This window comes from Ectobacillus ponti (assembly GCF_024294785.1).
Taxonomy (GTDB): Bacteria; Bacillota; Bacilli; order Bacillales; family Bacillaceae_G; genus Ectobacillus; species Ectobacillus ponti.
Genome location: NZ_JANCLT010000001.1, coordinates 166280 through 222962, shown reverse-complemented (window position 1 = coordinate 222962; position 56683 = coordinate 166280). Strand labels below are relative to the sequence as shown.

The following is a 56683-nucleotide window of genomic DNA, read 5'->3' as shown; positions in this document are numbered from 1 at the left end:
TGTAGAAGATACGGGTACGCTGAAGGAAGTAGTCTCTATTGCAAAGAGCAATCATGCCATCATCTGCTTCACGCTGGTGAAGCCGGAAATGCGGCAGTACCTGATTGAGAAAGCAGCCGATGAGGGCGTACAAGTATATGATATTATTGGTCCGTTAATTGATCAAATCCAAGCCTCGACAGGAGCGACCCCGCGCTATGAGCCGGGAATCGTGCGGCAGCTTGATGAGGATTATTTCAAGAAGATTGAAGCGATTGAGTTTGCGGTGAAGTATGATGACGGGCGTGACCCGCGCGGCATTCTGAAAGCTGATATTGTGCTGATCGGCATTTCCCGCACGTCCAAAACGCCATTGTCGCAATATTTGGCCCACAAACGTCTAAAGGTGGCCAATGTGCCGCTCGTGCCGGAGGTGGATCCTCCGGAGGAGCTGTTCCGCGTTCCTAAGCATAAATGCTTCGGCTTGAAAATCAGCCCGGAGAAGCTGAACAACATCCGCCGGGAACGCTTGAAAACGCTGGGGTTAAGCGATGGGGCCGTGTACGCCAATATCAACCGCATTAAAGAGGAGATTGAACACTTTGAGCGGGTGGTGGGCCGAATCGGCTGCCAGGTGATAGACGTGTCCAGCAAAGCTGTCGAGGAGTCGGCAAATGTGATTCTGAATGCAGTGCAAAATAATCGCATGTTCTAAGAGGAAGGGGTACACTGTTACAGTGTACTTTTTTTATATAAAAGTGAGGAGAATGGTAGCATCTTTTTTGAAATTATATTATAATAAAAAATTGCGGTGAAAACTGTATTTTTTACGTTTAGACTTTGTTTTTTCAGAATAAACTAGTGGTAGATAGCGCGAGACAATATTTTTAGTTAAATCGACAAAAATCCGGACAAGAAAACATGCAGAACGGAAGGATTCAACGAAGGGATGTAGAATAGAGAAATATGCCAAGAATCAATACGATTTTTGTTGACGCTGATGCATGTCCGGTGAAGGAAGAGATCATGCAGGCAAGTGAGCTCTTTCAAGTCCCGGTAGTATTTGTCGCTTCGTACGCCCACAAAACCAGCTTTCCCGGCGGAACCTGGGTGTATGTGGATCCTTCCCGCGACGCAGCGGATTTCTACCTGTATCAGCATGCGAAGCCGGGCGACCTGGCTGTCACGCAGGATATGGGGCTGGCAAGCTTGCTGGTAAAGCGGGATATCGTGGTTTTGTCGCCGCGCGGCACCATTCTGCAGGATGCACAGATGGACAACATTTTATACAACCGCCATCTTTCTGCAGAACTGCGCCGGAGCGGAACATACACAAAAGGGCCAAAGGCATTCTCGAAAGAGGATCGGCAAAGATTTTTTCATGTTTTACAAAAAATATTGTCGAAACATGAAGGAATTGAGGAATCTTTAAAGAATATAAATACGACACGGAGATGGAGCAATGGGGAACAGAATTCCTGAGGAGCTGGTGGAGCGCGTCCGGCAGGCCAATGACATTGTGGACGTTGTCGGTGAGCACGTTCAGCTGAGGAAGCAAGGGCGGAACTATTTTGGGTTATGTCCGTTTCACGGGGAAAGCACACCTTCCTTTTCTGTTTCTCCTGATAAGCAAATCTTTCACTGCTTCGGATGTGGTGAGGGCGGCAATGCAATTTCTTTTGTCATGAAGATTGACAATCTGTCCTTCTCCGAGGCTGTGCAGAAGCTTGGGGAAAAGGCAGGCATACATGTTGCAGTGGAAGAAGCCGGCCAGCAGGAGACAGCAGAGCACGAAGGCGCGGCTTCCATGATAGAAGCTCATGAGCTTTTAAAGAAATATTACCATCACCTCCTCGTAAATACAGAGGAAGGAAAGGAAGCGCTGGAGTATTTGCAGCAGCGCGGCATTACAAAAGAGCTCATTGTACAGTTTGAGTTGGGGTATGCAAGCGCTGCGCGGGATCATGCTGTGCGTGTGCTGCAGCGGCGCGGATACACTTTGCCGCTGATGGAACAGGCCGGATTGATCGGGCGCAGCGAAACGGACGGCACCTTTCATGACCGTTTCCGGCACCGCATTATGTTTCCAATCCAAGATTTGCAGGGCCGTACGGTGGCATTTAGCGGCCGGTCCTTGGGAGAGGCTGCACCAAAGTACTTAAACAGCCCTGAAACACCAATTTTTCATAAAAGCAAGGTGCTTTATAACTTTCACCGGGCACGCCCCGCTATCCGCAATGAAAAGCGGGTACTTCTGTATGAAGGCTATGCAGACGTACTGGCTTCCATCAGCAGCGGACTTCCTGCCGCTGTGGCGACAATGGGGACGGCGCTGACGGAGGAGCAGGCACGCATTTTGCGCCGGAACGTAGAGCAGATCATCCTTTGTTATGATGGTGATAATGCCGGACAAAAAGCAACTGTGAAGGCCGGCAGCCTGCTGTTGAAGGCTGGCTGTGAAGTGAGGGTGCTGCTCTTGCCGGACAAGCTCGATCCGGATGAATTTGTCAGACGTTACGGACATGAGGCTTTCCGCCGCCGGATTGAAACGGCCAGCGCTTTTGCGGATTTCCGCCTGCAATATTTGCGTATCGGACGGAATTTGCAGAGTCCGCGTGAGCAGGGAGAATATATTCAGGAAGCCGTCCGGGAACTGGCGCAGCTTACTGGGAATCTGCTGCAGGCACAGCCCTATTTGCGGCTGCTTGCCGAGGAGTTCGCCTATCCCATCGAGGATTTGAGGAACGAGTTCGAGCGGTCCCAAAGCAAGGTGCATAAGGATCAGAAGAAGGAGCATCCTGCGAGGCAAGCGGTGAAAAACAAGCCGAAGCTGATTGGCTATCGGGGGGCAGAGCGGGAAATTATTTTCCATATGCTCCGGGATGCCGATGTTGCCGGGCATGTCCAACCGTATATCGAATATTTTCATACAGAAGAACATAAAGGGATTTTATATGAATTGTACGCATATTATGAGAAAGGAAACGAACCTAGTATAAGCGCCTTTCTCAACTGGCTTACAAATGATTCACTCAAGCAGATTGTCATTGATATTGCGGAAGATGAACTTATTAATCCTGAATACTCCACCGAACTTCTGGAAGGAAGCTTGGAATCGCTTCGCAAGCACAAACAAAGGATAGAGGAAATGGACTACACCTTTCAGCTGCGAAACCTGGAAAAGCAGGACAGTCTGGCGGCAGCCCGTTTCGCTCAAGAATACTTGATTAACAGACGAAAAGCAAGAAGATAGCCTTTTTCATAAAAATCGACTATAATGATTGATTGTATTTCGCGTAAGGAGGGGAACAAATGGCTGAAAAATCAGCTCGTTCTAAAGAAGTTGAAACAGATGTTACATTTGAGCAAGTAAAGGAACAGCTCACAGAGCTTGGCAAAAAGCGCGGTGTTCTCACATATGAGGAAATTGCCGAGCGTATGAGTGGCTTTGATATTGAATCCGAACAAATGGATGAATATTATGAGTACCTTGGCGAGCAAGGCATTGAACTCATCGGTGATGCGGACGAAGATCCAAATGTCCGCCAGCTTGAGAAAGAAGAAGAGTTCGACTTAAATGATTTGAGTGTGCCTCCTGGCGTTAAAATCAATGACCCTGTCCGGATGTATTTAAAAGAAATCGGCCGTGTCGACCTGCTTTCCGCAGAAGAAGAAATCTCACTTGCCAACCGGATTGAGCAGGGCGACGAGGATGCAAAACGCCGGCTGGCGGAAGCGAACCTGCGCCTCGTAGTCAGCATTGCCAAGCGTTATGTAGGCCGCGGCATGCTGTTCCTGGATTTGATTCAGGAAGGGAACATGGGTCTTATTAAAGCGGTTGAAAAGTTCGATTACCGCAAAGGTTTTAAGTTCAGTACGTACGCGACATGGTGGATCCGCCAAGCGATCACACGCGCAATTGCCGACCAGGCAAGAACGATCCGTATTCCGGTCCATATGGTCGAGACCATTAATAAACTGATTCGTGTGCAGCGCCAGCTGCTGCAGGACTTGGGACGTGAGCCTTCGCCTGAAGAAATCGGAGAAGAGATGGATCTTGCTCCCGAAAAGGTTCGTGAAATCCTGAAGATTGCCCAGGAGCCGGTTTCATTAGAGACGCCGATCGGGGAAGAGGATGACTCTCATCTCGGTGATTTCATTGAGGACCAAGAAGCAACATCTCCAGCAGACCATGCTGCATATGAACTCTTAAAGGAACAGCTGGAAGACGTATTGGATACACTGACTGACCGTGAAGAAAATGTCCTTCGCTTGCGTTTTGGCCTGGATGATGGACGGACACGCACATTGGAAGAGGTTGGCAAGGTGTTTGGTGTCACGAGAGAACGAATTCGCCAAATTGAAGCGAAAGCACTGCGCAAGCTGCGGCACCCAAGCCGAAGCAAGCGTTTAAAGGATTTCTTGGAATAACCCTGACCTTACAGTTTACTTCATTCTCATGAGGTAAACTTTTTTTTGTATGGAAATGCATGAATTTTCTTGAAAATAAAGGTGTACTGCAATTACAATTCTTGTAATTTATTTTACAGAATTGTCTATTGATTTGCAAATGCTCATTTTTATATTTTTCGTGCAATTTCGTGTCGACTTTACAGAAAGCTGGTGAATGAGGTGTGGGAATATGTATATTTAGTAGGACATTTGCCGGAAAATGAACGACAAACCTTTAATCTTTATGCAAAAAAGGTGTTCAGACTTGGTTGTCTGCGAAAATAATTTGAAATTTATAGAATATTTTCGTTTTCTTGCATAGTTTATACTTTTCGGATAGAGCGTTTTCAAGTACAATAGAACTGTTCATATACAATATGTTTGATAAGGGGTACATAGAGGGGGAGAAGAGAAATGAAACGCAACCCATTGATTCCATTTGCATTGATTGCGGTGCTCGGAATTGGCTTAATGTTCTTGTTCTCATTCCAAGGACTGAATAAGGGGAAAGAGCTGGCTGAGGCACAAAAAAATGGCGGAACCGCCAAGCAAACAGCAAATGCAAAGCCTGAGGATATCGTGAAGCAAAACTGCACAAGCTGTCACGGTGATCAGCTGCAGGGCGCTGTCGGTCCAAACCTGCAAAAGGTTGGCGCAAAGCTGTCCAAAGATGACATTCAAAACGTGATTCTAAAGGGCCGGGGCAACATGCCGGCGGGCCTGCTTCCAGCAGACCAAGCCACAAAGGTTGCAGACTGGCTGTCTAAGAAGAAATAAGGGGAAAGTCCTTTGCTGTGGCAAAGGGCTTTTTTTGTTTGGGATAAGGGCCTGTTAGCGGCCAGAACCTCCCCTCTGTGGGCTGAACAAGCTGGCTGCGCTTTTCTATAGACTTGCAAGTGTGGCGGGAAATTCTTATCATAGGAGACAGTGGAACTGTGCCGGCAGGCAGAGGCAGTGAATTGCAAAGGAGTACATACTACATGAATGAAGTCAAGCTTTCTAAGCGTCTGGAAACAGTCGCAGGATATATTACAAAGGGAGGGGTGCTCGCCGATATTGGATCTGATCATGCGTACTTGCCGTGCTATGCGTGGCAAAAGGGACTGATTGCGGGCGCAATTGCCGGCGAGGTTGTAGAGGGTCCGTTTCAATCGGCGAAATCGACAGTAGCCGAATACGGTCTGGGGGAGCATATTGCTGTGCGCAAAGGAGACGGCTTGGCAGTGATGTCCCCAGGAGAAGCTGATGTTATTACCATTTGCGGCATGGGGGGGGCTCTGATCCGGGACATCCTGGAGCGCGGCAAGGATAAGCTGGCCGGAGTTACGAGGCTTGTGCTGCAGCCGAATATTGGCGCGCATAACATCCGGGAGTGGCTCATTGCGAACGGCTGGGAGCTGCAGGCAGAGGAAATGATGAAGGAAGACGGGAAAATCTATGAGATTCTGGTGGCGGAGCGCGGAGACAGCGAAGCGCCGTACCGCAGCCGGAGGGAGCACGGGATTTTATTTGGCCCGTTTTTGCTTGCAGAGAAAAGTGAAGTGTTTGCGGAAAAGTGGCGGCATGAGCTGCAGAACATGAAGCGGATTCAACAGCAGCTGCAGCAGGCGGCTGATACAGAGGAAACTCTGCAGAAACGGCAAGAGGTGGCAGCCAAAATTGCAATGATGGAGGAGGTCTTGGCATGAGCAAAACGCCAAATGGGCACGAACTGATTTCTCTCTTCGAAGCGATGTATCCCAAGCATCTGGCTTTTGAGAATGACCCGATTGGATTGCAAATCGGCTCTTTGCATAAGCCGGTTTCTCATGTGCTCGTAACATTGGATGTGAACGAAGAGGTGGTGCAGGAGGCAATCGCGTTAGGTGCCGGCTTGATCATTGCCCATCATCCGCCAATTTATCACCCAATTAAAAAGCTGCATACAGACACAGCATACGGCCGCATGATTGAGCTTTGCATCAAGCATGACATTGCCGTTTACGCTGCGCATACAAATGTGGATATTGCCGAGGGCGGCGTGAATGATTTGCTGGCAGATGCGCTTGGTCTGCAGAACACTGAGGTGCTGCTGCCGACCTATGAGGAGAAGCTGAAGAAGCTGGTGGTGTTTGTGCCTGTGTCCCATGCAGACGCTGTGCGGGAGGCGCTTGGACGCAGCGGAGCCGGCCATATCGGGAACTACAGCCATTGTTCGTTCACCAGTGCAGGAACAGGGAGCTTTTTGCCGCTGGAGGGCACCGACCCTTATATTGGAGAGACGGGGCGTCTGGAGCGGGTCGAAGAGGTCCGCCTGGAGACGATGATTCCTGCATCGCTGCAGCGCAGTGTGGTGAAGGCCATGCTGAAAGCCCATCCGTACGAAGAGGCGGCATACGACATCTATCCGGTGGAGAACCAAGGGAGGGTGTGGGGGCTCGGACGAATCGGGCGCCTGCCGCGTGAGATGACCCTGCAGGAATTTGCTGAGCATGTGAAGCGGACGCTGGATGTAAAAGGCGTCAGGGTTGTCGGGAATTTGGGTGATACGGTGCGCAAGGTTGCGGTAGTCGGCGGGGATGGCAATAAATATGTCAAACAGGCGAGCTTCCGGGGCGCGGATGTGTATGTGACGGGGGATGTGTACTACCATGTGGCGCAGGAAGCAGAAGCGCTTGGCCTGCATATGGTCGACCCCGGCCATAACGTAGAAAAGGTAATGAAGGCAGGGGTGCAAAGACAGCTGCAGCAAAAAGCTGAGGAAAAGAAGCTTAAGGTAACCATTCATGCATCTGCCATACACACAGATCCGTTTACATTCCAATAAAATAGTTTGTAAAAAAAGCGGAAGAGCAGCAGCTCCTCCGCTTTATTTGATTTTTACCTTCGGCAGAATTTTGTGCAATGGCACCTTCCGCTCACGCTCCCATGTTGCCGGGTTATTTGGATCATATTGCTCCAGGAATGCAATGACCTCTTTTGTAATTGGCGTTGGCGTGGAAGCGCCGGCTGTTACGGCAACCCGATTCACACCCTGCAGCCATTCCAGCTGGATTTCGCTCACATCCGAAACACGGTATGCCTTTGTGCCGGCAATTTCCGCAGAGACTTGGGCCAGACGGTTGGAGTTGTTGCTTTTTGGATCGCCAACCACAATCGTAAGGTCAGCTTCCCCGGCCTGCCCGGCGACAGCTTCCTGCCGCACCTGCGTAGCGAGGCAAATTTCCTTATGGAATTCAGCAGTTGGATACAGCTTTTGGATATGCTCCATAATATGCTGTACATCCCATTGGCTCATTGTGGTTTGATTTGTCACCAAGATTTTGTCTGTCGGGATGTGCAGGCCATCAAGGTCCGAAGTCTTTTCAACCAGATGGACGATTTCAGGTGCAATGCCGATTGCACCCTCCGGCTCCGGGTGGCCTTTCTTGCCGATATACATAATATGGTAGCCCTCAGCCTGCTTTTCGCGGATGAGGTCGTGCGTCTTTGTTACATCCGGACAGGTTGCATCAATTGTCGTCAGCCCTTTTTCCTTCGCCCGGCGTTTTACCTCCGGCGATACACCGTGTGCAGTGAAAATGACAGTGCCGGACTCAATCTGATCCAGAATGTCGAGGCGGTTCGGTCCGTCCAGTGTAATGATGCCTTCTTCTTCAAAAGCGTCGGTTACATGCTTGTTGTGCACAATCATGCCAAGTATATAAATCGGGCGCGGCAAAGTCGGATCCAGTGCAGCATTGCGTGCAATCACCATTGCATCTACTACGCCATAGCAATATCCGCGCGGTGCAATCTTTACAACTTCCATTATGTCCTCTCCTTTATAGCAAGGAATTGTTTTAGTGTCTCCTTCATGCATCACTTCAATTATAAAGGAGGGAGGGACAGTTGACAAAGTATAAAGCTACACGTACAGCTTCGGTGCCGGTGTCTTCAGCTTCTGATCTGGTGCTGGCTCTGAAGTTTCCAGTGCTTCCTGAACAGGTTGCTTCTGCTTGGACGTCTTATTGGTCTTCTTGTCCGTGGCCTTTGTGTTGTCTTCTGTTGTTGCTTCTGCTTTGTCGGAAGAGCTGTTTAAAATTTTCCAGATGCTTGGGAAGCTGCGGACGAGCGGGCCATATTGCTGTACGACGGGACCAACCTTCTGTGCAACCCCAACGACTTTTTCCACGTTTCCAAGTATCGCCGATGGGTTGGAAAGGACATTGGAGAAGAAGCTGCCAATGCCGCCTGTGGAACGCGCTGCCGTGCCCGCCGCCGCTTGGGTGGCTGCCTGCGGATTGATCATGCGGACTGCTGCTTCACCTCCGCGCTGCATGACCGTTTGCGATGGCATAAAGGACTGCTGGGAATCGGAGCGCGCCGGCATGTACTGTGCCCCGGGCTGCATAGAAGCCATAAACGGCTGTGAGCCGCCCTGCTGCGGCATCATATAGGAGCGTTGCGGCATCATTTGCTGCGGTTCATCTTTGCGGCCGAACAGCTTGGCAAGCAGCCCCTTCTTTTGCTGCGGCGCCGGCATCATCATGGACTGCTGCGGCATGTACTGCATTGGATTCATTTGCTGCATCGGACTCATCTGTTGTGATGGATTCATTTGTTGCATCGGACTCATCTGTTGTGATGGATTCAACTGCTGCATCGGACTCATCTGTTGTGACGGATTCATTTGCTGCATTGGACCCATCCGCTGCATGGGCATCATCTGCAAACCCGGTGCATTTGAATAAGGGCGGGGGTAGGGTGTGTATGCTTGTTGGTAAGGAGCTTGTTGAAGCATAGCGAGCCCTCCTTTCATTGGGTGTATACCCTAACATATGCAGAAAACGAAAAGTGGTTAGTTTTTTCACACGAAACCTAAACTAAAGATGGATATTGCTTATGAGACTTGCTATAATGTAAATTTAGCCGGAAAAAAGAAGCAATTGTCCGCGAAGCCCTCTCGCTGACAAAATGAAAGAAGAAGGTGAAACAAATGGCAATTGCCGCATTTACAAAATTTGCATTTCGACCATTTTTAATAGACGCCGTGCAAGAGCTTGGCTTTCAGGAGCCAACGGAGATTCAGACAAAGATTTTCCCAATCGTGAAGCGGGGAGCAAGCGTAATTGGACAATCTCAAACAGGGTCTGGTAAAACACACGCTTATCTGCTGCCGACACTGAACGCTATCCAGGCGGAACGTGAAGAGGTGCAGATTGTGATTACCGCACCGACACGGGAATTGGCCCAGCAGATTTACCAGGAAGTGGTGAAGCTGACTAAGTTCTGTGAACCGGATCAGCAAATTACAGCACGTTGCTTTGTGGGCGGAACGGACAAGCAGCGTTCCATTGATAAGCTGAAGAAGCAGCCTCACGTTGTGGTGGGGACGCCAGGGCGGATTCATGACCTGGTGGAAGCACAGGCACTTTTCGTGCACACGGCCGCCGTGCTCGTTGTGGATGAAGCTGATACCATGCTGGATATGGGATTTATTGCAGATGTGGACAAAATTGCCGCCCGCATGCCGAAGAATCTGCAAATGCTGGTGTTCTCCGCCACGATTCCGGAAAAGCTGAAGCCATTTCTGAAGAAATACATGGAGAATCCTGAGTACGTACAGGTAAATACGAATCAGGGTGCAGCAGAAAATCTGGAGCATAATCTGATTCCGCTTCGCCATCGCAACAAGCTGGAATTGTTGAAGAACATTCTGCTTCAATATCAGCCGTACTTGGCCATTGTATTCACAAACACCAAGAAACGGGCGGAGGAAGTGGCGGAAGGCCTGGCAGAACGGGGCATCCGTGTCGGCCGTGTCCATGGCGACCTGACGCCGCGTGAACGCAAGAAGATGATGAAGCAAATTCATGACCTGGAGTATCAATACATTGTGGCAACGGACTTGGCTGCACGCGGCATTGATATTGAAGGGGTTAGCCATGTCATCAATTATGAGCTGCCGGATGATTTGGATTTCTATGTGCACCGTGTCGGCCGTACAGCGCGTGCCGGACAATCCGGAACGGCTATTACGATCTATGAAGCATCGGATGAGGATGCATTGAATCGTTTGGAAAAACGAAACATTACGTTCCGCCATGTGGATTTGAAGAATGGGGAATGGGTGGAGCTTGGCGAACGCCACCGCCGCAAGAACCGCAAGAAGGAAGAAGACAGCCTGGATGTCATGGCAAAGAAGGTTGTGAAAAAGCCGGGCAAGGTAAAGCCGGGCTATAAGAAGAAGCTGTCTGAACAGCGCGAAGCCATCAAGAAGAAATATCGTCCCAAAACGAAGTAACAGGAGCGCTGCGCTCCTGTTCGTTTTGTGATAAGCAGGTAGGAGGGTGACTAAGGAATGCTGAAGATTGGCTCACATGTTTCCATGAGCGGCAAGGAAATGATGCTTGCGGCAAGCAAGGAAGCTGTGTCGTACGGCGCTACGACATTTATGGTATATACAGGCGCTCCGCAGAACACGCGGAGAAAGCCGATTGAAGAATTGAATATTGCAGCAGGCCTGCTGCATATGCATGAAAACGGCATTGAGGAGATCGTGGTGCATGCTCCGTATATTATTAATATCGGAAACACGGAAAAGCCGGAAACCTTCCAGCTTGGTGTAGACTTTCTGCGTATGGAAATGGAGCGGACGTCGGCTTTGCGCGCGGCCAAGCAAATCGTGCTGCATCCCGGAGCACATGTAGGAGCAGGCGCAGAAGCCGGCATTGCGAAAATCATCGAGGGGCTGAATGAAGTGCTGACTCCGGACCAAACGGTGCAGATTGCGCTGGAAACAATGGCCGGAAAGGGAACAGAATGCGGCCGGAGCTTTGAGGAGTTGGCACAAATCATAGACGGGGTGACCCATAATGAGAAGCTGTCTGTCTGCTTTGACACGTGCCACGTCCATGATGCGGGCTATGATATTGTGAACGATTTTGATGGCGTGCTCGAGCAGTTCGACCGGATTGTTGGCATTGACCGCCTGAAGGTGCTGCATATCAATGACAGCAAGAATGAGCGCGGCGCCCGCAAGGACCGCCATGAAAACCTGGGCTTTGGAAAAATCGGCTTTGAAGTGCTGAACTACATCGTACATCATCCGCAGCTGAAGGATGTGCCGAAAATCCTGGAGACACCGTATGTCGGCGAGGATAAAAACAACAAGAAGCCGCCATATAAGCTGGAGATTGAAATGCTGCGCCAGCAGACCTTTGATCCGCTTGTGCTGGAGAAAATTCTGCAATAACAAGAACCGGCCCGTTCGGCCCGCTGTTTGTTTAACGGCAAAAAAGGCAATCGTGACAGATTGCCTTTTTTGTGTGACCTTCTATTTCAGCAGCTTCTGCAGCAGGGCATTCACCTGCTGGGCAGTTGCCGGAGAGGTGACCTTGGCAATCTGCTTAATCAGCTCCACCCGCTCAGCCGGATTATAGATATTGATGTTCTTTCCCTTGATCAGCGCGGCACATTTCTGCGCCTGGGCGGGGGTGAGAGCAATGCCGTGCTCGCTGCTCAGCTTGAGCAAGTCCTCTGGTGTGGCGTTGTTCAGCTTTTTATTGACAATCTGCTGAAAAAGATTCATGGTGCGCCTCCTTTTTGCGGTTCTACCGAAATATATGTGAGAGGGCCTGTCACTATAACCGGGACGGATGTGGAAAAGAGAGGCGCTGTGCTATAATGGGCTGTATGGCGGGGCAGGCAGCTTTATTTACAAAAGCAGTAAGCTGTACTATAATTGCGGACAGAGACAAATCGGAATTATTCTGAATTACAAAAGGTGAGACGATGAAAGAATATATGATTGAAATTGACCATCTATCCTTCCGCTACGAAAATCAAAACGTACTGGAGGATATTCATTTACAGGTTCCAAAAGGGTCATTTCTCGGGCTTGTCGGACCGAATGGGTCGGGCAAATCCACGCTGTTGAAGTGCATTCTCGGAATCCTGAAGCTGAAGGAGGGGAGTATCCGGCTGTTTGGCACCGATATCCGCCGCTTTAAGGAATGGGATAAAATTGGCTATGTATCACAAAAAGCAAACAGCTTTAACTCCGGCTTTCCGGCGACAGTATTTGAGGTTGTATCCATGGGGCTTGTTTCCAAGACTGGATTATTCCGCTTTTTCAATAAGGAGCAGAAGGAAAAGGTGCGTGCGGCCATCGAGGCAGTCGGGATGAGCGAGTTTGTGGACCGCAATATCGGTGAGCTGTCCGGCGGCCAGCAGCAGCGTGTGTTTATTGCCCGGGCGCTTGTCAGCGAACCGGAGCTGCTTATTTTGGATGAGCCGACAGTGGGTGTGGATGCCGAGAATGTCCAAAATTTCTACACAATGCTGGGGCATCTGAACGAGGATTTGGGCATTACGTTGCTGATGGTGACCCATGATATTGGCGCCATTACCGATAAAGTGACACATGTGGCTTGTGTGAACAAGCATTTGTTCTTCCATGGCGATACGGAAGCCTTCAATGAACTGAAGACCGCGGACTTATCCCCGTTTTACGGCCATCATGTCCATGTGATTGACCACCACGACCATCAGCACGGGGGTGTACGATGATCCAGGATTTTTTGCAGTATGATTTTTTGCGCAATGCGCTGTATGCCGGCATCTTGATTGGCTTGGTGGCGCCGCTGCTTGGCGTCTTTGTCGTCATCCGCAGGCTGTCTCTGATTGCCGATGCTTTGAGCCATGTGACGCTTTCCGGTATCGCGGCAAGTCTGCTGCTGGAAAAAACAGTTTTTCCCGGCGGCTTCTTGAACCCGCTTTATATGGGCATGGCCTTTTCGATTGGCGGCGCGCTGCTCATTGAGCGGCTGCGCAACGTCTATAAGCATTATCAGGAGCTGGCGGTGCCGATTATTCTTTCGGCGGGCATCGGACTTGGCGTCATTTTTATTTCATTGGCAAATGGCTTTAATACAGATCTCTTTAATTATCTGTTCGGGAGTGTCAGCGCGGTGAGCGGCAGTGACCTGCTTGTCGTGGCGGGAATTGCCGTGCTTGTGCTGGCGGTGACCCTGCTGCTGTATAAGGAGCTGTTTCTGCTCTCCTTTGATGAGGAATATGCATCCGCAACCGGCTTGCGTGCAAAGTGGATTCATTTTGTATTCATCGTTCTGGTGGCGCTGGTGATTGCGGCTTCTATGCGGGTTGTCGGCATTTTGCTCGTTTCCTCGCTTATGACGCTGCCTGTTGCGGCCAGCATCCGCATTGCGAGAGGCTTTAAGCAGACCGTTTTGTTTGCCGTACTTTTCGGAGAGCTGGCGGTTGTCGGCGGGCTGATGCTGTCTTATCAGCTGGATTTGGCGCCGGGCGGCACGATTGTCATGATTTCTGTTCTTGTTTTGATTGGCGCGATTCTCTGGAAGAAGAAAAAAACGGCATAAGGGAGGGGGACGCATGAAGCTGACGGAAGCCCTGCAGCTGATGAAGGAGAAGGGATTCAAGCATACGGGAAAGCGGGAGGATATGCTCCGGTTCTTCTCTATGCAGAATAAGTATTTGACGGCAAAGGATGTTCAGGAGGCCCTGAAGGATGATTATCCCGGGCTGAGCTTTGATACAATTTACCGGAATCTGTCTCTGTTTGTGGAGCTGGGCATCTTGGAGCAGACAGAGCTTGGGGGAGAGAAGCACTTCCGCTTCAAGTGTTCGACGCATGAGCACCACCATCATTTTATCTGTTTGGATTGCGGCCGGACAAAGGAAGTGACGGTTTGCCCGATGGATGTCCCATTTCGGGAGATTGACGGCTATGAAGTAACGGGGCACAAGTTTGAGGTGTACGGAAAGTGCCCGGAATGCAAATAAAAAAGATGTCCGCGCGGGACATCTTTTTTATTTTTCCTGTTTGGCAGCGTACTCCTCCGCCAGCTTGTCAACTTCCTTTTTCAGCTCGCTGACAAGATCCTGCTCCGGAATTTTGCGGACGATTTCGCCCTTGCGGAACAGAAGGCCCTCGCCGCGGGCACCGGCGATGCCGATGTCTGCTTCGCGCGCTTCACCCGGCCCGTTTACCGCACAGCCGAGCACAGCCACTTTAATTGGCGCTTTAATCTTGGAAATGTACTCTTCCACTTCATTGGCGATGCTGATCAAATCAATCTCGATCCGGCCGCATGTCGGGCAGGAGATGAGTGTGGCGGCATTAGAGGCAAGTCCGAATGACTTCAGCAGCTCACGCGCCACCTTCACTTCCTCCACCGGGTCCGCACTCAGCGAGATGCGAAGCGTGTTGCCGATGCCCTTGCTTAGAATGGCGCCAAGGCCGGCCGCACTCTTGACCGTGCCGGCAAACAAGGTGCCGGACTCCGTGATGCCCAGATGCAATGGGTATTTAAAAGCGCGGGACGCTTTCTCATATGCTTCAATCGCCAGGTTCACATCAGAGGCCTTCATGGACACGATAATGTCGTGGAAGTCAAGATCCTCAAGAATTTTGATGTGATGCAGGGCGCTTTCCACCATGCCGTCCGCTGTCGGATAGCCGTATTTCTCCAGAATGTGGCGCTCCAAAGACCCGGCGTTTACACCAATCCGGATGGGAATGCCTCTTGCTTTCGCGGCGTTCACCACTGCTTCCACCTTTTCGCGGCGGCCGATATTGCCAGGGTTGATCCGCACCTTGTCGACGCCGCCTTCAATCGCCTTCAGCGCAAGGCGGTAATCGAAGTGGATATCCGCCACAAGCGGGATATTAATCTGCTTTTTGATATCTGCAATTGCATTGGCTGCGCGCTCATCCGGCACAGCGACGCGGACCACCTGGCAGCCGGCTTCCTCAAGCCGTTTGATTTCTGCCACTGTCGCCTCCACGTCATGCGTCTTTGTTGTTGTCATGCTTTGTATAATTAACTCGTTATTGCCACCAATAGTGAGGTTGCCCACTTTGACGGGGCGTGTTTCCGTACGATGTGTAATCTCGTTCACGAATAGATCGCTCTCCTTCTGTGAGAAGTTTGCCGATGCGGCTCATTTCTCACCTATTGTATCAACGCTCTCGCATGATTGACAAGAAATATGTTGTACCTACTTATATAATGGGAATTTGTATGTCTTTCCTATTCGCAGCTTCGTCGGGGATTCATTGGGATTCAGCCTGCGGAAGTCCTCCACGATTTTGTCGATGGCAGGCGGCTTCTTTTTATTGATGGCTTCTGTCACAGACAGGACGGTGTCGCCGCTTTTGATTTCGACAGGCTTGAAATCGGTCTGGGCATCGGTCTTCTCTGTTTTCTGTTCCGGTGCGGCTGCCGCTTCTTCTACAGAGGCAGAGGTTGGCTTTGCCTGAGGAAATGTATGTAATAGCTTTAATGTGCCTACGGTCATGTCATAAAAAATAATATAGCCAACTAATAGGACGCAAAGAGTCATTCCTAATCGCTTCATCATTTCTCCACTCCTTTGTAGAGAAATATATGCTTGTCCCATAAAAAAATACCGCTTATAGCGGCATTTTCTCCTTTTGCTTCGGGGCGGGAATTTCTTTGATGATGAGATAGAACATGAACAGGGTAACGAAAGAGAAAATCAGTGTGGAAAACTGTACGGTAATGTTTAAAGCAGTCATGATCATGAAAAATACTGTGGGCAGGGTGGTGCTGTATACACACAGCACCCAAACCTGTTTATAGTTCAGCTTACGCTGCAGCTGCCCGGCCATAAACTGGCCGATCATTGCCAGCAAGGTGATTGCAAGGAAGCTGATAAACACGTCGGACAGGTACAGCAGCACACCGAGGAGAACAAGGGCGATCGGCAGGATGCTGTGCATGAAGTTCAAAAATTCCTGAATGTCCTTCTTTTGAATGACCTGGTCATTTAAGAGTGTATACGGATACGTTTCAGTCCGGTTTGGTGCGATCACGGTCAGCTCATTCTTTAAGAAAAACATACCTGCTTCCGTTTCATATTGGGAAGGAAGCTTTGTGGCATTCGGGTCAAAGAACAGAAGAAACCGGCTCTGCTCCTTCACAATCGGTTTTTGAAGGCCGGCCTTCAGTTCTCCCTTTTCAATGGTGAAATCGGGAATATCAGTCTCAACAGTTTCCTCCATCATCGCCAGTTCAGTTTGAAAGAGCTTGCCCACTTGTGTGATTTCGGGAACAACAGACAAGAGCGACAGCAGAAAAATATACAGGACTGCCTTGCCAAATTTTTGGAACCGGAAGCGCGCCATATCTTTCGGGGAGTAGAGGCTTTTCCAGAATTGTGTGAGGACGGACATGTATTCACTTCCTTTTTCTTTTTTCATTATATGTACAAGTTCATTGTAGCGTAACAATCCCGATTCAAACAAGCCGCGGCCTGTTTTCGATTCAAATGATTTGAAAAGCTTCACAAAATTTGGTACGTTATTGATGATACAGATATCGCATACTTGTTTTTCATCATTTTGGAAATGATGTATAATGAATATGCGCTGCAGGCCATGTTGTCTGCAATACATATTAAAGGAGGAGCTTACAATGGCATACGAATTACCACAGCTTCCTTACGCATACGATGCGCTGGAGCCTCATTTCGACAAGGAAACAATGAACATCCACCACACACGCCACCACAATACGTACATCACAAACGTGAACGCGGCATTGGCAAACTACCCTGAGTTGGCTGCAAAGAGCGTAGAAGACCTGATTTCCAACCTGGACGAAGTTCCAGAAGCAATTCGTACAGCGGTACGCAACAACGGCGGCGGCCATGCGAACCACTCTCTTTTCTGGACAATCCTGTCTCCAAACGGCGGCGGTGCACCGGTTGGCGAACTGTCTGAAGCCATCAACGCGAAATTCGGCAGCTACGATGCATTCAAAGAGGAGTTCACAAAGGCAGCAACAACTCGCTTTGGCTCCGGCTGGGCATGGCTGGCTGTGAACAACGGCGAATTGGAAGTAACAAGCACACCAAACCAAGACTCTCCGCTGATGGAAGGCAAGACGCCAATCCTTGGCCTGGACGTTTGGGAGCATGCTTACTACCTGCACTACCAAAACCGCCGTCCTGACTATATCGGTGCATTCTACAATGTAGTGGATTGGAACGCTGTAGAAAAGCGCTATCAAGACGCGAAGTAATTATGATGGGCCTTCCCTCCTCAGGGTAGGCCCTGTTTTTTTATGGAAACCGGCAGCTGTGCCGGAATCCGGCAATTTGCTTATGGACCAAGCCCCTGCAAGCAGTTCTCCCCGGTATAAAAAGAAAGGGTTTTTACATAATTCCTTCCTACAAGCGACACAATAAAACGTGAAGCAAAGGAGAGGTCTGCATGATAAAACTCAAACACTTAATCGGTGATGTGGAGGTCAACCGGGACCTCATCCTCTTACTGACAATTGGCGGGCTCTATTCCCTGGGCATCTCCTTGTCCAATACATTCGTCAATATCTACCTTTGGAAGCAGACGAAAGACTTTGTCAACATAGGTCTGTATAACCTGTCCGTCGTTGTGATGCAGCCCATCACATTTGTTGCGGCCGGCAAGCTTGCCAAAAGGATTGACCGCATCGTCATTCTTCGCCTCGGCGTCACCGCGCTGGCTCTGTTTTTTATTACAGTTCTGCTGGCCGGGGCCCATGCGTCGCAATATATTCTGGCAATCGGCGGCCTTCTTGGAATCGGCTACGGCTTCTACTGGCTGGCCTATAACCTGCTCACCTTTGAAATTACCGAGCCGGAAACGAGGGATTTCTTCAACGGCTTCCTCGGTTTGCTTGGCTCAGTGGCCGGCATGGCCGGTCCGATCTTGGCTGGATACATCATTTCCCATATGGTGAAATGGAACGGCTACACCTTTATTTTCTTCCTGTCGCTGGCTCTGTTTTTGGCAGCTGTCGTCATGAGCTTTTTTCTGTCCCGGCGTGAGTGCGAAGGGCGCTATGAATTGATGCAGGTGCTGCGTGAGCGGCGGCGCAACCGAAACTGGAGCCGCATTACGGTTGCCCATTTCTGCCAGGGCTTGCGTGAAGGGACATTTGTATTTGTCATCTCCGTCTACGTATACATTGTTTCCGGCAGTGAATTGGCCATCGGCAAATTTGGTCTCCTTAGCTCCAGTGTGCAATTTGTCTGCTACTACCTGGCCACCCGGCTTATTAAGGATAAGTATCGGAAGAAAGCCATTCTTCTCGGAGGACTCATCCTCTATGCCGCAGTGTATCTTGTTGTACTCCATGTGACGTATTATAAGCTGTTGATTTATGCAGCCTGTATCGCTGTTGCGTACCCGATTTTGCTTGTGCCGTATATGTCCATGACCTACGACGTAATCGGAAAGGCTTTCAATGTGAAGGAACTGCGGGTGGAATATATTGTAGTGCGCGAGCTGTTCTTGAACGGCGGCCGCATTGCTTCCATCGCGGCTTTTCTTCTTGCCGTATCTGCATTTCAGCCGGAACGCAGTCTTCCTGTACTGTTGTCCATTGTCGGAGTCGGACACTTATTCATTTATTTTGCGGTGAGGAATGTTTCTTACGATACATCCAAGCAGCCGCAGCCCGGCCTGGAGGTGTCGCGGACACGCCAGGAACTGACGAAGGGAGAAGGCTGACTTCTCCCTGTCTGCTTGTATCTGGATTGGAGGTGGCATACTTTGAAGAAGAGTGAGAAGAAGCGGAAGAGCCATGTCCCGTTCCGTCTGAACCTGTTATTCTTTCTTGTATTTGTTATGTTCTCCGCGTTGATACTGCGGCTTGGCGCGCTGCAAATTGTGTATGGCGACGACTATAGCGCCGAGGTGAAACGGGGCGAAAATGTGGCTGTCAGTGTACCGAGTCCGAGGGGCCGCATTTTTGACCGCCAAAATCGGCTCATTGTCGGCAATGTGCCGCTTCGGACCATTACCTATACGAGAATGCAGGGGGCAACGGATGAGGACCGGCTGCATATTGCCAAGAAGCTTGCGGTCCTAATGCACATGCCGGCAGACAGCTTAACGGACCGGGATAAAAAAGACTTCTGGATGCAAATCAATGCACAGCGGGCCCGGCAAAAAATTACAACAATGGAACGGCGCTTGCTGGCAGCAAAGAAGCTGACGGACCAGAATATTTACAGCCAGCAGCTTGGGCGCGTGACTCCCGCCGAACTGGCAGAGCTGCAGTCGTTGGATCTGGAAGTGCTGGCAATCAAAAAGCAGATGGACAGCAGCTATTTTATGACGCCGCAAGTCATTAAGAATAAAAGGGTGACAGAAAAGGAGTATGCCATGATCAGCGAAAACCTGGGGACGCTGCCAGGTGTGGATACAACTGTGGATTGGGAGCGCGATTATAAATATAAACATGTATTTCGTTCCGTGCTCGGCAGTGTTTCCAGCTCAAACGAAGGGCTTCCCCGCGAGCGGCTGGACTATTATCTGGTCCGCGGGTATGACCGCAATGACCGTGTCGGCAAGAGCTATCTTGAACAGGTATATGAGGACTCCCTGCACGGATTTAAAGCAAAGATGAGGAATGTGATGAACCAGGACGGAACGGTCCTGGAAACAGTCCGTTTGTCCCGGGGGATGCAAGGGAAGGACCTCGTGCTGACGCTTGATATGGAGCTGCAAAAGAAAGTCGAAGGGATTATTGAGGAAGAGCTGCGGCGGGCCAAGCTGAAGCGCGGCACAGAATTCCTTGACCGTGCCCTGGTTGTGATGATGAACCCGAAAAACGGCGAGATTTTGGCGATGGCCGGCAAGCAGCTTGTGGAAGATAAGCAGGGGCGGCTGCGGGTGCAGGATTATGCCATTGGAGCCATGACCAGCTCCTATGCGATGGGGTCGACCGTAAAAGGGGCAACGGTGCTGGCGGGTTTTCAAACCGGGGCTATTACACCGGAGACCATTCTGTTGGATGAGCCGATTGTGCTGCGGGCCACACCTGTCAAAAAATCATGGACGACCATGGGAAATATCAACTATCTGACCGCGTTGGAGCGTTCCTCTAACGTATTTATGTTTAAAACGGCCATGAATATGGCCGGGGTTTCCTATGTGAAGGGCGGGACGCTGGATGTGAAGCAGAAGGCCTTTGATACGATGCGTTATTATTTCAGCCAGTTCGGGCTTGGCGTGCGGACCGGAATTGACTTGCCGAACGAGTCCGCCGGATTTAAGGGGAGTTCTTCCAAGCCTGGATTCCTGCTGGATTTGGCCATCGGGCAATACGATACATACACCCCGCTGCAGCTTGTGCAATATGCGGCAACCATTGCAAACGATGGATACCGGCTGAAGCCGCAAGTGATCAAAGAAGTGCGGCGCCCCGGCGAGCAGCTGCATGAAAGGGGAGGCATTGTCTATTCGGCAGAGCCGGTTGTGCTGAACCGGATTGATATGGACAGCCGTTATGTGCGGGCTGTGCAGCGCGGGTTTTGGGCTGTCATGCACGGTTCCCAGGGAACTGCGGCGTCCTATTTTGACGGAGCGCCGTATCGGCCGGCCGGCAAGACAGGAACGGCACAAACCTTTTATGACGGCCCGGACCCGTATATCCGCAAAAGCGGTCCTTTTGGAGGGCCTCCTTCCTGCTTCAATCTGACACTGGTCGGATACGCACCTTATGAAAACCCGGAAATTGCCTTTTCTGTCGTTGTGCCTTGGCTGCAGGATGATAAAAATCCGATTTCCAAGAAAATTGGCCGGCGCATCCTTGATGCCTACTTTGCTTCGCAGCGGCGGTAAAGGAAAGATCGCACACATTTTGTGTGCTTTTTTTGGGACAGGCTGCATATAGTGAAGCAGGAGCTTGTACAAGCCTGGCCGGCAGGGGTGTTTACGAAACTTTTACAAACCATTAAAACCGCATTAATAGTCAAACAGTATGCTTATATTTGTAGTCTTGCTTGCAGGACTCTTTAGGAGGAGGAAACATGCGCAAGGTTGCATCGGGTGCTGCTGTTTTCCTGCTTGCCTGCGCAGCATGGTTAGCTGCGGCAGCTGGACAGGAGCAGGCGGCGCGTCCCCTGCTGAAGGGAGAGGTCCGTATGGATGGATCCTCCACTGTGTTTCCCATTATGGAAGCCATATCAGAAGAATATGCCCGGCGGCAGCCGGCTGTCAAAACGCCGATCAGCATTTCCGGCACGGGCGGCGGCTTCCACCGCTTCAGCAAGGGGGAAGTGGATTTGACAAATGCGTCACGCGCGATGAAGCGCGAGGAGCGGATGTCAGCCAGTGCCGGACAGGTGGCATATACGGAATTTCAGATTGCTTATGATGGATTGTCTATTGTTGTAAGCAAGGACAACAACTGGATACAGAATATAACAGAGGAAGAGCTGCGGCAGCTTTGGCGCGAAGAAGGCAGAACGAAGAAATGGTCGGATATCCGGCCGGATTGGCCGGAACAGGCCATCCGCTTTTATGCTCCCGGTGTGGATTCGGGCACCTATGACTATTTTCAGGAAACAATTTTGGGAGACCGGCAGATGGTAAAGTCCGTTGCCTTTTCTGAGGATGACAACGTGCTGGTGCGCGGCGTGATGAGCGACCCGTATGCCATCGGTTTTCTCGGCTTTGCCTATTACAGCGAGAACAAGGACCGTGTGCGGGCCGTTCGGGTGAACGGAGTCCTGCCGACAAAAGAAAGCATCAAGTCCGGTCTGTATGCCCCGCTTTCCAGGCCTCTTTATATATACGCCAACAACCGCTCCATCAAAGAGAAGGCTTGCGTATACGATTATTTGCGGTTCGCTTTGCAGCATGGCGCCGATCTTGTCGAGGAGACAGGATACGTTGCCCTGCCGCAGCGCTTGTATCAGCAGCAGGTCAGACAGCTAGAAGCAGTACACACTATGCCATAGAAACGGAAAGGGGTTTTCCTTCTTGGCTCTGCGAAGCTATAAAGCTGTGACGGCTGTTCGTAAGGCAAAACAAAAAAAGCGTTATGGGCAGTACATGACAAACCGGGCTGTTGTCATTCTATTATTTGCTGTTGCCAGTGCGGCAGTCTGGGTGACAGCGGGAATTGTCTGGACGCTTGCGTCGGAGACTGCCGCTTTTTTTCAGCGGGTTTCCCTCCTGCATTTCGTGACAGAAACAGAATGGCTTCCCTTCTTTCAAAGCGGGCCCAAGTACGGCATTTTGCCGCTTGTGGGCGGCACATTGCTCATCACTTTTATTTCCATACTGGTGGCAGTTCCGGTTGGACTGGGCTGCGCGGTCTATTTAAGCGAATACGCCCCGCCCCTTGCAAGGAGCTTGCTGAAGCCGGTCTTGGAGGTGCTGGCAGGAATTCCGACAATTGTGTACGGCTTCTTTGCCCTTACCTTCGTGACGCCGCTTCTGCAGCAGCTTTTGCCGGGCCTGCAGTTTTTTAATGCGCTAAGTCCCGGCATCGTAATCGGCATCATGATCATTCCTACCGTTGCTTCGCTGTCGGAGGATGCCATGAGTGCGGTTTCGGGAGCGCTGCGTGAAGGCTCCTACGGCGTGGGTGCCACGCGCTTGGAAACCATTGTTCATGTGGTCATCCCATCGGCGCTCAGCGGCATTCTGGCATCGATTGTGCTGGCGGTTTCCCGGGCCATCGGCGAGACGATGATTGTCGTGATTGCAGCGGGCGCCACGCCTGTTTTGACGCTGAACCCTATGCAATCCGTGCAAACATTGACCTCTTATATTGTACAGGTCAGTCTCGGTGATGCGCCGCATGGAACAACAGTGTATTACAGCATGTATGCAGCCGGTGCGGTGCTGTTCCTGTTCACCCTTTGCATGAATCTGCTGTCGCAGCATATGGCCCGCAGATTTCAGGAGGGGCGTTGATATGAGACTTCTCAATCAAAAGCAGGTGCATCAAAATATGCGCAGAAGGTTGAGGAAAAACGCAGTGTATACGGTGCTGTTCATTGCTTGCACACTGTTCTCTCTGCTGATGCTGGCATTGCTGCTGTACCGGATCATAGGGGCCGGGTTGCCTTATTTAGACGGGCAGTTCCTCACAAGCTTTGCCTCACGCAATCCGGAGCGGGCGGGGATTGCCGCCGCCCTTTGGGGAACGGTGGCTTTAGCCGGCATTGTCACGCCTCTTTCCCTGCTGCTGGGCGTCGGGACAGCATTATATTTAGAGGAATATGCCAAGAAAACAACATTCACCCGTTTTATTGAATTGAATCTGCAAACGCTGTCCGGCGTGCCGTCTGTTGTGTTTGGATTGCTTGGACTGACGGTTTTCGTGTATGCCGCGGGTCTTGGGCAGAGCATTCTGGCAGGCGGGCTGACAATGACGCTGCTCGTGCTGCCGACGATTGTAGTGGCTTCACAGGAGGCGCTTCGTGCGGTGCCGCCCGCTCTGCGTGAAGCTTCTTATGGAATGGGGGCCACAAAATGGCAAACGATGTATCATGTTGTGCTGCCGGCCGCATTTTCCGGTATTTTAACAGGCTGTATTCTGGCGCTGTCGCGGGCATTGGGCGAAGCGGCGCCGCTCCTGGTGGTGGGGGCGCTGGCCTTCATGAACTACATTCCTGCGAGTCTGCTGGATGAATTTACAGTGCTGCCGATTCAAATTTTCAATTGGATGGGCCGGGCACAGGAGGAATTTCAGCAGGTGGCCGCAGCCGGCATTGTTGCTTTAATGGGCCTGCTGCTGCTGATGAACAGCCTGGCGGCATGGCTGCGCAGCCGCGGACAGCAAAAGCGGTAAGACATACATGGATGAAGGGGGAATCTCGAATGGTAGCAACAATGGTGAACGTCAAGAAGAAGGACCAAGTACAGAAGAAGCAGGATACAATGAAAAAGGTCGTTTTTGATACGAGAAATCTCAATCTTTGGTATGGGGCGGATCATGCCTTAAAGGATATTAATCTCAGTATCTATGAAAATGAAGTAACGGCAATCATCGGGCCGAGCGGCTGCGGCAAGTCCACTTATCTGAAGACACTGAACCGGATGGTGGAGCTGGTGCCGATTGTCCGCACCAGCGGTGTAATTGAATACCGCGGACGCGACATTTTCAGCAAAGCTTATCGCGAAGAAGAGCTGCGCACACATGTAGGCATGGTATTTCAAAAGCCCAACCCATTCCCGAAATCCATTTATGAAAATGTCGCTTATGGTCCGAAGATTCACGGCATCCGCGATAAGAAGACGCTGGACGAGATTGTGGAAAAGAGCTTGCGCGGCGCCGCTATTTGGGATGAACTGAAGGATCGTCTGCATGATAGTGCCTACGGGCTGTCCGGCGGCCAGCAGCAGCGTCTTTGCATCGCCCGCTGCCTGGCAATTGAGCCGGATGTCATTCTGATGGATGAACCAACCTCAGCGCTGGATCCTATTTCCACTTCCAAGGTGGAAGAGCTGATCCAAGAGCTGAAGAAGGACTTCAGTATTGTCATTGTAACGCATAATATGCAGCAGGCAGCCCGTATTTCCGATCGAACAGCCTTCTTCCTGAGCGGTGAAGTCATCGAGTATACAGACACAAACAGTCTGTTCACCATGCCTTCTGACAAACGGACAGAAGATTACATCACAGGCCGATTCGGTTGATTTTGCAGAGGAGGAAGCAATGGTGCGTGAACAATTTCAGTACGACTTAAAGGAACTGCAGGAGAAAACGCTCGAACTGGGAGCATTGGCGAAGGATGCGCTGCGCACAGCAATGGAAGGGCTGCGCAGCCGCAACATTGATGTTGCCTTGCGGGTGATTGACAATGACTATCGCATGGATCATCTGGAGGAGGAGATTAATCACTTCGCCCTCATGCTCATTACAAAGCAACAGCCGGTGGCGAGCGACCTGCGTCGGATTTTTGCCAGCATTAAAATGGCGTCTGACTTGGAACGGGTTGCTGATCATGCAGTGAATATTGCCAAGTCCGCAATTCGGATCGGCGATAAGGGCGCTGCTGTGGCTTTGGAGGACCTGAATCAGATGTTCCAGATAGCGGATGAAATGCTGAGCTTGGCAATGGAGGCATATCAAGGGGAAGATGTGAGGATTGCCAGACAAATTGCTGAAATGGATGATACTGTGGATGAATTGTACGGCAAAGCAGTACGTGCATTCATCTCCTCCATTCCGGAAAAACCGGAGGATATCAACCACGTGATGCAGCTCTCCTTTGTCGCCCGCTATATTGAACGGGCGGCAGACCATGCCACAAATATTGCCGAGAGTGTATTCTATCTGGTGAAGGGGAAGCATTACTTTTTAAATGAATAGCAGCTGCTGATAAGAGGAGGGTGATCTGCATGCCGGTGCATGAAGACTGCCCTCCTTTTTTGCTTGCCGGATTCCTTTGCGGATGCATGAGTTTGTTTTCATATTTAGACAAAATTGGTTCATTGTATACCGAACAAAGGAGTGGTATGATAATTACAATATTTGGAATATTTCTTTATAATTCAGCGAACGCTTACAGGTTTTATATAGATGCGGGATGAGGAGGGACAGATGCGGTGAGTCTGATGCAGATTCTGCTGTTGGCTTGGGAATATCCGCCGGCGCTTGTCGGCGGTCTTGGAAGGCATGTGCATGAGCTTTCAAAAGCAGTGGCGGCACAAGGGCATACAGTACATGTCATTACCGCCGGGGAGGACGGTGCGCAGGGCTATGAATGCAAGGAAGGGGTGCATGTCCATCGTGTATGCAGCCGTCATGGGGGGCGGGAGCCTTTCTCGGCCTGGATTGAGGGGCTGAACGATGCCATGATGGAGTGCGCAGACCGGCTGTGCGCAGGAATCTGCTTTGATACGGTGCATGCCCACGATTGGCTTGTCTGGAAGGCTGCCCTGTATCTGCAGGAGAAATGGCACTTGCCGCTGACAGCAACTATTCATGCAACGGAGCATGGGCGGAATAACGGCATTCATACAGCGCTGCAGCAGGAAATCCATGAGAAGGAGCAGAAGCTTGTGAAAGCAGCGGACTCGCTTATTGTCTGCAGCTACTTCATGAAGAGGGAGATTGAGCAGATTCTCCATGCGGACCCTTCGAAAATTTCTGTCTTTCCAAATGGAATTCATCCGGAATTTTTTACGCTGCAGACAGCCCGCAATGTACGGGAGCAATACGGGCTGCAGCAGCGCCTGCTCATCTTCTCCATCGGGCGCATTGTGAATGAAAAGGGGTTCTACACCATTATTGAAGCGGCGCCGCTGTTGGCGCAGCGGCACCCTGCAGCTGTCTTTGTCATTGCCGGAAAAGGACCGCTGCTGGAACGGTACCGGATGATTGTGCGGGAACGGCAGCTTGGACACGTGGTGTGGTTTGTCGGCTATATCAGTGAAGCGGAGCAGCGGGCCTTTCTGCAGCAAAGCGACATTGTCCTCGTTCCAAGCTTGTATGAGCCGTTCGGCATTGTGGCCCTGGAGGGGATGCTGGCCAAAAAGCCCACTGTGGTTGCTGATACGGGCGGCCTGGGCGAGATTGTGACGCATGCCCGCACCGGCTTCAAAACGGTTCCCGGCAATGCCTGGAGCCTCGGGCAGCAGCTCAGCGAAATCATTGAACAGCCCCGGCTGGCTGCGCAGGCTGCCGAACAGGGCTATGAGCATGTGAAACACCATTACAACTGGGACAGCATTGCCCGGCAGACCATCCTTGTCTACCGGAAAGTTTCTCATTCTTATCAAAGCGGGGGTTGAACGTCATGAAAGGAGTTATTTTGGCAGGGGGAAAAGGCACGCGCTTACGCCCGCTTACCTGTAATCTCCCCAAGCCGATGCTGCCGCTTTTGAACAGGCCGGTGATGGAATATACGATACATCTGCTGAAGCAGCATGGCATTGAAGAGATTGCGGTAACTGTACAATATATGAGCTCCATCATCCGAAGCTACTTCGGGGACGGCAGCCGCTGGGGAGTCAGGCTCCATTATTTTGAAGATTCTCCGCCTCTTGGCACAGCCGGCAGCATGAAGCAGGCGGAGGATTTCTTGGATGAACCGTTTGTGGTGGTCAGCGGAGATGCGCTGACAGATTTCAATTTAACAAAAGGAATTCAGTTTCATCAAAGCGGAAACCACCTTGTCACCATTTTTCTGAAGGAGGTGGCCCATCCACTGCAATTTGGTCTTGCTGTCATCAATGAAAGCAATCAAATTATCAAGTATATTGAGAAGCCCAGCTGGCGCGAGGTTGTTTCCAACACGGTCAATACCGGCATCTATGTGATGGACCCGGACGTTTTCTCCTACATTGAACCCAATTCCTGCTGTGATTTCAGCCACGATGTGTTTCCGCACCTTCTTTCCCTCAGACAGCCTGTGTACGGGTATTTAAGCGACGGGTACTGGCTGGATATTGGCACGCTGCCGCAATATCGCCAGGCTCATTTTGATATGCTTGCCAAGCAAGTGAAAACAGCAATCCCCTACACCGAGGTGCTTCCTTCCGTATGGATGGGAGAAAGGGTGACCATTGAAGAAGGCACCAAAATCCGCGGTCCGGCCCTGATTGGGGACGGGGCAACAATCAGGGCCGGTGCTGTGATTGAGCCGTACACTATTTTGGGAAGAAACAGCACGGTCAGTGAGGGAGCCAGTATAAAGAAGAGCATTTTAGGCAATGAAGTGTTTGTCGGGAGGCATTGTGAACTGGCAGGCACTACAATTTCGGACGGCACCATCGTGGAAGACAGCGCCACCTTGTTTGAACAGAGTGTCATTGGAGAGCATTGCCAAATCGGCAAAAACGCTGTCATTAAAGCGAGAGTGAAAGTCTGGCCGGGCAAGTATGTGGATGGATATACAGTGCTGTCTTCTTCCGTGGCTGCCGAGCAGGAAGCTTCGGCCGCTTTGTTCCATCAGGGATGTATTCAAGGAAAGGCCAACGTGGATATTACCCCCGAGTGGATGGCCGGCTTCGGTGCGGCCTATGGCTCGGCCATTTGTGTGGATGATGCCGTGTTGATCGGCAATGACGGCCATGCCTATACAGAGCTCTTGAAGCAGGTGTTTCTGAATAGTCTGCATGCGGCCGGCGTGCATACCATTGAATGTCCGGAGGTGAGCGATGCCTGCTTCCGATATGCCATACCGCAGCAAAAAGTGCAGATGGGTGTATTCTTGTATATGAGAAATGAGAAGGAGGTCGTGCTCCGATTTTATAACGAAGAGGGGAAGCCTCTCGCAGCCCGTACGGAGAAGGAGATTGAAAGCATCTATCTCTCAGAGACCTTTCGCCATGTGGGAGTATCGCGTCTCGGTTCAAGCAAGAGGACAGATGTGGATGAGGATGAGTATGTGCGGACGGTGCTGCGGCAACTGGATGTACAGCAAATCCGCAATGCGAAGCTGCATCTTCTCGTCAGCAAGCTGAGCGGGCCGTTTCAATCAGCTGTGCTGTCCTTCTTTCAGCAACTGGGCTGCTCCTTGACATGGATGCATGCTGCGGGGAACCGGGACCATATGCGCCTCCTGCTCCACTCAAGCAGGGCGGACCTCGGCATCATGTTCAACGAGCAAGGTGACAGCTTCGAGCTGTATGACCCGGATGGCAATATCTATACGAGCATGGACTATGAGCATATTTATATTCCGGAGGTGCTGTTTGGGCAACCTTCTTCCCTGAGTCCGCTTTGCTTCCGCCAGGGCACGAGCTACACCATTTATTATGTGGAGGAGCCGGCACTGGCTGACCGCAAGACGCCGCGGGATGCACTTTGCCAAATCGGAAAGCTGCTGGAACGGACTGCGGACAAAAGTGTTCCATTTCATGCACTGTTCTCCGCCGCCCCCCAGTTCCACCTGCTTCGGGATGAGGTGCTCTGCCCTTGGAGAGAGAAGGGAAAAGTCATGCGCCGCCTGATTACTGACGTGCCGCCTGAACAATTTGAACTGCTGGATGGCATCAAGCTGCAGCATGATCAAGGAGAATGGTCGTATATTGTATGTGATGCGAGCCAGCCCAAGCTGGTCATCTATTCACAGTCCTCCCACGCAGCGAAGGCCAGGGAGAATATTCGTACATTAACAGAAAAAATTCGACAATATCAAAAGGTGTAGAAATTTGATTTGAAAAGTGATATCATGGTATAGTCTGATTTATGCTATAAATGACTGGAGGGAAATAAGAATGCGCGTAAACATTACTCTAGCTTGCACAGAATGCGGCGAGCGTAACTATATCTCTAAGAAAAACAAGCGTAACAACCCAGAGCGCCTTGAGCTTAAGAAATATTGCTCCCGCGACAAAAAAGCGACTGTACATCGTGAAACAAAGTAAGCAGCAGGTTTTCCTGCTGCTTTTCTCTTTTCTTTGAAAGAAGAATTGCGGTACATTTTTCCATATGCAGTATGCGGGTGAAGGACAGCTGGAAAGGGGATGGGATGATGAATGAGAAGAAGCGGATGAGAGAAGAAATCGCGGCACGTTTGGCTGCTTTGTCAAAGGAGGCACGCGACGCCGGATCACGGCGCATTGCTGCCAAGCTGTATGAGACAGAGGCCTGGAAGCAGGCGCGGACAATTGGGATTACCATCTCCATTGATCAAGAAGTGGATACATACGAAATCATCCGGACAGCCTGGAAAGAGGGAAAACGGGTGGCTGTGCCGAAATGTGACCGAAGAACAAGAACCATGACATTCCGAAGCATCAGGGATTTGTCGCAGCTTGAGATTGTCTACATGAACTTGCGTGAGCCCATTCCGTCTGTTACCGAAGCGGTGGATCCGGCTGAGCTGGATTTGCTGATTGTGCCCGGTGTGGCCTTTACAAAAACGGGGGGCCGGCTTGGATATGGCGGCGGCTATTATGATCGCTTTCTGGCTGAGTACCAGGGGATAACCGCGGCGTTGGCCTTCTCCGCCCAGCTTATGCCGGCGGTGCCGACAGAACCGCATGACCAGAGTGTGGACCTTGTCCTGACAGAGCAATAGCGTATGGCCTGTTTGATTCTACAAATACTACCGAAGTACACGCATATATGGAACGATAAAATAAGGGGTGACCAATATGGGCAATGATGTAAACCGTGTAGTGCTCGTGGGCACTGGCGCGGTAGGCTGCAGCTTCGCGTATGCGCTTTTGAACCAGTCTTTTGTAGAAGAGCTCGTTTTAATTGATGTGAATACAAGCAAGGCCGAAGGGGAAGCGATGGATTTGAATCATGGCATCCCGTTCGCGCCGTCTCCCATGAAAATTTGGAGCGGCACATATGCAGACTGTGGAGATGCGGACATTGTGGTAATCACGGCGGGCGCTGCCCAAAAACCGGGTGAAACGCGCCTCGATTTGGTGGAGAAGAATGCAGCCATCTTTAAAAATATTGTGGAACAAATCATGGCAAGCGGCTTTAACGGCATTTTCATCATTGCAACAAACCCGGTCGATATCCTCACCTATGTGACCTGGAAATATTCCGGGCTGCCGAAGGAGCGTGTCATCGGCTCCGGTACCATTTTGGATACAGCCCGCTTCCGCTATATGCTGGGCAGATACCTGAATGTGGATCCGCGCAATGTGCATGCTTATATTATTGGCGAGCATGGAGATACGGAGCTGCCGGTATGGAGCCATGCCCGAATTGGCACGCAAACGCTGCAGGAGTTTATGAGCACACACGCTGAGTACAAGCAGGAGGCACTCGATGAGATTTTTGTAAATGTGCGCGATGCAGCATATCACATCATCGAACGGAAGGGCGCCACCTATTATGGGATCGGGATGAGTCTGGTTCGTCTCGTCAAAGCGATTCTGGCGAACCAAAACAGCATTTTGACAGTCGCTTCCTATCTCGAAGGGCAGTATGGCGAGAGTGATATGTATATTGGTGTTCCGGCGGTCGTCAACCGGGGCGGCATCCGGGAAGTGCTGGAGCTGAAGCTGACTGATGAAGAAAAACAGCAGTTCGCCAATTCCGTGGACGTGCTGAAAAGGACGATGAAGCCGATCTTGTAAGCTGGAGCACGCGTCGGGGAGCTGGATCTCCCGGACGCTTTTTTCATTCCGGGCCGGGAACCTCGCAGGCCGGGCGCATAGGCTATATAATAAAGAGAGAAGTCAAGAAAGCGGGGGAGAGGTCTTGCGAGGTACACAGGATTCCTTATACTGGGCGTTGCTCTATTTGCTCGTTTCACTGCGTAAATACGAGCTGCTGCATTACTCGACGGAGGATCAGGAGGCTTGGCTTGAAGGCAGCGGGCCGGGCGGCCGGCGGCTGCTGCGGCTGAAGCGGCATGATGTGGATTGGAGCCGCTGGCTGCGCGAGGATATGATCGGGATGTATCCGGCTGCCAAGCAGCTGAGCAAGCAGGGGTTTGGGAAGGGCGCCCATATTTATAATGTGTATGTATCACAATGGGAGCCCTTGGACGACTGGTACGGTGTGGCGGAGGAAATCGGGCAGCGCCTGCCGGTGTCCACCGTTTTTTTGACAGAACGGAATGAGAAAGAGCAGCTGGAATTTTTCCGGGATGCGCTGCAGTTGGATGTGGAGGAACAGCGAACGCTTGCCGCCTTATGTCTGGAGGAACCGGAAGTGCTGCGTTATCGTCTGGCTTATGTGATGAAGCAGCAGCAAAAGAAAAGGGAGGACGTTCTGCAGTATGCCCGTCCGCTTGTCACAAAAAGCTTGATTGCCTTGCAGCTCGTGATGTTTGCCCTGCTGGAACTGTTCGGCGGGAGCCAAAATATCAGCACTCTTTTGGCGTTTGGCGCCAAATCCAACGCCTTAATTCTGCAGGGGGAATGGTGGCGCTTCTTTACGCCGATGGTTCTGCATATAGGGCTGCTGCATTTGCTGATGAATACGCTGGCGTTGTACTATATCGGCAGCCAGCTGGAGCGCGTAATCGGCAATCTCCGCTTTTTGGTTATCTATCTTTTTGCGGGGGCGGCGGGAAGTGTGCTCAGCTTTGTGTTTTCGGACAGCATATCAGCCGGAGCATCGGGCGCCATTTTCGGCTGCTTTTCCGCCCTGCTGTACGTGGTCCGCATCCATTCCGCTGTTTTTCCGCGTTCCGTCATGCAAAGCATCCTTACTCTGATCGGCATCAATCTGCTGTTTGGCTTCGTTGTGCCGGGGATCGACAATGCCGGACATATCGGGGGGCTTCTTGGCGGATTTCTCATGGCGGCTGCAGTGCATGTGCCGCAGCAGAAGGGTGTGCCGGCAAAGCGGATCGGGGCGCTGGCGGCTGCTGTATTGCTCTGTGGCGCCGCACTATGGTACGGATATGCTGTCCGGGGGAAAGACCCGCAGGTGCCGGTGACAAAGGCAGGCATCCAAATGCCCGGGGGGCGCAGCTATGTTTATGAGAAGCCCCTTCAGGAAATGTGGCATATGGAATAGGTGCAAAGAACGGAAAGGCAAATTGACGCATCTTTCCGTTCTTTTTATAATAAGAATGGGAACGTTTTCTTAAAATCCCGCCATTTACATAGCGGAATAGAGGGTGAAGCGATGACATCCATATATGATGTGCAGCAGCTGCTGAAGCGGTATGGCACAATCATTTACACAGGAGACAGGCTGGCTGACCTGCAGCTGATGGAAGAGGAGCTGCGCGAGCTGCATCAATCACAGCTGGTGGAGCAGAAGGATTATGAGATGGCACTGTTCATTCTGCGGCAGGAAATCCAGCGGCAAATGGAAAAAATAAAGTGAGGGTGGATGAAGCATGGAAGACAAATGGCTTGTAGGCGTTGACCTCGGCGGCACAACAATTAAACTGGCGTTCATTAATATGTACGGCGAAATTCTGCATAAATGGGAGATTCCGACCGACACCTCCGAGCAGGGGAAGCACATCACCCTCGATATTGCCAAAGCAATTGACCGAAAGCTGGATGAACTGGGGGAAGGGAAGGCAAAGCTGACCGGCATAGGCATGGGTGCACCGGGGCCGTTCAATCTGGCGACCGGCGTTGTCTATGAAGCAGTGAACCTGGGATGGAAGGACTACCCGCTTAAGGACCGTCTGGAGATAGAGACAGGTCTGCCGGTGGCGGTTGATAATGATGCAAATATCGCAGCTCTTGGAGAAATGTGGAAGGGAGCCGGCGACGGTGCAAAGGACTTGGTGTGTGTGACGCTTGGAACGGGTGTTGGCGGCGGTGTCATTGCCAATGGCGACATTGTACAGGGCATCAGCGGAGCAGGCGGGGAAATCGGCCATATTACAGTCGTTCCGGAGGGAGGTGCTCCTTGTAATTGCGGCAAGACAGGCTGCTTGGAAACAGTGGCGTCCGCGACCGGCATTGTCCGGCTTGCAAGGGAAGAGCTTGGGGCAAACAGTGAGGAAAGCCAGCTACGTGAAGCCTATAATGGCGGCACATTGACTGCCAAGCATGTGTTTGATGCTGCGCGCGCAGGCGATGCCTTGGCGGCCCGTGTGGTTGACAAGCTGTCCTTCTATTTAGGGTTGGCCATTGCGAATATTGGAAGCACGCTGAACCCGGAAAAGATCGTTCTTGGCGGCGGTGTTTCTAAGGCCGGTGATATTCTTCTTGCAGGCGTCCAGCCATACTTCGAGAAGTTCACTTTTCCGCGGGTGGCAAAAAGCACGAAGCTTGCCATTGCAACCCTTGGCAACGATGCCGGTGTAATCGGCGGTGCATGGTTAGTGAAAACAAAAATTGGGAATCAATAAAAGCAACAGCAAAAAAGCCTGCAGAATTGTGGGCTTTTTATTTTGGGGGCTGCCCGTCTTCGGCAGCTTTCCCATGGAAAAAAGGGGGGCTGGCGTGTGGCGCCGTTGTTATCGACCTTTCGGAAGCTTCGGTTTCTGCTGCTGGCAGCACTGTTGCTTTGGGTCAAAACATACATTATTTGTAAAATCTTCTTTCGCTTTAAAATTGAAAATGGCACGCAGGAGCTTCTGCTGTTGTTTGGCCCGCTCAGCTCTATTTTGCTTTTTCTCGGCCTGGCATTGCTGTGGCGCTCTGCCCGGGCGCAGTGGGTGATCATCTTAAGCTCCATTTTGACCCTTGTATTGTTTGCCAATGTGATTTTTTATGGATTTTTTGATGACTTTTTAACCATTCCCGTGTTATTTCAAAAGAGTAACATGGGAGACCTTATGTCCAGCATCCGTTCTCTTCTGCATCCATACATCGTGCTGCTGTTTTTGGATATTGTGCTGCTGCTTTTTGTATGGCGGCGCCGGAAGGGAGAGGACAGCCTGCTGTTATCGGGAGGAGAAAAGGCCTGTTACTTTCTGGCAGCGGCACTCTTGTTTGCAGTGAACCTGGCAATAGCTGAGAGTGAACGGCCGCAGCTGCTGACGCGTTCCTTTGACAGAGAGATGCTGGTAAAGAATATCGGTTTGTTCCACTACCATGCATATGATGCCTTGCTGCAGTCACGCTCCTCCGCGCAGCGGGCCCTGGCTGACGGCAGCAAGCTGAGCGAAATCCAGAGCTACACGGCCAGCCGCAGGGTGCAGCCGGATACAAACATGTTCGGGGCAGCCAGAGGGCGGAATGTCATTCTTGTGTCCATGGAATCCCTGCAAAGCTTTGTGCTTGGCAAAACAGTGCAAGAAGAGCCGGTTACGCCCTTTCTGAATCAGTGGGCGAAGAACAGCTACTATTTCTCCAATATGTATCAGCAGACAGGCCAGGGGAAAACGTCGGATGCAGAGTTTTTAATTGAAACCTCTTTATATCCGCTTGACCGCGGATCCGTATTTTTCACCCATGCCGGCAATGAGTATGTCGCGGCGCCCGAAATCCTGCAGCGGCATGGCTATTACACGGCAGTCCTGCATGCCAATCAAAAAAGCTTTTGGAACAGGGATTATATGTATCCTTCTTTGGGCTTTAACCGCTACTTTCATGATGCAGATTATCAGATCACCCCGGAGACGTCTGCAGGGTGGGGGCTGAAGGACCGTGAGTTCTTTCAGCAGTCCATCCGGCATTTGCAATCTCTCCCGCAGCCGTTTTATGCCAAGCTCATTACGCTGAGCAATCATTTTCCGTTTGAGCTGCCCAAGCAGGATCAGCTGTTGCCCGAGTATGCTTCAACAGACAGAATTTTCAGTCGGTATATGCAGACAGTCAGGTATATGGATGAAGCGCTTCGTTCATTTGTGGAAGAGCTGAAGGATGCAGGCTTGTATGAAAACAGCGTCCTGGTTTTTTATGGCGACCATTATGGGATATCCGCCAACCACTATCAAGTAGTCGCCTCTTATTTGCAAAAGCCGGAAATCCGTCCATTTGACGCTTTGCAGCTCCAGCGTGTCCCGTTTTTCGTCCATATTCCGGGACATAAAGGAAAAGAAGTCACAGCTGTTGCCGGCCAGGTGGATGTAAAGCCGACCTTGCTGCATGTGCTTGGGATTGTGCCAAAGGCAGATTTGCATTTTGGGCGGAATTTGTTTGCCAAGGAGGAGAAGCCGCTGACGGTGCTGCGGGATGGCAGCTTCATTACCAGCCAATATTTATACACAGCCGGTACATGCTATGATAAGCGGACAGAGCAGCCGGTGCGCCATGCTGCTTGCCGGCCGTACTTGGCACGGGCAAAGAAAGAACTGGCGTATTCAGACCGGATTGTATACGGAGATTTGCTTCGCTTCTTGGCGGGAAACGAATGGAAACGCAAGGAGAATCAAACACAGTTTCATGAGCGAAGGGTGAAATGAGAAAGGGCAGTCCGAATATGGATCGGACTGCCCTTTCTTGTAAGCGATGGATGCAGCTTAATGCGCAGGCGGGTAGCCGCTGTTCAGTACAGTCATAACTGAAAACCAGCCGAAAATCGCAAATGTCAGGAATGAGAAAACAAGACCAAGCATGTTCTTTTCCTTCAAGGTCCGCAATGTTGCATAGGCTCCCAGCAAAGCAACAAGTGCAAAGATGATGACAAGACCCATATGAATCCCCCTTTGTTTCTCCCAGTGTAGACAGTTTTTAAAATATTTCCTCTTTTCCCATTGTACATGGTTTCCCAAAAATTGTCGAGGTACAAAGAAGAGGGAATGCTCCGCTTTTCTCAAGCTGAAAAATGGTATAGTATTAAGCAAGATATGGAATTTTTTTGCGCATGCAGAATGGAGGAAAAGAATATGAAATGGGTGCAATTGCCGTTGGGGCCGCTGCAAACAAATGCGTATGTCATCAGGAATGAAGAGAAGGAATGTCTGATTTTTGACCCTGGCCATGAGGGGGAAAAGCTGCTCGGCTATTTGCGGCAGGAGGGCTTGCAGCCGCTGGCGGTGCTGCTGACACATGCCCACTTTGATCATATTGGAGCGGTGGACGCTGTGCGGGAGGCTTACCATATTCCCGTGTATCTTCATGAGGAAGAAGCAGAGTGGCTGGCAGATCCGTCTCTGAATGGCTCCGCGCTGTTTATGATGAACCGGGCTGTTACGGCTGGACCGGCAGATGAACTGATTACGGGCAAAGCCAATCTGAAAATTGGCCCGTTCTCTCTGGAGGTGCGCGAGACACCGGGCCATTCGCCTGGAAGTGTGTCCTATTATATGGCGGAAGCAGGGCTGGTTGTGTCGGGTGACGCGCTGTTTCAAATGAGCATTGGCCGTACGGACCTGCCGGGCGGAAGCTTCCCGGAGCTCATCGGCAGTATTGAAGAAAAGCTGTTTACCTTGCCGGAAGAGACAGTTGTGCTGTGCGGCCATGGACCAGAAACAACCATCGGCTTTGAAAAAGCGAAAAATCCGTTTTTAACATAGGAGGTTCCTATGAAGCAGCTGATTTGCAGACTCATTGATGAGAGTGAAACAAAGTCGATTCCGTACAGTGTATATATGAATACAGTCCTGTATCACCCTGAGCAGGGCTACTACATGAAGGAACGGGAGAAGGTCGGGCGCGAGGGGGATTTTCTGACAAGCAGTACAGTGTCAGCCGCTTTCGCCCGGCAGTTTGCCCGGTTGTTCATCCGCCTTGTGGAGGATGGCATCGTGCCGGCTGCCGTTTGTGAAATCGGCGGCGGCACCGGCGCATTTGCCCGGCAGCTGCTGCAGGAGTGGCGGAGCCGTTCGCCGCATACCTTTGCCGGTCTGCAGTATGTAATGGTGGAGACAAGCCCCTATCATCGTAAGCTGCAGCAGGAGCGCCTTGCGGAATTCGTATGTGTATCACAGTATCAGGATTTTTCGGAGGTGCCTGTGCCGTTTACAGGATTGATTTTCTCTAATGAACTGTTTGATGCCCTTCCTGTTGAGGTCATTGAAATGCGCGGCGGGATGGTATATGAGATCCATGTTTCGCATGTGGATGACACCCTTATCGAGGTGCAGCGGCCGCTTCAAAATGCCGCCGTCGAGGCGTATTTGAAGCAGACAGGCTTACAGCTGGCTGAGGGGCAGCGCTATGAGGTGCCGCTTGCCGCAAATGCATATATGCGGCAATTGGGCTCCCTTCTGGAGCGCGGCCTGCTCATTACGGTGGATTATGGGTATACGGCAGAAGAATGGCGGCAGCCGGTTCATCGGGACGGCAGTCTGCGCGGCTATTACCGCCATACGCTTGTGCACAATCCGCTGGCCCATCCCGGGGACATGGATTTGACGGCCCATGTGCACTGGGATGATCTGCAGGCGGCAGGCGAAGAAGGCGGTTTGCAGTCTGTTCTGCAGCTGAAGCAGCGTCATTTTCTGCTCGCATCCGGCATTTTGGAGCAGCTTGTCGAGCATCATGACCCCAATCCGTTCTCGGAAAAAAGCCGGCAAAACCGGGCTGTGCGCGCCATGATTATGGATGGGGGCATGAGCGACAGCTTCGAGGTGCTGCTGCAGCAGAAAGGATTGGATTTGAAAGTGGAGACATATTTTGACCTCTCCTTTTTGCCGGTGTAATAACAGAAAGAAATGGCTGCCTTACGCCAAGGCAGCCATTTTAAATAAAGATAGAATATGTATCTTTATATAAGGGTTAAAAGATTTTTAGGAGATTGAGAAAGCAACATCTCTTTGACACAAAGTGAATGTTGCTTACCGTTCCCCTAACAGTCTGTACTATTCTATTGGAACAGTACCTGAATCAGCTGGATGACCTTCTCATTCTCTACATTATAATAAATCTCCAGCCCTTTTCTCTCGCTTGTTACAATTCTTGCACTCTTCAGCTTGGCCAAATGCTGTGAAATGGTTGACTGCGGCATATTCAAGTTTGTATACATCGTGGATACATTGCTTGCGCCTCTTTCAATTAAGCCTTTCACGATGCACAAACGCACAGGATGGGCTAGAACCTTCAGCAGTTCGGCGTTGCCTTCATAAATCTCCAATTCTTCTTGAAACATTTCCAACATTTTCTCCACCTCCGTACGTGCTGCAATAAGCACATAATATACATAACAAAATTTTAGGATAAATAGAATATGTTTTACCGAAAAATTGTCCAAAAGTAAAGAGATTGTAAGAAAAGAGACGGAGTTGTAAATGTTTTATAAAGCATATGAGAAAAAGGGATGAAAATGAGCAAATTTCGCTGAAAATCAAGAAAGGGTATAAATAGGGAGTATAGAGGGGGAAAACAGGAGAAGATTGTTCAAGTATTGTATCAGCTTATATAAAAATGTTCAACTATTGAACAAGTATTTTGAGCAAGAGAAAAAGGACGGCTTGGCCGTCCTTTCACCTTACACGAAATCTGGTTGTGCCGTTGTAATCCTGTCCAGTGCAGTCTGGAAATCAGCCTGAAGGTCTTCATGCTTCTCCAAGCCGACCGATAGACGAAGCAGGGAGGCCGAAATGCCGCGCTTCTCACGTTCTGCCGCGCCCATGGCGGCATGTGACATTTTTGCAGGATAAGAGAGAATCGACTCCACTGCACCCAGACTGACTGCAAATACAGGGAGCTGTACATGTGCCAAAAACTGCCGCATGGCTTCTTCGTTTTCCAGTTCAAAGGATAGAACAGCACCCGCATCGGCAGCCTGCTGCTGCTGCAGAAGGAAGCCGGGATGGCCGGCCAGTCCTGGATAGTGGACCCGTTTCACGCGCGGATGCGTCTGCAGGAAGGAAGCGATCTTCATGGCACCGCTGACAGACTGCTGCAGGCGCACATGCAGGGTTTTCAGGCCGCGGAGCACCAGCCAGGAATCCTGCGGGCTCAGAATGGCGCCAAAGGCGTTTTGCAGGAAGCCAAGGCGCTTGGCAAGCACTTCATCCTTTGCCACGGCCAGACCCGCTGTAACATCGCTGTGTCCGGCGATAAACTTCGTCGCGCTGTGCAGCACAACATCGGCGCCAAGCTGCAGCGGCTTTTGCGAAAGAGGCGTCAGGAAGGTGTTGTCTACAAAGGTAAGCGCGCCATGGCGCTTGGCGATGCGGCTGACAGCCCCGATGTCCGTAACCTTTAACAAGGGGTTGGAGGGCGTTTCCACGTAGAACACCTTCGTGTTTGGCTGTACAGCCTGTTCCACTGCTTCGAGGTCTGTCATATCAACAAAGGTGTGCTCAATGCCGTAGCGGGAGAGCACTTCCGTTACAACACGGTATGTGCCTCCGTACACATCCTCTGTAATGACGACGTGGTCACCCTGTGACAGCATCAGGAAGGCGGTGGAAATGGCAGCCATGCCGGAGGCGAACGCAAACCCGCGTACGCCTCCTTCGAGCACTGCGATGGCTTCTTCCAACGCTTCACGCGTCGGATTGCCGGAGCGGCTGTAATCATACTTGCCGAACTGGTCCACATCCTGCTGATGGAAGGTGGAGGCATTATAGATTGGCACGCCGACCGCTCCTGTGTAGGGATCGTATTTATGATTGTTATGGAAAAGCAGTGTTTCCAGGCTGTATTCGCTCATGCCCGCACCTCTTCCCGTACAGCCGCAAGTGCTTGCTGCAAGTCTTGAATGAGGTCATTTGCATTTTCAATGCCGACAGAGAAGCGGAGCAGGCGGTTACAAACGCCGCGTGCTGTCCGGATTTCTTCCGGAATGTCGGCATGTGTTTGTGTCGCTGGATAGGTCATGAGGCTCTCAATGCCGCCAAGGCTTTCAGCGAAGGTAATCAGCTTAAGGGACTGAAGCAGCGGATTTACCCATGTTTCATCGTGCACCCGGAAGGAAAGCATGCCGCCATTTCCAGGATAGAAAACATCTGTAATGCCGTCTGCCTGGCGCAAAAACTCGGCAACTGCCTTGGCATTGGCTTCGTGCTGGCGCATACGCAGCGCCAGCGTCTTCATGCCGCGCATCACAAGCCATGAATCAAACGGGCTTAAGACGGCGCCGGCTGCATTATGGTAGTGGAAGAGCGCTTGACAGACAGCCTCGCCCTTTGCTGCCACGAGACCGGCCAGCACATCGTTGTGTCCGCCCAGATATTTCGTCGCGCTGTGCAGCACAATGTCAGCTCCGAGCAGCAGCGGCTGCTGCAGGACAGGTGTATAGAAGGTGTTGTCAACAATCAGCAGAATGCCGTGCTCCTTCGCAATGGCTGCAACTTCCGAAATATCTGTCACCTGCATCAGCGGATTGGTCGGCGTTTCCACAAACAGCGCTTTTGTCTGCGGGGTGATTGCCGCACGCACGGCATCGCTGTCCGCCATGTCCACATAGCGGCATTGAAGCCCCCATTTTGCTTCAAACTCTCCGAATAAGCGGTATGAGCCGCCGTACAAATCCTCCGAGGCGAGAATTTCGTCGCCGGAGCAGAACAGGGAAAGCACGAGCTGTATGGCTGCCATGCCGGAGCTGCAGGCATAGCCTTGGTCGCCGCATTCCAGATCAGCAATAGCCTGCTCCAGCAGCTTTCGCGTCGGGTTGCCCGTGCGGATATAGTCATAGCCTGTAGACTGGCCAATTCCCTCATGCCGATAAGCTGTGGAGAAATATAACGGCGGATTCACTGTCCCTGTAGCTGTTTCACTTCTGTTTCCAATTTGCGCTAGCTTTGTCTCCAATGTGTACAAGCTGATTCCTCCTTCAGATTAATAAAGCTTTGTGCTTCTATGCTGCATAGGTTTGATAAGCAAACGATAAGGGGATGAGAGGCTGATGGTTTGAAAGTGCATACGCCTGCAGCCGCTGCTATAAAACCAACGGGATAACAGGCAATTCAGATTGTCTTCAAACCGGCCGGACAGGAAAGGCTTTCCATCCTTTTTCACAAAAAAAAGCCTTCTATAGAAGAAGGCTTTTGCGTACAAATGTCCTCTTCTTATCTCTCAAATTCAATGAATTTGCTGGAGTTAGCACCTTATTAACAGCTGTTAATGGTTGCTGAAGCATCAACGGGCCAGTCCCTCTGCCTCTCTGGATAAGAATCCTGCATATCAAATTGTCACTGCTGTTAAATAATTTATACCAAAATATGATAGGTTGCAACAAGAATTTTGAATATTTATAACATACTTTATTTTTTATGAATTGTATTGACGGTGCTATGTCTGCATGCTAAAGTAAGGAGAAATTATGCATACCATATCGGTGCACCCGGAATAAGGCGCACGTTACGGATATATATACTCTTATCGAGAGCGGCAGAGGGAAAGGCCCTATGAAGCCCGGCAACCTTCAGATGATGATCTGAAACGGTGCTAATACCTGCGGAACATGATGTTTTGCATGATAAGAGGCGGAACAAAAGCCCTCCTCTTTGTCGTTCAAGAGGAGGGCTTTTTCCATATTGAAAGAGAAAGAAGGAGATAGATTGTGAGATTGTTGGAGAGATTGCAGAGCGGAATCAGCATTGGAGACGGCGCGATGGGCACACTGCTGTATTCCTACGGTTTGCAAAGCTGTTTTGAGGAGCTGAATGTGAAGGAACCGGAGCGCATCACGCAAATTCATCGGCAATATGTGGAGGCGGGTGCGGATGTGCTGCAAACCAATACATATGGAGCCAACGAAGGCAAGCTGCGGATGCATGGCCTGGAGCATGAAGTGGCCCGCATTAACCGGGCAGCCGTGCGCAATGCAAAAGCGGCAGCCGGCAAAGATACACTTATACTTGGAACAATCGGGGGCATGAAGCACATCGGGGCGATTACAACAACGGACGCCGACAGGGAATTTATGCTGCTGGAGCAGGCGCATGCCCTGCTTGAAGAAGATGTGGACGGACTGCTGCTGGAAACCTTCTACGATGAGAAAGAGCTGCTGCATGCGCTTCGCATTTTGCGTAAGCAAACAGACGTGCCGATTGTTACGCAGCTGGCTCTGCATGAAGCCGGCCTGACGCAAAGCGGCAGATATGCAGAAGCTGTGCTGCGGGAGCTTCTGGAGCAGGGGGCGGATGTGGCCGGCCTGAATTGCCGTCTCGGCCCGCTTCATATGATTGAGTCGCTGAAGGCAATGGATGTGCCGCAAACGGGCTATCTGTCAGCCTATCCGAACGCCGGCCTGCCGAAGTATGCAGACGGCCGCTATGTATATGAAGGCAGTGTCAAATATTTTGAAGATATGGCAGCGGAGTTCGTTCAGCAGGGTGTACGCCTGCTTGGCGGCTGCTGCGGCACAACGCCGGAGCATATTGCAGCCTTGAAGCGGGCTCTGGAGCAGGTGCAGCCTGCACAGAGCAAGCATGTGGAAGTGCGCCCGGCTTCTTATACCGTGACAAACCGTGTCCCGCTGCAGCGTGAAACACTTGCGGAGAAGGCAAAGACAGAAACAACCATCATTGTCGAGCTGGACCCGCCGAAAACATTGCAGACGCACAAGTTTTTTGAAGGAGCAAAAGCCTTGAAAAGGGCGGGAGCGGACGCCATCACGCTGGCGGATAATTCCCTTGCTTCACCGAGGGTGTCCAATATGGCGATGGGTGCGCAGCTGGGCCGTTACGACATCCCGGTTGTGGCGCATCTGACCTGCCGCGACCATAACTTAATCGGTCTGCAGTCCCACCTGCTTGGCCTTTCCTCTCTCGGCATTCACGAGGTGCTGGCTTTGACGGGAGACCCGGCCCGTGTCGGCGACTTCCCGGGTGCCACATCTGTGTATGATGTGTCTTCCTTTGATCTTATTAAAATGATTAAAGAGATGAACAGCGGGCTTTCACCGCTGGGCAAGCCGATTGGAACACCGACCTCCTTCTCCATCGGGGCAGCCCTGAACCCGAATGTACGCCATCTGGATGCGGCAGTCCGTCGGATGGAGAAGAAAATTGAAGCGGGGGCGGATTACTTCCTGACCCAGCCGGTGTATGATATGGAAGTGTTATATAAAACGTATGAAGCAACAAAGCATACAGAGCAGCCGGTATTTATCGGCATCATGCCGCTTGTCAGCAAGCGGAATGCCGATTTCCTGCACTACGAGGTGCCGGGCATCACGCTGCCGGATGAAATCAGACGCCGCATGGACGGCCATGAAACACCGGAGAGCGCGGCGGCGGAAGGGGTGCGCATCGCGAAGGAGCTGCTGGATGAAGCCATGAAGCTCTTCAACGGCATTTACCTCATCACGCCATTCTTGCGCTATGAAATGACAGAAGTTTTGGCCGGCCACGTCCGCGCGGCACAACAGCAAAGAGAGGGAGCAAGCTTATGAAACCCATTCAACAAGCACTCGAGGAACGCATTCTCATTTTAGACGGAGCCATGGGTACGATGATTCAGCAGGCCGACTTGACGGCTGATGACTTTGGCGGCGAGGAATATGAAGGCTGTAACGAGTATCTTGTGGTCACACGGCCTGATGTGATTGTAGATATTCACCGTGCTTATATTGAAGCCGGCTCCGATATTATTGAGACCAATACATTTGGTGCCACCAATATTGTGCTGAGCGACTATAACCTGGAGCACCTGGATGAAGAACTGAACGAGCGCGCTGCCCGTCTTGCGAAGCAGGCGGCGGCAGAGTCCGGCAGAGATGTATATGTAGCCGGGGCAATGGGGCCGACAACGAAGGCGATCAGTGTAACAGGCGGCGTCACGTTTGAAGAGCTGATTGAGGCTTACACCCGCCAGGCAAGGGGTCTGCTGCGCGGCGGCGCGGACGTGCTGCTTGTAGAAACAAGCCAGGATATGCGCAATGTAAAAGCTGCAGCTCTTGGCATTGAGGCTGCTTTTGCCGAGTTCGGCCGGAACATCCCGGTGATGATTTCCGGCACCATTGAGCCGATGGGGACAACGCTGGCGGGCCAAACTATTGAGGCATTCTATCTATCTATTGAGCATCTGCAGCCCCTGTCCGTCGGGTTGAACTGCGCGACGGGACCGGAGTTCATGCGCGACCATATCCGTTCTCTGGCGGGACTGTCCGAAAGCTATATTTCCTGCTATCCGAATGCTGGTCTGCCGGACGAGGACGGTCACTACCATGAATCGCCGGAATCCTTGGCAACGAAGGTCAAAGCCTTTGCAGAGGAAGGCTGGATGAATATTGTCGGCGGCTGCTGCGGCACAACGCCGGCGCATATCCGGGCGATGAAAGAGGCACTGAGCACCCTGCCGCCGCGCCGGAAGCTTGTGCGCAAGGGGCATGCGGTCAGCGGCCTGGAGCCGCTGCAGTATGATGACTCCATGCGTCCGCTGTTTGTCGGCGAACGTACAAACGTCATCGGCTCCCGCGCCTTCAAACGTATGGTCGCGGAAGGCCGGTTTGAAGAGGCGGCTGAAATTGCCCGCGCCCAGGTTAAGCGGAATGCCCACATTATTGATGTGTGCATGGCTGACCCGGACCGCGATGAAATGGAAGACATGGAGAAGTTTCTGCAGGCGGTAACAAAAATGATTAAGGTGCCGCTTATGATTGACTCCACGGATGAGACGGTTATTGAGCGTGCCTTAACATATTCGCAGGGAAAAGCCGTCATTAACTCTATTAACCTGGAGGACGGCGAAGAGCGCTTTGAGAAGGTGCTGCCGCTGGTGAAGCAGTACGGTGCCGCGATTGTGGTCGGCACCATTGACGAGAAGGGGATGGCCGTAACGGCAGAGCGCAAGCTGGAGATTGCTAAGCGCAGCTACGATTTGCTGACAAAGAAATATGGCATCCGCCCATCCGACATTATCTTTGACCCGCTTGTGTTCCCGGTTGGGACAGGGGATGAAGAGTATATCGGCTCCGCCGCCGCAACAGTTGAAGGCGTACGCCTCATTAAGGAAGCATTGCCGGAGTGCTTAACGATTCTGGGTGTCAGCAACATTTCCTTCGGCCTGCCGCCGGCGGGACGCGAGGTGCTGAATTCTGTGTTCCTGCACCATGCCACAAAGGCCGGCTTGGATTATGCCATTGTCAACACAGAAAAGCTGGAGCGCTACGCTTCCATTCCGGAGGAAGAAAAGGCCTTGTCCGACCGTCTCTTGTTCGAAACGAATCAGGAGATTCTGGACGAGTTCACAGCATTTTACCGGAATGCGGTGAAAAAAGAAGAGGTCTCCATGGAACATCTGACGCTGGATGAGCGTTTGTCCCGTTATATTGTTGAGGGAACAAAGCAAGGATTGTATGATGATCTGCAGCTGGCGTTGGATGAAGGCCGCCGTCCACTCGATGTCATTAATGGACCGCTTATGGCCGGCATGGACGAGGTGGGGCGCTTGTTCAACAACAATGAACTGATTGTGGCGGAAGTGCTGCAAAGCGCTGAAAGCATGAAGGCGGCTGTCTCATATCTGGAGCCGCATATGGAGAAGGGCGACAGCGCCAAGAAGGGCAAGGTTATCCTTGCCACGGTAAAAGGCGATGTGCATGATATCGGCAAAAACCTGGTGGACATTATTTTTTCCAACAACGGCTATGACATTGTGAATCTGGGCATTAACGTCCGCTCGGACCAGCTGGTGCAGGAGGTCAAGAAGCACCAGCCGGACATCATTGGCTTATCCGGCTTGCTTGTAAAATCCGCTCAGCAGATGGTGGCGACGGCGGAGGACTTAAAATCAGCTGAAATTGATGTTCCGATTTTGGTCGGCGGCGCTGCTCTGACGCGGAAGTTCACCGATAACCGCATCTCCCCAGCCTATGACGGCCTTGTCCTGTACGCCAGTGATGCCATGAACGGCCTGGATTTGGCAAATCGCCTGCAAAAGGAGGAGGAACGTGAAAAGTTCTTCGTACAAAAGCAGGAGAAGCTCGCGGCTGCGCCGGCCGTAAAAGAGCGTGCTCTGCCGGAGCAAATGAACATTGTGCCGCTGCCGCCGGCGCCGGTGTTCTCGCCGGATTCCACGAAGCGTGTCGTGCTGCGCGATATTCCAGCCTCCCATTTGGCGCCGTTCCTGAACCGCCAGATGCTGCTTGGCCATCATCTCGGGCTGAAGGGCAGTGTGAAGAAGCTGCTCGAGGAAGGCGATAAACGGGCGCATGAGCTGAACGAGCTTGTGGATATCCTGCTGAAGGAAGGGGAAAATTGGCTGCAGCCGCGTGCTGTCTATCAATTCTTCCCAGCCCAAAGCCGCGGCCAGGAGATTCTGATTTATGATCCGCAGGACCATAGCAAGGTGCTTGAAACCTTCACATTCCCGCGCCAGCTGAGCACCCCGCACCGCACGCTGGGAGACTATCTGCGCCCTGTCGGCGGTGAGATGGACTATGTGGCTTTCATGGCTGTCAGCGTCGGCACAGGAGTGCGTGCTGTGGCGGAGGAGTGGAAGGAAAAGGGAGACTACCTGCGCAGCCACGCCATCCAGTCATTGGCGCTGGAGCTGGCGGAAGGCTTGGCGGAGCGCACGCACATGCTCCTCCGCGACCGCTGGGGCTTCCCGGATCCGGTTAACATGACCATGGAAGAACGCTTCCGTGCCAAGTACCAGGGCATCCGCGTTTCCTTCGGCTATCCGGCTTGTCCGGAACTGGCGGATCAGGAAAAGCTGTTCCGTCTCATCAATCCCGGCGAAATTGGCATTTCCCTCACAGAGGGCCATATGATGGAACCGGAAGCTTCTGTTACGGCAATGGTATTTGCCCATCCGGAGGCGCGTTATTTCAGCGTATTGTAAGAAGAAAGCAGCAAAGGCACATATGCCTTTGCTGCTTTTTACATACAAAGACAGCTATTTGTAGAGAAAGGGAAGCATTTCTTGTAAGCGCTACTCTTGTTTCCTCTCCTCTGCAACTGACAGAATTTGAGCCGCTGCCCCATATTCCTTCCGGACAGCCTTTCTTGCATCCACAGGTGTCCGCGCATGCACGGACTTTACTTGCTTGTTCCCCGCAATCTCTATATGAACGATAAAGCACTTTTCGCCGCATCTCATCCTGCATCTCTCCTTCTCCATCATTGTATAGGAAGCATGCGCAAAAAGAAATTTTCCTACAGATTAAATATACAAAAAATTCTTGACATTGAAAAAATGAGAATGGTAATATGTTCCTCTGTGACTTTTCTTTGAGGGGGGAACGAGGTTGATTGAATTGCATGAAATCAGAAAGTCCTACAAGGTGGCGAAGCGCGCCTCCGGTTTGCGGCAGGCAGCCAAAGCGCTTTTTTACCGGAAGCACACAACAGTGGAGGCACTGAGAGATATTTCGTTCTCGATTGCGCCGGGGGAGATTGTCGGTTATATCGGGCCAAATGGCGCCGGCAAGTCAACAACGATTAAAGTCATGAGCGGCATTCTTGTGCCGGATGGGGGCAGCTGCAGCATCATGGGCTTCACGCCCTGGAAGAATCGGACGGAGTATGTGCAGCATATCGGGGTGGTGTTCGGCCAGCGCTCACAGCTTTGGTGGGACGTGCCGGTTCTGGATTCGTTCGAGCTGCTGCGGGATATTTATAAGGTGCCGCAGGAGCAGTATGAACAAAGCCTACAAGAATTAACGGCGGCACTGGAGCTGGAGGCAATCTTACATACACCGGTGCGGCAACTGAGTTTGGGCCAGCGGATGCGCTGCGAAATTGCGGCCTCGCTGCTGCACCGCCCCAAGATTTTGTTCCTTGATGAACCGACCATCGGACTGGATGCGGTCTCCAAGCTTGCAGTGCGCCAATTTATCAAAAAGGTGAATGAGGAACAGGGCGTCACCGTAATTTTAACAACTCATGATATGAGTGATATTGAGGCGCTGGCCGACCGGGTTATTCTAATCGGGAAGGGAAGCCTGCTGTATGATGGCAGTCTGCAGGAGCTGCGCCGGCAATTCGGGGCGCAAAAGACCATTACCGCCGATTACAGCAGACAAGACCGGCCGTTTGAGATTACGGGGGCCGCAATGCTTTCCTGGTCGCCGGAGCGGGCTGTGCTCTCTGTGGACACGGAAGCGGCAGCTGTCTCAGAAGTGATTGCGGCCTTGTCGCGGGAAGTGGAGCTTGTGGATGTGGCGGTGGAAGCGCGGCCGATTGAGGAAATCATTCTGGAGCTCTATAAGGAGTACGAAATATGAATACGTACTATGCTGTGCTGAAGTTACGCCTGCAAACCGGTCTGCAATATCGGACAGCTGCATGGGCCGGCGTGGCCACGCAGTTTTTCTGGGGATTGATTTATATTATGCTGTTTCAAGCGTTTTACAGCGGCGCAGCCGGGAAGCAGCCTATTTCACTGGAGCAGCTGACTACATATGTATGGCTGCAGCAGGCGTTTCTGGCCTTTATCATGCTGTGGTTCCGCGACAATGAGCTGTTTGACCTGATCACAAGCGGCAATATTGCCTATGAATTATGCCGCCCCGCTGATTTGTACAGCTTCTGGTACGCGAAGCTGCTGGCACAGCGGCTGTCGGCAGCCTTGCTTCGCTTTGCGCCGATTCTGCTGATTGCGTTTTGGCTGCCAACACCGTACGGGCTCAGTCTGCCGCCAGGCCCATGGCAGGGCGGTCTGTTTGTGCTTGCCTTGCTGATTGGCCTGCTCCTGCTTGTGGCCATTTCCATGTTCATTTACATCTCCGTGTTCATCACAATGTCTCCGATCGGCTCGCTGCTTATCTTCGCGATTACCGGGGAATTTTTGTCCGGCATGATTGTGCCGCTTCCACTTATGCCGGATTGGCTGCAGCGCATTTTATACGTGCTGCCGTTCCGCCTGACCGTGGACTTTCCGTTCCGGGTCTATTCCGGGCATATTCCGACGCAGGAGGCATTATGGGGCATCGTTCAGCAAATTGCATGGCTGCTGGTGCTTATTTGGCTTGGTAAAAAAACAATGCGCTCGGTGCTGCGGCGCGTTGTTGTACAGGGGGGCTGAGAGTCTATGAAGCTATATTGGCGATATATAACCATCTTATTTAAAGCACAAATGCAGTACCGGGCTTCCTTTTGGCTCGTGACCATCGGCCAGTTTTTCATCCCGCTGGCTGTGTTTGCCGGCCTGTATTTGCTTTTTGCCCGCTTCGGACAGGTAAAGGGATGGGATTTTTATGAGGTGGCACTCTGCTTTGGGGTCATTCACTCCTGCTTTGCGGCCAGTGAATGCTTTATCCGCGGCTTTGACAGCTTCTCCGGCATGATTGTGAAGGGGGAGTTCGACCGCCTCCTCGTCCGGCCTCGCAGCACCGTGCTGCAGGTGCTGGGGTCAAAATTTGAGTTTACGAGAGTCGGCAGGCTTTTACAGGGACTTGTGGTGCTGGTGTGGGCTTTGCTTCATGTATCAGTGGAGTGGACGGTGCTGAAGGTCTTGACACTTTGCTTCATGCTCCTGGGGGGCTTACTCATTTTCAGCGGCATTTATATTCTCATGGCTACAGTTTGCTTCTGGACGGTGCAGGGGCTTGAGGTTACCAATATTTTTACAGACGGCGGCCGGGAAATGGCGCAGTATCCGCTGAACATTTACCAGAAATGGCTGACACAATTTTTTACCTATGTCATTCCGTTTGGCACCATTAACTATATTCCGCTCATGTATATCCTGGGAAAAAGCGAAGGACATGAAGTGCTGGCTGTCCTTGCCCCATTGCTTGGCGGGCTGTTTATCCTCCCTTGTCTCATCCTGTGGCACATTGGCGTCCGTCATTACCGCTCAACCGGCTCGTAAAATCCTTTTGAAAGTTCCCGTCCATCGTGTACTATAGAATAGGAAATCTTTTTAGAGGGAGCTGTCACCGTGAAGAAAATTATTTTTACAGGCGGAGGTTCTGCCGGGCACGTAACGCCGAACCTTGCCCTGATTCCAAAGCTGAAGGAGCGCGGCTGGCACGTGCATTACATTGGTTCCAAAACGGGGATTGAAAAGGAGATTATTGAGCGGGCCGGCATCCCGTACAGCGGCATTGCCAGCGGGAAGCTGCGCCGTTACTTTGACTGGAAGAACTTTAAGGATCCGTTCCGGGTCGTGAAGGGTGTCATGGAGGCATCTTGGATCATCCGCAAGCAGAAGCCGGATGTCATTTTCTCAAAGGGCGGCTTTGTATCTGTGCCGGTGGTCATCGGCGGCTGGCTGAACAAGGTGCCGGTCTACTTGCATGAGTCAGATATCACACCTGGCCTGGCGAATCGGATTGCCATTAAATTTGCCAGTAAGATTTTTGTAACCTTTGAGGAAGCAAAGCGGCATCTGCCGGCAGACAAGACGATTTTTGCCGGGGCGCCGATCCGGGAAGAGCTGCTGCAGGGAAGCAAGGAAAAGGGGCTTCGGTTCCTTGGCTTCACATTCCGCAAACCGGTGATTACCGTCATGGGCGGCAGCCTGGGCGCTGTCCGCATTAATGAAGCTGTGCGGGAGCTGCTGCCGAAGCTGCTGCCAAACTACCAAGTGGTTCACCTGTGCGGCAAGGGCAACCTGGATCCGGCTTTGGAAGGTACGTCGGGGTACCGGCAATTCGAGTATGTCAGCGAGGAGCTTCCGGATCTGCTGGCGGCAACGGACTTTGTCATTTCCCGTGCCGGTTCCAATGCCATCTTTGAATTTCTGACGATGCATAAGCCGATGGTGCTGATTCCGTTATCACGCGCACAAAGCCGCGGAGACCAAATCTTAAATGCGCAGGCATTTGAGAAGAAGGGCTATTGCCATGTGCTGCAGGAGGAAGGTCTGACGCCGGCAGCACTCGCGGCAGCCATTCAAGAGGTGGCGGAGAACAAGCAGCGTTACCTGCAAAATATGAAGCAATACAGCGGAGAGGATACGCTGAAGCAAATTCTTTCCTATTTGGAGAAAGCCTGACCTGAAGAGGTCCGGCTTTTTTCTTTGCATGCTGTCTATTAAACCTATCTATTATTTGTAAAAAGATGGTACAATAAAGTGAATGGTCATTCAGTATATGAGGGGGAACAGAAATGCAGACAGAAGGGATTGTGCTGGCCAGCCGCCCGGCTGGTATGCCGAGCGCAGAAAATTTCCGCTTTGAAGCAGTGAGCTTGCCGGAATTGCAGGAAGGGCAGGTGCTGATTCGCACAACGTATATTTCCGTTGATCCGTACATGCGGGGGCGGATGAGTGACCGCAAGTCCTATATTGCCCCCTTTACGGTTGGGGAAGTCATCACTGGCGGTGCCGTCGGGATTGTCGCGGCATCCAAGTCCAAACATTTGCAGGCAGGCGATACAGTAACTGGCGATTGGGGCTGGCAGCGCCATGCGGTTTGCCGGGATAAGCAGGTCCGCAAGGTGGATGAGAGGTATGCAACAGCAGCATTGGGTGTGCTTGGTATGCCTGGCTTAACCGCTTATTTTGGTCTGTTGGACATTTGCCAGCCGCAGAAGGGCGAAACAGTTGTTGTATCAGGGGCAGCCGGAGCGGTCGGCATGACGGTCGGCCAAATCGCCAAAATCAAGGGGGCCCGGACAGTGGGCATCGCCGGATCCGATGAAAAGCTTGCTTATTTACGGGATGAGCTTGGCTTTGATGCGGTGGTCAACTATAGGAGTGATCAGCTGAAGGATGAGCTGAAGGCAGCCTGCCCGAATGGAGTGGACGCTTACTTCGACAATGTTGGCGGCACGCTCTCAGACCTCGTCATGCGTCTCATCAATAAGCATGCCCGCATCAGCATTTGCGGCCAGATTGCCTCCTACAATTTGGAGAAAGCAGACGTTGGTCCCCGTGTGCAGACACCGCTCCTGATGAAGAGCGCCATGATGAAGGGATTCATCGTAAGCGATTATGCGCCGCGCTTTAAAGAAGGAGCCGCGCAGCTGACGCAATGGGTGCAGGAGGGGCGCATCAAATACCGTGAGCACATGGTGGAAGGCTTTGAGCGGACACCTGAGGCGTTCCTCGGTCTATTTAAGGGGGAAAACACCGGCAAGCTGCTTGTGAAGATAAGCGAATGAGAAAAGGGGGCAGTTCACTCTGCCCCTGTGTGCTGTAAGGCGATGGAAGCAACCGAAACGAGCTGATTTCCATCATAATGACAGGTATGCTCCATCACCCTGCCTGCCAAGGCATGGGGCAGGAAGTGGCGGATGTTGCTGACCACGCCGTCATTTTCAGGATCCAGCACCCAAGCAATCGGCTTCCAGTCCAGAATGCCTTCTTCTGCACCTTGCGGAGTCACATAGGGAATGTCCGGCATTTGTGCTGTATACATATACATGCCGCCCCAGTCCTCATGATCAGATTTCCAAGTCACAGTACCGCGATAGGACACAGCAGAAAGAAGAATGCCCGTTTCCTCCATTACCTCCCGAAGGATGCCTTGCTCAGGCGTCTCGCCTGCATCCAGCTTTCCGCCGACCCCATTCCACAGCCCCATATTCGGGGAATAGGAACGATTGAGCAGCAGCACGTCATTGCCTCGTTGAATAAAGCAAATGGTATACTTATGCATAGCTTTTACCCTTTCTTCTAGCTTTCTTCCAGTATAGCAAATAAGGGAACGATTAGATAACGGGATAGAAAATATTCGAATATTGAGGCACTATGTGCTACAATAAAACATATTTGGCGACGGACTTCCAGTTATGCAGAGGAAATAAGTCAAGGAGGTGCAAAATCGTGTTAAGTCTCTCGGAAATCATCGTTTTGGCTGTGTGTCTCGGCTTGTACGTGGTCAGCTTTTTGTACGGCGCTTTTCGCACATTTGTCCAAGAGAGGAGACTGCGACAGTCGGAACTTGCAGCGGAGCTTGAACTTTTGACGCAAAAACTCTGTGAGAAGCAGCAGACGGAAAGCGGCCGTGTATAATGGATTTGGGGGAGAGGGGAAGCACCCCTCTTTTTTTTGCAATGGGATATTCTGCGGATATCATTCTAGTGTAATATAAGACTAGCAAAGGGAGATTGGGAGGGACATAAGTGTATGAGGGCAAGCAGAAGAGACAGAAGAAAGCGTCTGCTGGCAGCATCCGCGGCAGGGGGGCTTGTATGTATGGTCGCAGCGGCATACGTTTTACATGGACAAGCTGATGTAAAAACCGCAGCCACCGCTGAAGCGAAGCTGAAGCAGAAGGAAACAGCGCCGGAACCGGCCGCAAAGCCGGTTGAACCAAAGGTGGAACCGGAAATTTCCATCACCTTTTCAGGTGATACGATGTTTGATTGGCAGCTGCGCCCGGTTGTGGAGAAATACGGGGCGGACTATCCATTTCAGTATGTAAAGCCGGAAATTGAGAAGGCGGACTATTCATTTGTCAATCTGGAATCCGTGTTTACGACGAAAACGGAAAAGGTGCCGGGGCAGTTGTTTTGGATTAAGAGTGATCCGGCAGCGCTGCAAGCGATTCGAAATACCGGATATGATATGGTGTCGATTGGAAATAATCATACGCTGGACTATGGGACTGCCGGTCTCTTGGATACGATTGCCGGTGTTGAGGCGATGGGGCTTCCTTATGTCGGGGCAGGCCGGAATGACAAGGAAGCATATACTGCGAAGGAAGTCACGATTAAAGGCAAAAAGTTTAAGTTTCTGGGATTTGTCCGCTTCATGCCGGATGGCGGCTGGGTGGCAGGAGAGAATCGCCCCGGTGTGGCCGGCGCCTATGACTTGGACAAGGTGGTGAGCACCATCCGGGAGCAAAAAGGTGATGCGGATTATCTCATTGTCTACATACATTGGGGGGTGGAAAAGACCAACCAGCCGGCAGCTTATCAGAAGCAGTACACAGAAAAAATGGTGGAGGCCGGAGCGAATGCCATTGTTGGCAGCCATCCGCATTGGCTGCAGGGGTTTGAGTATTATAATGGCGTACCGGTTGCTTATTCCCTGGGGAACTTTCTGTTTCCCGCATATGTGAAGGGCCATGCGGCTGAAACAGGAGTGCTGACACTCAAATGCAAGGGGCCGGACATTTCCATGTCCTTCGAGCCGTACACCATTCGCAATAATCAAATCCAGCCGCTGCAGGGGGCTGAGAAAACACAGATGTATCAGTACCTGCAATCTATTTCTTATGACATCGAGTTTGATGCGGCCGGCAATATGGTTGATAAGCGCAAGCACTAACAAACCGCCTGGACCGGCGGTTTGTTATATGAAGGCTGGAAACAGCACAAGCTATACATAGACTATGAGGGAGGTATACCACATGACATTTTTACAGACCGTGCAGGAGAGTGAGTTTAAAAAAGGAGCTTCTCGTGAACAGCTGCTTTTTGCAGACACAGAGGAAGTTGAAGAATTGGCCGATGACGTCGGCTACGATGAAATTCTGCAGCGTGAGCATGATGAAGAGTTGAGTGAACTGCTTGGCGCTGAACTGTTCGCAATGCTGGAGCAGCAGGTTTGGAGCGGGGGCGCCTCTAAGGAGAAGCTCATTTCTTTCTTTAATGGACTTGGGTTTCACCTGTTGGATCTTGTTGTGGTGCTGGAAACGCAATTTGGCGTGCCCGGACATGTCTTTACCCCGGAGGTACTGAAAAAAATGGAAAAGCGCATTCCGCGTTTTCCGTATTTAGAAGGAGAAAAAACAATTTTGGATGTCACAGTTTCCGAGGCGGCACATATACTGCAGGAAGTGACTGACGGAGCGGTACAACTGGAAAGAACGTGAGTCGCACGTTCTTTTTTTTATGTGGCAGAACGGCAGTCCTCCAAAATCGCATTCAGTTGCTTGGCAGCCTGGCTGCAGCGCTGCAGGCGGTGTGCCACCTCGGCAAGCTCAGTGGGATTAGAAGTCTCGATTGGGTGGATACGGACGCTGAAGCGGCGGAAATGGCGGCTGTAGGTGACGGTGACATAGTTATTCATGATGTCGGAGTTGTTGTGAAACTGAAACTGCTTCGTCTGTTTGCAATACTCCACATCTTCGAAGCCGTGTAAACGCAGAGCTTGTTTAATTTTCATAATTGTTGCTTTTCCCATCGCAACCCCTCTTTTAGTAAAGTTTTTCATGAGACCTACCTCATGTATTGTAATCCTCTTTATTGTCCACATTCAACGGATGGAACCCATTCTTCACAGGTTTTTTATCAGAGTGAAACAATTAAAAAAATATTGTAATAAAAGATAAGATGGTACAAATGCGGGACTATTTTTTTGTTTTCATCATATATATACAGAAATGACGCGAGGTGATTAGTGTGAGCTTTGATATAGCAGGGCAAAAGGCATACGTAAAGCATGGACCGTACCGGAACCGAATCGGCATCATTCAACGTGAGGGGCGGGGGGTGTATGCTCTTGTCATGAATGATGGTGCGCATGTGCATGTGGAATTTCAAGACCTGGTGCTTGTGGACGTGGATTACCGTGATTTTCATGAATGGTGCGAGCAAAACGGGTATATATAAAAAGAGGACGTGCTGTGTCCTCTTTTACCAAAACCTCTTCTGCAATTCTTCCTCAAGCGCAGTGACGGCGCCGGCCGGGTAGTCTGCGGCTTCTCCCTGTGACAGCAGAGAGAGAACGGTCTCCTGCACATCCTCCTGTAAGGCCCCATACTGCAGCTGCAGGGCAGCGAGCGGCATATAAACACGGGCAGCCGATTCCAGGTCATCTTCTGTGAGGCGGGCAGTGCGCCGCTCCTGCAGCACGGAGAAGGCTTGCTCCACACTGTTGCCGCAGCTGATGAATTCCTCCAGCTCTCTCTTCATCTCAATTGCCTCTTCCTGCTGAAAAAATGACTGTGTCCAGTCCATATTCCCGCTCCTTTCTCAATGTAGTCAGTTCTAGTGTGCACGATTTGGGAGCGGGGCATAACAAGGCTGAAAAAGGGAAAAACGATGGCAGGTGCCATCGTTTGTTGTTTCAGTGTCCAACGCTCGGAATGAGCAGGAACGTTGTATAATATGTAAAGCCGATGAAGAAAACTGTCAGGTAAGCTCCGAATACGTAGACATACATACGCTCCGTCAGTTTTAGGTAGCTCAGCAAGACGAAAAAGCCTGTTTGGCCGAAAAATAATAATGCCGTAGAATACATATCCCCCAAGTAAAACATAACGGCAAAGATTCCTGTCCAGAAGCCAAGGACGCGGAACATGCGATCCATACCGTCTCCCCCTCTCTTTGAATGGATTGTTTATCCCTATTTATTATAAGTCACTTTTCTTACTATTGTAAACATTTACAATTGTTTTGTTGGGATAGGGAAAAGATGAACCGACGGGCGCTATAAAGGAGCCAGTGTCCTGGCTCCCGGCCGGATTAATGGATGCCCAGCTGATAGTTGCAGGACTTGCAATCGCGCAGCATGCTGTCGCTGCGG

Annotated in this window: 58 protein-coding genes and 2 riboswitches (2 of these 60 cut by a window edge); of the genes, 42 read left to right on the top strand and 16 right to left on the bottom strand. The window is 51.4% G+C overall.

Annotated features, from left to right (window positions below; genetic code table 11):
* The 7 genes from NK662_RS01230 to NK662_RS01200 form a co-directional block, all read left to right on the top strand.
* A protein-coding gene (locus tag NK662_RS01230) for a pyruvate, water dikinase regulatory protein (RefSeq protein WP_254756539.1) crosses the window boundary here: on the top strand, positions 1-694 show its 3' portion. It extends 116 nt beyond the left edge of the window; 694 of the gene's 810 nt are visible here — the last part of the coding sequence; its start codon lies off the left edge, out of view; its stop codon occupies positions 692-694.
* Between the two features lie 251 nt (positions 695-945).
* A complete protein-coding gene (locus NK662_RS01225) occupies positions 946-1461 on the top strand; it encodes a YaiI/YqxD family protein (RefSeq protein WP_254756537.1) in 516 nt (171 codons plus the stop codon).
* On the top strand, positions 1442-3232 hold the full coding sequence (gene dnaG / locus NK662_RS01220; RefSeq protein WP_254756535.1) for a DNA primase: 1791 nt from the start codon (positions 1442-1444) through the stop codon (positions 3230-3232). Before NK662_RS01225 ends, dnaG begins: the two co-directional genes overlap by 20 nt.
* A 59-nt stretch (positions 3233-3291) precedes the next feature.
* Positions 3292-4410 carry an RNA polymerase sigma factor RpoD gene (gene rpoD / locus NK662_RS01215; protein ID WP_254756533.1) on the top strand — a complete coding sequence of 373 codons (1119 nt, stop codon included), beginning with the start codon at positions 3292-3294 and terminating at the stop codon, positions 4408-4410.
* Between the two features lie 435 nt (positions 4411-4845).
* The gene (gene cccA / locus NK662_RS01210; RefSeq protein ID WP_254756531.1) at positions 4846-5208 is read left to right on the top strand and encodes a cytochrome c550; all 363 of its coding nucleotides are present in this window, start codon (positions 4846-4848) and stop codon (positions 5206-5208) included.
* A gap of 203 nt (positions 5209-5411) precedes the next feature.
* The gene (locus NK662_RS01205) at positions 5412-6119 is read left to right on the top strand and encodes a tRNA (adenine(22)-N(1))-methyltransferase (RefSeq protein WP_254756529.1); all 708 of its coding nucleotides are present in this window, start codon (positions 5412-5414) and stop codon (positions 6117-6119) included.
* Positions 6116-7237: a Nif3-like dinuclear metal center hexameric protein gene (locus NK662_RS01200; protein ID WP_254756527.1), complete on the top strand. Its 1122-nt coding sequence runs from the start codon at positions 6116-6118 to the stop codon at positions 7235-7237. The genes NK662_RS01205 and NK662_RS01200 overlap by 4 nt, the downstream gene beginning before the upstream one ends.
* A gap of 42 nt (positions 7238-7279) precedes the next feature.
* On the opposite strand, the gene NK662_RS01195 is transcribed toward NK662_RS01200, so the two are convergent.
* Together NK662_RS01195 and vrrA are read right to left on the bottom strand one after the other, a co-directional pair.
* Complete coding sequence (locus NK662_RS01195; RefSeq protein WP_254756524.1) at positions 7280-8221, bottom strand: 4-hydroxy-3-methylbut-2-enyl diphosphate reductase; 942 nt, start codon at positions 8219-8221, stop codon at positions 7280-7282.
* Positions 8222-8317: 96 nt separating this feature from the next.
* Positions 8318-9193, bottom strand: coding sequence for a VrrA/YqfQ family protein (gene vrrA, locus NK662_RS01190; protein WP_254756522.1), 876 nt, complete (start codon positions 9191-9193; stop codon positions 8318-8320).
* 195 nt (positions 9194-9388) lie between these two features.
* On the opposite strand from vrrA, the gene NK662_RS01185 reads away from it, so the two are divergent.
* Positions 9389-10696, top strand: a complete 1308-nt coding sequence (locus tag NK662_RS01185) for a DEAD/DEAH box helicase (RefSeq protein ID WP_254756520.1) — start codon at positions 9389-9391, stop codon at positions 10694-10696.
* Positions 10697-10753: 57 nt separating this feature from the next.
* Positions 10754-11647, top strand: a complete 894-nt coding sequence (locus NK662_RS01180) for a deoxyribonuclease IV (protein WP_254756518.1) — start codon at positions 10754-10756, stop codon at positions 11645-11647.
* A gap of 81 nt (positions 11648-11728) precedes the next feature.
* Here NK662_RS01180 and NK662_RS01175 read toward each other — a convergent pair whose 3' ends face one another.
* The gene (locus tag NK662_RS01175) at positions 11729-11983 is read right to left on the bottom strand and encodes a DUF2624 domain-containing protein (RefSeq protein WP_254756516.1); all 255 of its coding nucleotides are present in this window, start codon (positions 11981-11983) and stop codon (positions 11729-11731) included.
* A gap of 203 nt (positions 11984-12186) precedes the next feature.
* On the opposite strand from NK662_RS01175, the gene NK662_RS01170 reads away from it, so the two are divergent.
* Genes NK662_RS01170 through NK662_RS01160 form a run of 3 tightly spaced genes read left to right on the top strand, consistent with a single transcriptional unit; the run spans position 12187 to position 14217 of the window.
* Complete coding sequence (locus NK662_RS01170; RefSeq protein ID WP_254756514.1) at positions 12187-12963, top strand: metal ABC transporter ATP-binding protein; 777 nt, start codon at positions 12187-12189, stop codon at positions 12961-12963.
* Positions 12960-13793 (top strand): metal ABC transporter permease, encoded by an 834-nt coding sequence (locus NK662_RS01165; protein WP_254756512.1) that lies wholly within the window; start codon positions 12960-12962, stop codon positions 13791-13793. Before NK662_RS01170 ends, NK662_RS01165 begins: the two co-directional genes overlap by 4 nt.
* Positions 13794-13806: 13 nt before the next feature.
* On the top strand, positions 13807-14217 hold the full coding sequence (locus NK662_RS01160) for a Fur family transcriptional regulator (protein ID WP_254756510.1): 411 nt from the start codon (positions 13807-13809) through the stop codon (positions 14215-14217).
* Between the two features lie 27 nt (positions 14218-14244).
* Here the strand turns inward: NK662_RS01160 and ispG are convergent, their stop codons facing one another.
* The 3 genes from ispG to NK662_RS01145 form a co-directional block, all read right to left on the bottom strand.
* A complete protein-coding gene (gene ispG / locus NK662_RS01155; RefSeq protein WP_254757417.1) occupies positions 14245-15327 on the bottom strand; it encodes a flavodoxin-dependent (E)-4-hydroxy-3-methylbut-2-enyl-diphosphate synthase in 1083 nt (360 codons plus the stop codon).
* Between the two features lie 108 nt (positions 15328-15435).
* A complete protein-coding gene (gene yqfZ / locus NK662_RS01150) occupies positions 15436-15798 on the bottom strand; it encodes a protein YqfZ (RefSeq protein WP_254756508.1) in 363 nt (120 codons plus the stop codon).
* A 52-nt stretch (positions 15799-15850) separates the two neighbouring features.
* Complete coding sequence (locus NK662_RS01145) at positions 15851-16633, bottom strand: DUF1189 domain-containing protein (RefSeq protein WP_254756506.1); 783 nt, start codon at positions 16631-16633, stop codon at positions 15851-15853.
* A 241-nt stretch (positions 16634-16874) separates the two neighbouring features.
* Here NK662_RS01145 and NK662_RS01140 point away from each other — a divergent pair, with 241 nt between their 5' ends.
* The 17 genes from NK662_RS01140 (at position 16875) to NK662_RS01060 (ending at position 35937) form a co-directional block, all read left to right on the top strand.
* Positions 16875-17483: a superoxide dismutase gene (locus tag NK662_RS01140; RefSeq protein WP_254756504.1), complete on the top strand. Its 609-nt coding sequence runs from the start codon at positions 16875-16877 to the stop codon at positions 17481-17483.
* Between the two features lie 194 nt (positions 17484-17677).
* The gene (locus tag NK662_RS01135) at positions 17678-18955 is read left to right on the top strand and encodes an MFS transporter (protein WP_254757400.1); all 1278 of its coding nucleotides are present in this window, start codon (positions 17678-17680) and stop codon (positions 18953-18955) included.
* Between the two features lie 42 nt (positions 18956-18997).
* Positions 18998-21073 (top strand): peptidoglycan D,D-transpeptidase FtsI family protein, encoded by a 2076-nt coding sequence (locus NK662_RS01130; protein ID WP_254756502.1) that lies wholly within the window; start codon positions 18998-19000, stop codon positions 21071-21073.
* Positions 21074-21261: 188 nt separating this feature from the next.
* On the top strand, positions 21262-22194 hold the full coding sequence (locus NK662_RS01125; protein ID WP_254756500.1) for a PstS family phosphate ABC transporter substrate-binding protein: 933 nt from the start codon (positions 21262-21264) through the stop codon (positions 22192-22194).
* A gap of 94 nt (positions 22195-22288) precedes the next feature.
* Positions 22289-23158 carry a phosphate ABC transporter permease subunit PstC gene (gene pstC / locus NK662_RS01120; protein WP_254757398.1) on the top strand — a complete coding sequence of 290 codons (870 nt, stop codon included), beginning with the start codon at positions 22289-22291 and terminating at the stop codon, positions 23156-23158.
* A 1-nt stretch (position 23159) separates the two neighbouring features.
* On the top strand, positions 23160-24038 hold the full coding sequence (gene pstA / locus NK662_RS01115) for a phosphate ABC transporter permease PstA (protein WP_254756497.1): 879 nt from the start codon (positions 23160-23162) through the stop codon (positions 24036-24038).
* A 29-nt stretch (positions 24039-24067) separates the two neighbouring features.
* Positions 24068-24886, top strand: a complete 819-nt coding sequence (pstB, locus tag NK662_RS01110; RefSeq protein ID WP_254756495.1) for a phosphate ABC transporter ATP-binding protein PstB — start codon at positions 24068-24070, stop codon at positions 24884-24886.
* Positions 24887-24905: 19 nt separating this feature from the next.
* Complete coding sequence (gene phoU / locus NK662_RS01105) at positions 24906-25562, top strand: phosphate signaling complex protein PhoU (protein ID WP_254756493.1); 657 nt, start codon at positions 24906-24908, stop codon at positions 25560-25562.
* 245 nt (positions 25563-25807) lie between these two features.
* A complete protein-coding gene (locus NK662_RS01100) occupies positions 25808-26986 on the top strand; it encodes a glycosyltransferase family 4 protein (protein ID WP_254757396.1) in 1179 nt (392 codons plus the stop codon).
* A gap of 5 nt (positions 26987-26991) precedes the next feature.
* Positions 26992-29346, top strand: coding sequence for a sugar phosphate nucleotidyltransferase (locus NK662_RS01095; protein ID WP_254756491.1), 2355 nt, complete (start codon positions 26992-26994; stop codon positions 29344-29346).
* A gap of 70 nt (positions 29347-29416) precedes the next feature.
* Positions 29417-29566 (top strand): 50S ribosomal protein L33, encoded by a 150-nt coding sequence (gene rpmG, locus NK662_RS01090; RefSeq protein ID WP_129727240.1) that lies wholly within the window; start codon positions 29417-29419, stop codon positions 29564-29566.
* 104 nt (positions 29567-29670) lie between these two features.
* Entirely contained in the window at positions 29671-30222 is a 552-nt protein-coding gene (locus tag NK662_RS01085; RefSeq protein WP_254756489.1) for a 5-formyltetrahydrofolate cyclo-ligase, read from the top strand.
* Between the two features lie 76 nt (positions 30223-30298).
* Positions 30299-31243: an L-lactate dehydrogenase gene (locus tag NK662_RS01080; protein ID WP_254756487.1), complete on the top strand. Its 945-nt coding sequence runs from the start codon at positions 30299-30301 to the stop codon at positions 31241-31243.
* A 124-nt stretch (positions 31244-31367) separates the two neighbouring features.
* Positions 31368-32636 carry a rhomboid family intramembrane serine protease gene (locus NK662_RS01075; protein ID WP_254756485.1) on the top strand — a complete coding sequence of 423 codons (1269 nt, stop codon included), beginning with the start codon at positions 31368-31370 and terminating at the stop codon, positions 32634-32636.
* A 111-nt stretch (positions 32637-32747) separates the two neighbouring features.
* A complete protein-coding gene (locus NK662_RS01070) occupies positions 32748-32951 on the top strand; it encodes a YqgQ family protein (RefSeq protein ID WP_254756483.1) in 204 nt (67 codons plus the stop codon).
* A 13-nt stretch (positions 32952-32964) separates the two neighbouring features.
* On the top strand, positions 32965-33936 hold the full coding sequence (locus NK662_RS01065) for an ROK family glucokinase (protein WP_254756481.1): 972 nt from the start codon (positions 32965-32967) through the stop codon (positions 33934-33936).
* A gap of 96 nt (positions 33937-34032) precedes the next feature.
* Positions 34033-35937, top strand: a complete 1905-nt coding sequence (locus NK662_RS01060; protein ID WP_254756479.1) for an LTA synthase family protein — start codon at positions 34033-34035, stop codon at positions 35935-35937.
* Between the two features lie 57 nt (positions 35938-35994).
* Here NK662_RS01060 and NK662_RS01055 read toward each other — a convergent pair whose 3' ends face one another.
* Entirely contained in the window at positions 35995-36168 is a 174-nt protein-coding gene (locus NK662_RS01055) for a DUF2759 domain-containing protein (RefSeq protein ID WP_254756477.1), read from the bottom strand.
* 192 nt (positions 36169-36360) lie between these two features.
* Here NK662_RS01055 and NK662_RS01050 point away from each other — a divergent pair, with 192 nt between their 5' ends.
* Complete coding sequence (locus NK662_RS01050) at positions 36361-36990, top strand: MBL fold metallo-hydrolase (protein WP_254756475.1); 630 nt, start codon at positions 36361-36363, stop codon at positions 36988-36990.
* A 9-nt stretch (positions 36991-36999) separates the two neighbouring features.
* Positions 37000-38118: a class I SAM-dependent methyltransferase gene (locus NK662_RS01045; RefSeq protein WP_254756473.1), complete on the top strand. Its 1119-nt coding sequence runs from the start codon at positions 37000-37002 to the stop codon at positions 38116-38118.
* Positions 38119-38282: 164 nt separating this feature from the next.
* On the opposite strand, the gene NK662_RS01040 is transcribed toward NK662_RS01045, so the two are convergent.
* From NK662_RS01040 to NK662_RS01030, 3 genes are all read right to left on the bottom strand, one after another.
* Positions 38283-38573: an ArsR/SmtB family transcription factor gene (locus NK662_RS01040; protein ID WP_254756471.1), complete on the bottom strand. Its 291-nt coding sequence runs from the start codon at positions 38571-38573 to the stop codon at positions 38283-38285.
* 330 nt (positions 38574-38903) lie between these two features.
* Positions 38904-40076 (bottom strand): cystathionine beta-lyase, encoded by a 1173-nt coding sequence (gene metC / locus NK662_RS01035; protein WP_254756469.1) that lies wholly within the window; start codon positions 40074-40076, stop codon positions 38904-38906.
* Positions 40073-41185, bottom strand: a complete 1113-nt coding sequence (locus NK662_RS01030) for a methionine biosynthesis PLP-dependent protein (protein WP_254756467.1) — start codon at positions 41183-41185, stop codon at positions 40073-40075. The genes metC and NK662_RS01030 overlap by 4 nt, the downstream gene beginning before the upstream one ends.
* Positions 41186-41430: 245 nt before the next feature.
* Positions 41431-41539: riboswitch (SAM riboswitch) on the bottom strand.
* A 201-nt stretch (positions 41540-41740) separates the two neighbouring features.
* Positions 41741-41850, top strand: a riboswitch (SAM riboswitch).
* Between the two features lie 77 nt (positions 41851-41927).
* On the opposite strand from NK662_RS01030, the gene NK662_RS01025 reads away from it, so the two are divergent.
* Positions 41928-43763, top strand: a complete 1836-nt coding sequence (locus NK662_RS01025; RefSeq protein WP_254756465.1) for a bifunctional homocysteine S-methyltransferase/methylenetetrahydrofolate reductase — start codon at positions 41928-41930, stop codon at positions 43761-43763.
* Positions 43760-47158, top strand: a complete 3399-nt coding sequence (gene metH, locus NK662_RS01020; RefSeq protein WP_254756463.1) for a methionine synthase — start codon at positions 43760-43762, stop codon at positions 47156-47158. The genes NK662_RS01025 and metH overlap by 4 nt, the downstream gene beginning before the upstream one ends.
* 90 nt (positions 47159-47248) lie before the next feature.
* On the opposite strand, the gene NK662_RS01015 is transcribed toward metH, so the two are convergent.
* Positions 47249-47416: a hypothetical protein gene (locus tag NK662_RS01015; RefSeq protein WP_254756461.1), complete on the bottom strand. Its 168-nt coding sequence runs from the start codon at positions 47414-47416 to the stop codon at positions 47249-47251.
* A 148-nt stretch (positions 47417-47564) separates the two neighbouring features.
* Here NK662_RS01015 and NK662_RS01010 point away from each other — a divergent pair, with 148 nt between their 5' ends.
* From NK662_RS01010 to NK662_RS00990, 5 genes are all read left to right on the top strand, one after another.
* Positions 47565-48542, top strand: coding sequence for an ABC transporter ATP-binding protein (locus NK662_RS01010; RefSeq protein ID WP_254756459.1), 978 nt, complete (start codon positions 47565-47567; stop codon positions 48540-48542).
* Entirely contained in the window at positions 48539-49342 is an 804-nt protein-coding gene (locus NK662_RS01005; protein ID WP_254756457.1) for an ABC transporter permease, read from the top strand. Before NK662_RS01010 ends, NK662_RS01005 begins: the two co-directional genes overlap by 4 nt.
* 6 nt (positions 49343-49348) lie before the next feature.
* Entirely contained in the window at positions 49349-50131 is a 783-nt protein-coding gene (locus tag NK662_RS01000) for an ABC transporter permease (RefSeq protein ID WP_254756455.1), read from the top strand.
* A 69-nt stretch (positions 50132-50200) separates the two neighbouring features.
* Positions 50201-51259, top strand: a complete 1059-nt coding sequence (gene murG, locus NK662_RS00995) for an undecaprenyldiphospho-muramoylpentapeptide beta-N-acetylglucosaminyltransferase (protein WP_254756453.1) — start codon at positions 50201-50203, stop codon at positions 51257-51259.
* A gap of 113 nt (positions 51260-51372) precedes the next feature.
* A complete protein-coding gene (locus NK662_RS00990) occupies positions 51373-52368 on the top strand; it encodes an NADP-dependent oxidoreductase (protein WP_254756451.1) in 996 nt (331 codons plus the stop codon).
* Positions 52369-52382: 14 nt separating this feature from the next.
* Here the strand turns inward: NK662_RS00990 and NK662_RS00985 are convergent, their stop codons facing one another.
* Positions 52383-52865: an NUDIX hydrolase gene (locus NK662_RS00985; RefSeq protein ID WP_254756449.1), complete on the bottom strand. Its 483-nt coding sequence runs from the start codon at positions 52863-52865 to the stop codon at positions 52383-52385.
* A gap of 167 nt (positions 52866-53032) precedes the next feature.
* On the opposite strand from NK662_RS00985, the gene NK662_RS00980 reads away from it, so the two are divergent.
* The 3 genes from NK662_RS00980 (at position 53033) to NK662_RS00970 (ending at position 55028) form a co-directional block, all read left to right on the top strand.
* A complete protein-coding gene (locus tag NK662_RS00980) occupies positions 53033-53221 on the top strand; it encodes a hypothetical protein (RefSeq protein ID WP_254756447.1) in 189 nt (62 codons plus the stop codon).
* 183 nt (positions 53222-53404) lie between these two features.
* Positions 53405-54481: a CapA family protein gene (locus NK662_RS00975; protein ID WP_438503586.1), complete on the top strand. Its 1077-nt coding sequence runs from the start codon at positions 53405-53407 to the stop codon at positions 54479-54481.
* A gap of 82 nt (positions 54482-54563) precedes the next feature.
* Positions 54564-55028: a hypothetical protein gene (locus NK662_RS00970; RefSeq protein ID WP_254756445.1), complete on the top strand. Its 465-nt coding sequence runs from the start codon at positions 54564-54566 to the stop codon at positions 55026-55028.
* 17 nt (positions 55029-55045) lie between these two features.
* On the opposite strand, the gene NK662_RS00965 is transcribed toward NK662_RS00970, so the two are convergent.
* Positions 55046-55339, bottom strand: a complete 294-nt coding sequence (locus NK662_RS00965) for a hypothetical protein (RefSeq protein ID WP_254756443.1) — start codon at positions 55337-55339, stop codon at positions 55046-55048.
* A 218-nt stretch (positions 55340-55557) separates the two neighbouring features.
* Here NK662_RS00965 and NK662_RS00960 point away from each other — a divergent pair, with 218 nt between their 5' ends.
* Positions 55558-55767, top strand: coding sequence for a DUF3912 family protein (locus NK662_RS00960; protein WP_254756441.1), 210 nt, complete (start codon positions 55558-55560; stop codon positions 55765-55767).
* 24 nt (positions 55768-55791) lie between these two features.
* On the opposite strand, the gene NK662_RS00955 is transcribed toward NK662_RS00960, so the two are convergent.
* The 3 genes from NK662_RS00955 to NK662_RS00945 all read right to left on the bottom strand — a co-directional run.
* The gene (locus NK662_RS00955) at positions 55792-56115 is read right to left on the bottom strand and encodes a hypothetical protein (protein ID WP_254756439.1); all 324 of its coding nucleotides are present in this window, start codon (positions 56113-56115) and stop codon (positions 55792-55794) included.
* Positions 56116-56224: 109 nt separating this feature from the next.
* Complete coding sequence (locus NK662_RS00950; protein WP_254756437.1) at positions 56225-56467, bottom strand: DUF2626 domain-containing protein; 243 nt, start codon at positions 56465-56467, stop codon at positions 56225-56227.
* Between the two features lie 155 nt (positions 56468-56622).
* Positions 56623-56683, bottom strand: partial view of a helix-turn-helix transcriptional regulator gene (locus NK662_RS00945; RefSeq protein WP_254756435.1) — the 3' end only. 638 nt of this gene lie beyond the right edge of the window; the window shows 61 of its 699 coding nt (coding positions 639-699); its start codon lies beyond the right edge, outside the window; it ends in the stop codon at positions 56623-56625.

What these genes read in the sequence shown, in the direction of transcription:
- NK662_RS01225 (WP_254756537.1), top strand. Translation starts at nt 946, where the DNA reads ATGCCAAGAATCAATACGATTTTTGTTGACGCTGATGCATGTCCGGTG.
- dnaG (WP_254756535.1), top strand. Translation starts at nt 1,442, where the DNA reads ATGGGGAACAGAATTCCTGAGGAGCTGGTGGAGCGCGTCCGGCAGGCC.
- rpoD (WP_254756533.1), top strand. Translation starts at nt 3,292, where the DNA reads ATGGCTGAAAAATCAGCTCGTTCTAAAGAAGTTGAAACAGATGTTACA.
- cccA (WP_254756531.1), top strand. Translation starts at nt 4,846, where the DNA reads ATGAAACGCAACCCATTGATTCCATTTGCATTGATTGCGGTGCTCGGA.
- NK662_RS01205 (WP_254756529.1), top strand. Translation starts at nt 5,412, where the DNA reads ATGAATGAAGTCAAGCTTTCTAAGCGTCTGGAAACAGTCGCAGGATAT.
- NK662_RS01200 (WP_254756527.1), top strand. Translation starts at nt 6,116, where the DNA reads ATGAGCAAAACGCCAAATGGGCACGAACTGATTTCTCTCTTCGAAGCG.
- NK662_RS01195 (WP_254756524.1), bottom strand. Translation starts at nt 8,221, where the DNA reads ATGGAAGTTGTAAAGATTGCACCGCGCGGATATTGCTATGGCGTAGTA.
- vrrA (WP_254756522.1), bottom strand. Translation starts at nt 9,193, where the DNA reads ATGCTTCAACAAGCTCCTTACCAACAAGCATACACACCCTACCCCCGC.
- NK662_RS01185 (WP_254756520.1), top strand. Translation starts at nt 9,389, where the DNA reads ATGGCAATTGCCGCATTTACAAAATTTGCATTTCGACCATTTTTAATA.
- NK662_RS01180 (WP_254756518.1), top strand. Translation starts at nt 10,754, where the DNA reads ATGCTGAAGATTGGCTCACATGTTTCCATGAGCGGCAAGGAAATGATG.
- NK662_RS01175 (WP_254756516.1), bottom strand. Translation starts at nt 11,983, where the DNA reads ATGAATCTTTTTCAGCAGATTGTCAATAAAAAGCTGAACAACGCCACA.
- NK662_RS01170 (WP_254756514.1), top strand. Translation starts at nt 12,187, where the DNA reads ATGAAAGAATATATGATTGAAATTGACCATCTATCCTTCCGCTACGAA.
- NK662_RS01165 (WP_254756512.1), top strand. Translation starts at nt 12,960, where the DNA reads ATGATCCAGGATTTTTTGCAGTATGATTTTTTGCGCAATGCGCTGTAT.
- NK662_RS01160 (WP_254756510.1), top strand. Translation starts at nt 13,807, where the DNA reads ATGAAGCTGACGGAAGCCCTGCAGCTGATGAAGGAGAAGGGATTCAAG.
- yqfZ (WP_254756508.1), bottom strand. Translation starts at nt 15,798, where the DNA reads ATGATGAAGCGATTAGGAATGACTCTTTGCGTCCTATTAGTTGGCTAT.
- NK662_RS01145 (WP_254756506.1), bottom strand. Translation starts at nt 16,633, where the DNA reads ATGTCCGTCCTCACACAATTCTGGAAAAGCCTCTACTCCCCGAAAGAT.
- NK662_RS01140 (WP_254756504.1), top strand. Translation starts at nt 16,875, where the DNA reads ATGGCATACGAATTACCACAGCTTCCTTACGCATACGATGCGCTGGAG.
- NK662_RS01125 (WP_254756500.1), top strand. Translation starts at nt 21,262, where the DNA reads ATGCGCAAGGTTGCATCGGGTGCTGCTGTTTTCCTGCTTGCCTGCGCA.
- pstC (WP_254757398.1), top strand. Translation starts at nt 22,289, where the DNA reads ATGACAAACCGGGCTGTTGTCATTCTATTATTTGCTGTTGCCAGTGCG.
- pstA (WP_254756497.1), top strand. Translation starts at nt 23,160, where the DNA reads ATGAGACTTCTCAATCAAAAGCAGGTGCATCAAAATATGCGCAGAAGG.
- pstB (WP_254756495.1), top strand. Translation starts at nt 24,068, where the DNA reads ATGGTAGCAACAATGGTGAACGTCAAGAAGAAGGACCAAGTACAGAAG.
- phoU (WP_254756493.1), top strand. Translation starts at nt 24,906, where the DNA reads ATGGTGCGTGAACAATTTCAGTACGACTTAAAGGAACTGCAGGAGAAA.
- NK662_RS01100 (WP_254757396.1), top strand. Translation starts at nt 25,808, where the DNA reads ATGCAGATTCTGCTGTTGGCTTGGGAATATCCGCCGGCGCTTGTCGGC.
- NK662_RS01095 (WP_254756491.1), top strand. Translation starts at nt 26,992, where the DNA reads ATGAAAGGAGTTATTTTGGCAGGGGGAAAAGGCACGCGCTTACGCCCG.
- rpmG (WP_129727240.1), top strand. Translation starts at nt 29,417, where the DNA reads ATGCGCGTAAACATTACTCTAGCTTGCACAGAATGCGGCGAGCGTAAC.
- NK662_RS01085 (WP_254756489.1), top strand. Translation starts at nt 29,671, where the DNA reads ATGATGAATGAGAAGAAGCGGATGAGAGAAGAAATCGCGGCACGTTTG.
- NK662_RS01080 (WP_254756487.1), top strand. Translation starts at nt 30,299, where the DNA reads ATGGGCAATGATGTAAACCGTGTAGTGCTCGTGGGCACTGGCGCGGTA.
- NK662_RS01070 (WP_254756483.1), top strand. Translation starts at nt 32,748, where the DNA reads ATGACATCCATATATGATGTGCAGCAGCTGCTGAAGCGGTATGGCACA.
- NK662_RS01065 (WP_254756481.1), top strand. Translation starts at nt 32,965, where the DNA reads ATGGAAGACAAATGGCTTGTAGGCGTTGACCTCGGCGGCACAACAATT.
- NK662_RS01055 (WP_254756477.1), bottom strand. Translation starts at nt 36,168, where the DNA reads ATGGGTCTTGTCATCATCTTTGCACTTGTTGCTTTGCTGGGAGCCTAT.
- NK662_RS01050 (WP_254756475.1), top strand. Translation starts at nt 36,361, where the DNA reads ATGAAATGGGTGCAATTGCCGTTGGGGCCGCTGCAAACAAATGCGTAT.
- NK662_RS01045 (WP_254756473.1), top strand. Translation starts at nt 37,000, where the DNA reads ATGAAGCAGCTGATTTGCAGACTCATTGATGAGAGTGAAACAAAGTCG.
- NK662_RS01040 (WP_254756471.1), bottom strand. Translation starts at nt 38,573, where the DNA reads ATGTTGGAAATGTTTCAAGAAGAATTGGAGATTTATGAAGGCAACGCC.
- metC (WP_254756469.1), bottom strand. Translation starts at nt 40,076, where the DNA reads ATGAGCGAATACAGCCTGGAAACACTGCTTTTCCATAACAATCATAAA.
- metH (WP_254756463.1), top strand. Translation starts at nt 43,760, where the DNA reads ATGAAACCCATTCAACAAGCACTCGAGGAACGCATTCTCATTTTAGAC.
- NK662_RS01015 (WP_254756461.1), bottom strand. Translation starts at nt 47,416, where the DNA reads ATGAGATGCGGCGAAAAGTGCTTTATCGTTCATATAGAGATTGCGGGG.
- NK662_RS01005 (WP_254756457.1), top strand. Translation starts at nt 48,539, where the DNA reads ATGAATACGTACTATGCTGTGCTGAAGTTACGCCTGCAAACCGGTCTG.
- NK662_RS01000 (WP_254756455.1), top strand. Translation starts at nt 49,349, where the DNA reads ATGAAGCTATATTGGCGATATATAACCATCTTATTTAAAGCACAAATG.
- NK662_RS00990 (WP_254756451.1), top strand. Translation starts at nt 51,373, where the DNA reads ATGCAGACAGAAGGGATTGTGCTGGCCAGCCGCCCGGCTGGTATGCCG.
- NK662_RS00985 (WP_254756449.1), bottom strand. Translation starts at nt 52,865, where the DNA reads ATGCATAAGTATACCATTTGCTTTATTCAACGAGGCAATGACGTGCTG.
- NK662_RS00975 (WP_438503586.1), top strand. Translation starts at nt 53,405, where the DNA reads ATGGTCGCAGCGGCATACGTTTTACATGGACAAGCTGATGTAAAAACC.
- NK662_RS00970 (WP_254756445.1), top strand. Translation starts at nt 54,564, where the DNA reads ATGACATTTTTACAGACCGTGCAGGAGAGTGAGTTTAAAAAAGGAGCT.
- NK662_RS00965 (WP_254756443.1), bottom strand. Translation starts at nt 55,339, where the DNA reads ATGGGAAAAGCAACAATTATGAAAATTAAACAAGCTCTGCGTTTACAC.
- NK662_RS00955 (WP_254756439.1), bottom strand. Translation starts at nt 56,115, where the DNA reads ATGGACTGGACACAGTCATTTTTTCAGCAGGAAGAGGCAATTGAGATG.
- NK662_RS00950 (WP_254756437.1), bottom strand. Translation starts at nt 56,467, where the DNA reads ATGGATCGCATGTTCCGCGTCCTTGGCTTCTGGACAGGAATCTTTGCC.